Origin of the sequence: Franzmannia qiaohouensis, assembly GCF_031451695.1 — a bacterium.
Taxonomy (GTDB): domain Bacteria; phylum Pseudomonadota; class Gammaproteobacteria; order Pseudomonadales; family Halomonadaceae; genus Franzmannia; species Franzmannia qiaohouensis.
The window spans coordinates 115,001-168,953 of sequence record NZ_JARWAM010000011.1 but is presented as its reverse complement, the minus strand read 5'-3'; the positions used below and the strand labels follow the sequence as shown (position 1 = coordinate 168,953).

Annotated in this window: 45 protein-coding genes and 1 pseudogene (1 of these 46 only partly in view); 10 read left to right on the top strand and 36 right to left on the bottom strand. The window is 65.1% G+C overall.

Annotated elements, in window-relative coordinates:
• Positions 1–325: 325 nt before the first annotated feature.
• The 3 genes from QC821_RS15840 to QC821_RS15830 form a co-directional block, all read right to left on the bottom strand.
• Positions 326–715, bottom strand: coding sequence for a DUF1801 domain-containing protein (locus QC821_RS15840; RefSeq protein ID WP_309723601.1), 390 nt, complete (start codon positions 713–715; stop codon positions 326–328).
• Positions 716–820: 105 nt separating this feature from the next.
• Positions 821–2,518 (bottom strand): methyl-accepting chemotaxis protein, encoded by a 1,698-nt coding sequence (locus QC821_RS15835; RefSeq protein WP_309723599.1) that lies wholly within the window; start codon positions 2,516–2,518, stop codon positions 821–823.
• Positions 2,519–2,624: 106 nt separating this feature from the next.
• Positions 2,625–2,978, bottom strand: coding sequence for a DUF1428 domain-containing protein (locus QC821_RS15830; RefSeq protein ID WP_309723596.1), 354 nt, complete (start codon positions 2,976–2,978; stop codon positions 2,625–2,627).
• Between the two features lie 146 nt (positions 2,979–3,124).
• On the opposite strand from QC821_RS15830, the gene QC821_RS15825 reads away from it, so the two are divergent.
• Both QC821_RS15825 and QC821_RS15820 read left to right on the top strand, forming a co-directional pair.
• On the top strand, positions 3,125–3,352 hold the full coding sequence (locus tag QC821_RS15825; RefSeq protein WP_309723593.1) for a DUF2835 family protein: 228 nt from the start codon (positions 3,125–3,127) through the stop codon (positions 3,350–3,352).
• A gap of 78 nt (positions 3,353–3,430) precedes the next feature.
• Positions 3,431–5,110: a diguanylate cyclase gene (locus QC821_RS15820; RefSeq protein WP_309723590.1), complete on the top strand. Its 1,680-nt coding sequence runs from the start codon at positions 3,431–3,433 to the stop codon at positions 5,108–5,110.
• Between the two features lie 183 nt (positions 5,111–5,293).
• Here QC821_RS15820 and ureG read toward each other — a convergent pair whose 3' ends face one another.
• The 21 genes and pseudogenes from ureG to QC821_RS15715 form a co-directional block, all read right to left on the bottom strand.
• Complete coding sequence (ureG, locus tag QC821_RS15815) at positions 5,294–5,932, bottom strand: urease accessory protein UreG (RefSeq protein WP_076748332.1); 639 nt, start codon at positions 5,930–5,932, stop codon at positions 5,294–5,296.
• Positions 5,933–5,942: 10 nt separating this feature from the next.
• The gene (locus QC821_RS15810) at positions 5,943–6,635 is read right to left on the bottom strand and encodes an urease accessory protein UreF (protein ID WP_309723616.1); all 693 of its coding nucleotides are present in this window, start codon (positions 6,633–6,635) and stop codon (positions 5,943–5,945) included.
• Positions 6,625–7,152: an urease accessory protein UreE gene (gene ureE / locus QC821_RS15805; RefSeq protein WP_309723585.1), complete on the bottom strand. Its 528-nt coding sequence runs from the start codon at positions 7,150–7,152 to the stop codon at positions 6,625–6,627. The genes QC821_RS15810 and ureE overlap by 11 nt, the downstream gene beginning before the upstream one ends.
• 236 nt (positions 7,153–7,388) lie before the next feature.
• Positions 7,389–9,092, bottom strand: a complete 1,704-nt coding sequence (gene ureC, locus QC821_RS15800) for an urease subunit alpha (protein WP_309723583.1) — start codon at positions 9,090–9,092, stop codon at positions 7,389–7,391.
• 137 nt (positions 9,093–9,229) lie between these two features.
• Positions 9,230–9,532, bottom strand: a pseudogene (locus tag QC821_RS15795) (urease subunit beta); the annotation flags it as partial.
• 154 nt (positions 9,533–9,686) lie between these two features.
• Positions 9,687–9,989 carry an urease subunit gamma gene (locus QC821_RS15790; protein ID WP_095623251.1) on the bottom strand — a complete coding sequence of 101 codons (303 nt, stop codon included), beginning with the start codon at positions 9,987–9,989 and terminating at the stop codon, positions 9,687–9,689.
• A 307-nt stretch (positions 9,990–10,296) separates the two neighbouring features.
• Entirely contained in the window at positions 10,297–11,190 is an 894-nt protein-coding gene (locus QC821_RS15785) for an urease accessory protein UreD (RefSeq protein WP_309723578.1), read from the bottom strand.
• A 266-nt stretch (positions 11,191–11,456) separates the two neighbouring features.
• A complete protein-coding gene (gene urtE / locus QC821_RS15780; RefSeq protein ID WP_309723575.1) occupies positions 11,457–12,155 on the bottom strand; it encodes an urea ABC transporter ATP-binding subunit UrtE in 699 nt (232 codons plus the stop codon).
• Complete coding sequence (gene urtD, locus QC821_RS15775; RefSeq protein WP_309723573.1) at positions 12,155–12,988, bottom strand: urea ABC transporter ATP-binding protein UrtD; 834 nt, start codon at positions 12,986–12,988, stop codon at positions 12,155–12,157. Before urtD ends, urtE begins: the two co-directional genes overlap by 1 nt.
• Complete coding sequence (gene urtC, locus QC821_RS15770) at positions 12,985–14,112, bottom strand: urea ABC transporter permease subunit UrtC (protein ID WP_309723570.1); 1,128 nt, start codon at positions 14,110–14,112, stop codon at positions 12,985–12,987. The genes urtD and urtC overlap by 4 nt, the downstream gene beginning before the upstream one ends.
• 5 nt (positions 14,113–14,117) lie before the next feature.
• Positions 14,118–15,713 carry an urea ABC transporter permease subunit UrtB gene (gene urtB / locus QC821_RS15765; protein ID WP_309723567.1) on the bottom strand — a complete coding sequence of 532 codons (1,596 nt, stop codon included), beginning with the start codon at positions 15,711–15,713 and terminating at the stop codon, positions 14,118–14,120.
• Between the two features lie 85 nt (positions 15,714–15,798).
• On the bottom strand, positions 15,799–17,091 hold the full coding sequence (gene urtA / locus QC821_RS15760) for an urea ABC transporter substrate-binding protein (protein ID WP_309723613.1): 1,293 nt from the start codon (positions 17,089–17,091) through the stop codon (positions 15,799–15,801).
• 410 nt (positions 17,092–17,501) lie between these two features.
• Positions 17,502–19,304, bottom strand: coding sequence for an acyl-CoA dehydrogenase C-terminal domain-containing protein (locus QC821_RS15755; RefSeq protein ID WP_309723564.1), 1,803 nt, complete (start codon positions 19,302–19,304; stop codon positions 17,502–17,504).
• Positions 19,305–19,634: 330 nt separating this feature from the next.
• Positions 19,635–21,131 (bottom strand): tripartite tricarboxylate transporter permease, encoded by a 1,497-nt coding sequence (locus tag QC821_RS15750; RefSeq protein ID WP_309723561.1) that lies wholly within the window; start codon positions 21,129–21,131, stop codon positions 19,635–19,637.
• 34 nt (positions 21,132–21,165) lie between these two features.
• Positions 21,166–21,648 (bottom strand): tripartite tricarboxylate transporter TctB family protein, encoded by a 483-nt coding sequence (locus QC821_RS15745; protein ID WP_095623259.1) that lies wholly within the window; start codon positions 21,646–21,648, stop codon positions 21,166–21,168.
• 105 nt (positions 21,649–21,753) lie between these two features.
• The gene (locus tag QC821_RS15740) at positions 21,754–22,752 is read right to left on the bottom strand and encodes a Bug family tripartite tricarboxylate transporter substrate binding protein (protein WP_309723557.1); all 999 of its coding nucleotides are present in this window, start codon (positions 22,750–22,752) and stop codon (positions 21,754–21,756) included.
• A 184-nt stretch (positions 22,753–22,936) separates the two neighbouring features.
• Positions 22,937–23,677 (bottom strand): response regulator, encoded by a 741-nt coding sequence (locus tag QC821_RS15735; RefSeq protein WP_309723554.1) that lies wholly within the window; start codon positions 23,675–23,677, stop codon positions 22,937–22,939.
• Between the two features lie 46 nt (positions 23,678–23,723).
• On the bottom strand, positions 23,724–25,451 hold the full coding sequence (locus tag QC821_RS15730; protein WP_309723551.1) for a sensor histidine kinase: 1,728 nt from the start codon (positions 25,449–25,451) through the stop codon (positions 23,724–23,726).
• Positions 25,452–25,459: 8 nt separating this feature from the next.
• On the bottom strand, positions 25,460–25,834 hold the full coding sequence (locus QC821_RS15725; protein WP_309723548.1) for a septal ring lytic transglycosylase RlpA family protein: 375 nt from the start codon (positions 25,832–25,834) through the stop codon (positions 25,460–25,462).
• A gap of 79 nt (positions 25,835–25,913) precedes the next feature.
• Positions 25,914–26,786 (bottom strand): uroporphyrinogen-III C-methyltransferase, encoded by an 873-nt coding sequence (cobA, locus tag QC821_RS15720; RefSeq protein ID WP_309723545.1) that lies wholly within the window; start codon positions 26,784–26,786, stop codon positions 25,914–25,916.
• Between the two features lie 141 nt (positions 26,787–26,927).
• A complete protein-coding gene (locus QC821_RS15715) occupies positions 26,928–28,388 on the bottom strand; it encodes a sodium-dependent transporter (RefSeq protein WP_309723542.1) in 1,461 nt (486 codons plus the stop codon).
• Between the two features lie 294 nt (positions 28,389–28,682).
• Here QC821_RS15715 and QC821_RS15710 point away from each other — a divergent pair, with 294 nt between their 5' ends.
• The 4 genes from QC821_RS15710 to maiA all read left to right on the top strand — a co-directional run bounded on the left by QC821_RS15710 (position 28,683) and on the right by maiA (position 32,269).
• Positions 28,683–29,153, top strand: a complete 471-nt coding sequence (locus QC821_RS15710) for a MarR family winged helix-turn-helix transcriptional regulator (RefSeq protein WP_309723539.1) — start codon at positions 28,683–28,685, stop codon at positions 29,151–29,153.
• Positions 29,154–29,220: 67 nt separating this feature from the next.
• Entirely contained in the window at positions 29,221–30,534 is a 1,314-nt protein-coding gene (gene hmgA / locus QC821_RS15705; protein WP_309723536.1) for a homogentisate 1,2-dioxygenase, read from the top strand.
• Positions 30,535–30,562: 28 nt separating this feature from the next.
• The gene (locus QC821_RS15700) at positions 30,563–31,603 is read left to right on the top strand and encodes a fumarylacetoacetate hydrolase family protein (protein WP_309723533.1); all 1,041 of its coding nucleotides are present in this window, start codon (positions 30,563–30,565) and stop codon (positions 31,601–31,603) included.
• A gap of 15 nt (positions 31,604–31,618) precedes the next feature.
• Positions 31,619–32,269, top strand: coding sequence for a maleylacetoacetate isomerase (maiA, locus tag QC821_RS15695; protein ID WP_309723531.1), 651 nt, complete (start codon positions 31,619–31,621; stop codon positions 32,267–32,269).
• An 8-nt stretch (positions 32,270–32,277) separates the two neighbouring features.
• Here maiA and QC821_RS15690 read toward each other — a convergent pair whose 3' ends face one another.
• The 6 genes from QC821_RS15690 to QC821_RS15665 all read right to left on the bottom strand — a co-directional run bounded on the left by QC821_RS15690 (position 32,278) and on the right by QC821_RS15665 (position 40,222).
• Complete coding sequence (locus tag QC821_RS15690) at positions 32,278–33,825, bottom strand: HAL/PAL/TAL family ammonia-lyase (protein WP_309723528.1); 1,548 nt, start codon at positions 33,823–33,825, stop codon at positions 32,278–32,280.
• A 25-nt stretch (positions 33,826–33,850) separates the two neighbouring features.
• A complete protein-coding gene (locus QC821_RS15685) occupies positions 33,851–34,981 on the bottom strand; it encodes an AMP-binding protein (RefSeq protein ID WP_309723525.1) in 1,131 nt (376 codons plus the stop codon).
• Between the two features lie 84 nt (positions 34,982–35,065).
• Entirely contained in the window at positions 35,066–35,443 is a 378-nt protein-coding gene (gene pyp / locus QC821_RS15680) for a photoactive yellow protein (protein WP_309723523.1), read from the bottom strand.
• A gap of 415 nt (positions 35,444–35,858) precedes the next feature.
• Positions 35,859–37,835 (bottom strand): tripartite tricarboxylate transporter permease, encoded by a 1,977-nt coding sequence (locus QC821_RS15675; RefSeq protein WP_309723520.1) that lies wholly within the window; start codon positions 37,833–37,835, stop codon positions 35,859–35,861.
• A gap of 74 nt (positions 37,836–37,909) precedes the next feature.
• Positions 37,910–39,022, bottom strand: coding sequence for a type 2 periplasmic-binding domain-containing protein (locus QC821_RS15670; RefSeq protein WP_309723517.1), 1,113 nt, complete (start codon positions 39,020–39,022; stop codon positions 37,910–37,912).
• A 105-nt stretch (positions 39,023–39,127) separates the two neighbouring features.
• Positions 39,128–40,222: a 4-oxalomesaconate tautomerase gene (locus tag QC821_RS15665; RefSeq protein WP_309723514.1), complete on the bottom strand. Its 1,095-nt coding sequence runs from the start codon at positions 40,220–40,222 to the stop codon at positions 39,128–39,130.
• A 148-nt stretch (positions 40,223–40,370) separates the two neighbouring features.
• Here QC821_RS15665 and QC821_RS15660 point away from each other — a divergent pair, with 148 nt between their 5' ends.
• The gene (locus tag QC821_RS15660; RefSeq protein ID WP_309723511.1) at positions 40,371–41,288 is read left to right on the top strand and encodes a LysR family transcriptional regulator; all 918 of its coding nucleotides are present in this window, start codon (positions 40,371–40,373) and stop codon (positions 41,286–41,288) included.
• Positions 41,289–41,369: 81 nt separating this feature from the next.
• Here QC821_RS15660 and hppD read toward each other — a convergent pair whose 3' ends face one another.
• Both hppD and QC821_RS15650 read right to left on the bottom strand, forming a co-directional pair.
• The gene (gene hppD / locus QC821_RS15655) at positions 41,370–42,470 is read right to left on the bottom strand and encodes a 4-hydroxyphenylpyruvate dioxygenase (protein ID WP_309723507.1); all 1,101 of its coding nucleotides are present in this window, start codon (positions 42,468–42,470) and stop codon (positions 41,370–41,372) included.
• Between the two features lie 222 nt (positions 42,471–42,692).
• Positions 42,693–43,301 (bottom strand): LysE/ArgO family amino acid transporter, encoded by a 609-nt coding sequence (locus QC821_RS15650; protein WP_309723503.1) that lies wholly within the window; start codon positions 43,299–43,301, stop codon positions 42,693–42,695.
• 137 nt (positions 43,302–43,438) lie between these two features.
• Here QC821_RS15650 and QC821_RS15645 point away from each other — a divergent pair, with 137 nt between their 5' ends.
• Positions 43,439–44,386 carry a LysR family transcriptional regulator ArgP gene (locus tag QC821_RS15645; protein WP_309723500.1) on the top strand — a complete coding sequence of 316 codons (948 nt, stop codon included), beginning with the start codon at positions 43,439–43,441 and terminating at the stop codon, positions 44,384–44,386.
• A 5-nt stretch (positions 44,387–44,391) separates the two neighbouring features.
• On the opposite strand, the gene fdhA is transcribed toward QC821_RS15645, so the two are convergent.
• Positions 44,392–45,585 (bottom strand): formaldehyde dehydrogenase, glutathione-independent, encoded by a 1,194-nt coding sequence (gene fdhA, locus QC821_RS15640; RefSeq protein ID WP_309723498.1) that lies wholly within the window; start codon positions 45,583–45,585, stop codon positions 44,392–44,394.
• A 261-nt stretch (positions 45,586–45,846) separates the two neighbouring features.
• Here fdhA and cfa point away from each other — a divergent pair, with 261 nt between their 5' ends.
• Both cfa and QC821_RS15630 read left to right on the top strand, forming a co-directional pair.
• Complete coding sequence (cfa, locus tag QC821_RS15635) at positions 45,847–46,998, top strand: cyclopropane fatty acyl phospholipid synthase (RefSeq protein ID WP_309723496.1); 1,152 nt, start codon at positions 45,847–45,849, stop codon at positions 46,996–46,998.
• 170 nt (positions 46,999–47,168) lie between these two features.
• The gene (locus QC821_RS15630) at positions 47,169–48,083 is read left to right on the top strand and encodes a sensor domain-containing diguanylate cyclase (RefSeq protein ID WP_309723493.1); all 915 of its coding nucleotides are present in this window, start codon (positions 47,169–47,171) and stop codon (positions 48,081–48,083) included.
• Between the two features lie 9 nt (positions 48,084–48,092).
• Here the strand turns inward: QC821_RS15630 and QC821_RS15625 are convergent, their stop codons facing one another.
• The 3 genes in view from QC821_RS15625 to QC821_RS15615 are tightly spaced (at most 1 nt apart) and all read right to left on the bottom strand, a layout consistent with a single transcriptional unit that may run on beyond the window.
• Entirely contained in the window at positions 48,093–48,497 is a 405-nt protein-coding gene (locus QC821_RS15625) for a group II truncated hemoglobin (protein ID WP_309723488.1), read from the bottom strand.
• 1 nt (position 48,498) lies between these two features.
• Positions 48,499–53,382 (bottom strand): hypothetical protein, encoded by a 4,884-nt coding sequence (locus QC821_RS15620; RefSeq protein ID WP_309723485.1) that lies wholly within the window; start codon positions 53,380–53,382, stop codon positions 48,499–48,501.
• Positions 53,379–53,953, bottom strand: the 3' portion of a protein-coding gene (locus QC821_RS15615) for a hypothetical protein (protein ID WP_309723483.1). It continues 250 nt past the right edge of the window; 575 of the gene's 825 nt are visible here — the last part of the coding sequence; the start codon falls outside the window, past its right edge — the gene reads right to left on this strand; its stop codon occupies positions 53,379–53,381. Before QC821_RS15615 ends, QC821_RS15620 begins: the two co-directional genes overlap by 4 nt.

The following is a 53,953-nucleotide window of genomic DNA, read 5'->3' as shown; positions in this document are numbered from 1 at the left end:
GAGATGCCGTGTGGTGCCCCATGCACCCAAGATGGCGTTGCAAACTCATCTTGGCACAAGGGGGGACGGGTCCATCCCATTTCCCACACTGAAGGTGGCGCCGAAGCAGATGATGGTTGTGGCCTGGCCCAGCAGCGCTGCGCGCTGCAATCGCGAATGAGTGTGCTACCACACCGGAGGTGGCGCCGAAGCAGATGATGGTTGTGGCCTGACCCAGCAGCGCTGCGCGCTGCAATCGCAAATGAATGTGCTACCACACCGGAGGTGGCGCCGAAGCAGATGATGGTTGTGGCCTGGCCCAGCAGCGCTGCGCGCGGCTGCCAGGTCACTTTAGTCGTTCCAGGTGCCCCTTGCGGCGCACGATGTTCTTGTAGTCCCACTGGATATCCCGCGCCTTGCCGAGCCAGCGGCGTAGCGCCTCTGCGTCGATCTGCTCCACCGCGGTATAGCGGGCCTCGGCGGCCTTGAAGCTGCCCTCGTCGCGCAGCCCGCTCTCATCGAAGGATTGTCCGCTCCAGAACAGCAGCCGCACGCAGTGCTTGAGCTTGCTGTAGCCGACGATGGGATTGCCATCCAGGAACCAGACCGGGTGGGCATGCCATAGCTTGCCCTCTGCGTCGGGTAGATAGCGCTCGATCGCCTGGGCCAAATACTCGCATATCTCACGGTCGGCCGGTGCCTGGCGCGCATGATACGTCTGGATATCGGGATGCATGGCGACTCTCCTGTAGCTGTAGCATTACCAGGACAATCGATCAGATAGGCAGACATTCGACAGCCGCCCCCAGGGAGCGGCTGTCGCGGGCTGAATTGGCGGTGCCTAGAATTCGGACCAGTCCTCGACAGCTTCAGCGGGTTTCTTGTAGGACTGCCTGGGCGTTTCAGCAGCAGGCTTGGCCGGCGCCTCAGGCGGTTGGCTGCGCTCACCCTGCTGGTGGGTCAGCCGGGTGGCGTGCGACTCAGCTGGCGCGGCCTGATCGTCGACGCGGAAGGTGGCGATCAGTGCGGCGAGATGCTTGGCCTGGTCTTCCAACGAAGTAGCGGCGGCGCTGGTCTGCTGCACCAGCGAGGCGTTCTGCTGGGTGACCGAGTCCATCTCGGTGATGGCGCTGTTGATCTGCTCGATGCCGCTGTTCTGCTCGCGGGTAGCGCTGGAAATCTCGCCCATCAGCGCGGTGACCTGGCGGATCGACTCGACGGTCTCGCCGATGGTGGCGCCACTGCGTTCGGCCTGTTCGGCGCCGCTGGCGATCTTGGCGGTGGTCTCTTCGATCAGCGTGCGGATCTCCTTGGCAGACTCGGCGCTGCGCGAGGCGAGATTGCGCACTTCGCTTGCCACCACCGCGAAGCCGCGGCCCTGCTCGCCGGCGCGCGCCGCCTCTACCGAGGCGTTGAGCGCCAGAATATTGGTCTGGAAGGCGATCGAGTCGATCACGCCGATGATGTCGTTGACGCGACTGGCGCTGGTGGAGATCTCGCGCATCAGCTGTACGGTGTGCTCGACCTCCTGGCCGCCGGCCTCGGCGCGCTGCGAGGCAGACGCCGAGAGGCCGTCGGCCTCCTGGGCGGTCTCGGTGTTCTTGCTCACGGTGGCAGCCATCTCTTCCATGCTCGAGGCGGTCTGCTGCAGCGCCGAGGCCTGCTGCTCGGTGCGCGACGAGAGATCCTGGCTGCCCAGGGCAATTTCACCGGCGCCGGTGAAGACGCTGTCGCTGCTGCTGCGCAGCGACACCACCAGGGTCTTGAGCTTGTCCTGCATGCGCGCCAGAGCGCTGTAAAGCTGGCCGATCTCGTTGCGACCGCGGTCGCGGATCTGCTCGGTGAGATCGCCATCGGCAATCCGCTCGAAGTGATCGATGGCCTCGCGCAGCGGCGTGACCACCACCCGCATCATCGCCAGGCGGATCGCCACCGCGGCGAGCAGCGCCACGACCAGCAGCGTTATGGCGATCATGCCGACCATGTCGCCAAGCCGGCCGACCTCATCGATCACCGCGTTGCCGCGCCGTTCGGAGTAGGCGACGAAGTCCTCCATAGCGGCGTCGAGCTCGGCACCCAGCTCGGCCATCTCATCCTGGCTACGCTGAATCTGGAAAGGTGCGGCGTCCATCAACGGCTCGAGCCCTTCCACCACGTAGGCGTCGTAGGCCGCGATGATCGCCGCCACGTAGGGTGCCCGCGAATCGTCGGCGTCGATGGGTACGGCGCGGAACTCGTCGAAACGCTCATGGGCCCCGGCCAGGGCCTCCAGCGCCTGTTGCTGGCTCTGCTGGCCACGTTCAGCGTTACCTTGAGTGCTCAGGCTGGCAAAGCGGTCCAGCATGATCTGCGCGCGCAGCACGTTGACCTGGGTGCGGTTGGCCATCGTGGAGAGCTCCACGTTGGTTTCCGCGAGCTCATGCAGCGCCTCCTCGCTGGTGGCGCTGGCATAGAAGCCCAGCCCGCTGATCAGGCCGATCATCAGTACCAGCGCGGCCAGCGCTGCGGTCAGGCTCCACTTTATGGATAAGTGTGTCATCTGCCTCGTCCCCCCTGCGATGGCGATATTCAACACGTCATCGGCCGGAGGGGGACGAGGTTGAGGAGCGATGAACCGATTACAACTAAAGCATGACGCCTGAATACTACTCGTCTACCACCACCTCGAAGCCGCCGTAGATCAGTCGCTTACCATCGAACGGCATGGGATTGACGTCGGGCTGCAGGCGCGGATCTTCCATCACCTTGGCCATCCCGCGGTCGCGCACCTCGCGGGAGGGCCACAGGATCCACGAGAAGATCACCGTCTCGTCCGCCTGGCACTTCACCGCCAGGGGAAAGGAGGTGAGCTTGCCATCGGGTACCTCGTCGCCCCAGCACTCCACCATCTGCAGCGCACCGTGCTCCTTGAACACCACCGCGGCATCGCTGGCATGCTGAATGTACTTGGCGCGGTTGGCGGTGGGCACCGCGGCGACGAATCCGTCTACGTAGGTCATGGTCGGCTCCTCGACAGTCGCCGCCGGGATGGCGGCGCTGTCACTTATCGTTCCGGGGCGAACGGAATCGACATGTCGCCGTTCATCACGTGTCGCGTATAATCGGTGCCAGGTCTCTATCAGCGTCATGAACAGGGAGGGGCGCTGTGCCTAGCATCGACGTAGTGATCCGCCTGACCCGCGACGAGTGCCTGGCCCACTACGAGGGCCGCGCCCAGAACGTGCACACCCGTAGCCTGGATGGCCGCAAGGTGATCTTCCCCACCGCTGCCCTGACCCGTATCGTCGGCCGCGACGGCATCGACGGCGTGTTTCGACTGCACTTCACTGAGGCGGGCAAGTTCGCGTCCATCGAACCACTGCCGCGACGCTGAGCGTTTAAACCACCAACTCGACTTTGCCGGCCGATGGGCTAGTCTCTAATCGACGACAATTCCCCTTCGGATGCGCCCATGCCAAGCCTTCTGGGCCACCGCTCGCCGCTGCGGTGGCTGCTGCTCAGTGCGCTACTGTTCACCGCTCCCTTGAGCGCGGCGAATGAGCCTGAGCTAGAGCGTGTCACCCTGCAGCTGGCCTGGTATCACCAGTTCCAGTCCGCCGGCTACTACGCCGCCAAGCAACGGGGATACTTTCGTGAGGCTGGCTTCGAGGTGGAGATTCGCCACGGCGGGCACGACGAATACGGCCGCCCCATCGACCCGGTGGAGGATGTGATGTTCGGTCGCGCCGACTTCGGCGTATCGCGTTCCGACCTGCTGCTCTACCACAGCCAGGGTCTGCCTGTGGTGGTACTGGCCAATATCATGCAGCGCTCGCCGCTGGTGTTCCTGACCCTCGAGCGCCACGGCTTCTCGCGGCTGGAGGAGATCGGCGACCGGCCAATCAGCGTCACCCTGCCCGACGTCGATGCACGACTCAGCGCCGAGACCCTGGCCAGCTTCCACCGTGCCGGCCTCGACCTCGAGCGGCTCAACAACCGTGCACCGAGCTGGGCGCTGGATGACTTGCTCGACGGCACCACCCAGCTGATGCCCGGCTACCTCACCGACGCCCCCTACTTTCTCGAAGCATTCGGTGCCGAGCCGATCACGATCACCCCCGAGTCGTATGGCATCGACTTCTACGGTGACCTGCTGTTCACCCGCGCGGCACTGATCGACGAGCGGCCGCAGCGCGTCGAGGCGTTCCGAGATGCAGCCCTTCGCGGCTGGGCCTATGCGCTGGACAACGTCGAAGAGGTGGCCGAGCTGATCACTCAGTACTACCCGACGCGCAACGCCCTCTACGACATTCACTTCCTGCGCCACGAGGCCGAGAAGCTGCGCGGCCTGATGCAGCCAGAGTTGATCGAGATCGGCTACATCAATCCCATCCGTTGGGAGAGCATCGCCGAGGTGTATGTGGAACTCGACATGATCGAGCACTACGACCTGGAGGGGTTCCTCTATCAACCGCCGGCCCCCGCCAGCACCGACTTCAAGCGCCTGGTGCGCTGGGCGCTGGGTGGTGGAATCCTGCTGCTGCTGGTCATCGGCCTGGCCAGCTATCTGCTGATGATCAACCGCCAGCTGCGCCGCGAGGTGGCGCGTCGCCAGAAAGCCGAAGATTCGCTACGCGAGCTCGCCGAGAAGGATGGCCTGACCGGCGTCGACAACCGCCGGCTGTTCGAAGAGCGCCTGCAGCAGTGTGTGGCCCATGCCCGGCGCCATCACCAGCCACTGACGCTGATCCTGTTCGATGTCGATCACTTCAAGCAGGTCAACGACTGCCATGGCCACCTGGCCGGCGACAAGGTGCTGGTGGAGATTGCCCAGATCACCCGCCCGCTGCTGCGTACCGACGACCACTTCGCCCGCTACGGCGGTGAAGAGTTCGCTGTGCTGCTGCCGGGCACCGACCACGCCGAGGCGCTACAGGTCGCCAAGCGTATCTGGCAGGCCAACCGCGACCATCGCGTGGCCAGCGACACAGACCCGATCTGCTATAGCCTGAGCCTGGGGGTGGCCAGCCTCGACGAGCGCGACGAGGATCCGCACGACCTGGTCAGGCGCGCCGACGAACGCCTCTATCAGGCCAAGCACCAGGGCCGTGATCGCTATTTCGGCGCCGCCGGTTACGCGACCAGCTGCTAGCTGGCGATGCAAATTCAACTAATTTGCATCGCATAACCTGGGTTAAGGTAACCGCCACCCCAGAGGTTCACTGTGAGGGCGTGGGGTCACGGATGACCCGTTGCGGCCAGGATGCCGCTCACACCCCCTGCCTTGCCCTGATCGCGCCAATAGCCGATCAGGGCACTCTTTTTTGTGCTCCACTCAGCCGGCAGCCGCTCCCGCCTGATCTCGGCGCTCCGGCAGCATGCCGCGGTCGAGAATGAAGCGAATGATCTCCTCGAGCCCCACCCCGTCGTAGAGGTTGGTGAACACGAACGGCCGCTCGCCGCGCATCTTCTTGGAGTCCCGCTCCATGACCTCGAGCGACGCGTGCACCTGTTCGGCGATGTCGATCTTGTTGATGATCAGCAGGTCCGACTTGGTAATGCCCGGCCCGCCCTTGCGCGGGATCTTGTCGCCGGCGGAAACGTCGATCACGTAGAGGGTGAGGTCCGAGAGCTCGGGACTGAAGGTCGCCGAGAGGTTGTCGCCCCCCGACTCCACCAGCACCAGCTCGAGGCCGGGATGACGCGCCTGCAGGTCGTCGATGGCGGCCAGGTTCATGGAGGCGTCTTCACGAATCGCGGTATGCGGGCAGCCTCCGGTCTCGACGCCGAGAATGCGGTCCGCCGGCAGTGCATCGTGCTTGAGCAGGAAGTCGGCATCCTCGCGGGTATAGATGTCGTTGGTGACCACGGCGATATCGTAGTGATCGCGCAGCGCCAGGCACAGCTGCTTGAGCAGCGCGGTCTTGCCGGAGCCCACCGGGCCGCCGACGCCAACGCGTAAACAATGGGTCATGGATCGTCTCCTAGCTTCTAAAGAGTCTGGAATACTGAGTTTCATGCAGGCCGCTGGCCAGCGCCAGGCCGGGCAGCGCCGGGCCGAGTTCGTCGTCGTCCAGGCCCAGGGCCAGATCAACGGCCTCGACCAGCGCCGGGCGCAGCCGTTCGACCAGCCGCTGGGCGGCGGTATGCCCCAGCGGCAGCGCCTTGCAGGCCACTGCCAGCTGGTTCTCGAGCCACGCCCAGGCGAAGCCGAGCAGTGCCTGGCGCTGCGTCACCCCACGCACCTGGGCGGTCCAGGCGAACAGCGTGACATAGCCGGCACCAGCGGGCAGCAGGCGCTGTTCGGGGAGCAGCTCGAGGCTGCCCAGCAGCCGCGCCAGCGAGGCACCGAGGCGGCTGTCTTCGGCGGCCAGCTCGGCGGTCTCGCGGTTGGCGGCAAGCCAGGCATCCCACTCCGCCACGCCATCAGCGTCGTCCTGACGCCAGGCCGTGTGCAGGCACGCCAGCGCCGGCAGCTCGCAGTGTGCCAGGCCATCATCGAGCACGCCCTCGAGCCATTCACCGAGGCTCGCCTCGTCGCTCACCCAGCCCAGCTCGAAGGCGCTCTCCAGGCCTTGCGACCAGGCGAAGGCACCGATCGGCAGCGCCGGGCTGACCAGCTGCAGCAGGCCCAGCAGCGCCAGGTCGTCGCCCTGTGCCGGCGACTCAGTGGGCATGGGGGTGATCATGGTCGTGGCCATGTTCATGTGAGTGGCCATGTGAATGACCATGCGAGTGCCCGCCGGTCTGCTGGTAGGCGCCGGGCTCGGGGTCGAAGGGCGCCTGGTGATGCTCGAGGGTCGCCCCCAGCAGCTCGGCCAACTCTTCGAGCACATGATCTGGCGGGAAGCGCACCCAGCCCTGGTCGGGCCGTGCATCGTCGCTGCCCAGCGCCAGCTGCACGTGGCGATTGCCGAGGTGATAGGCGAGCCGCGCCAGCGGCAGCCCGGCGGCGACACGGGCGGTGACCACCGGCTCGTCGGCGGCCTCGACGCGGATCACCTCACCGCTCTCGGCGCGCAGGCCGTCACCGGCGCGCAGCACTGGGCCGCGGTCGAGGAACAGGCCCAGTTCGCGGCCGCTATCGCTCACCGCCTTGAGCCGGCCCTTGGTGCGCGGCTCGAAGGGCAGCGTCAGGGTGTCGCTGGCCTGGCCATGCTCGATGGGGCCCAGGCGTTCGGTCAGTTTCAGCATTGGTACAAAACTCCTCGAGGCAAGCCAGCCTTGCCCTCTCTCAACACCACGTGACCGAAACCCTGACACCCCGGACCGGCTCTCGCGGTCGGAAAGACGGCACCTCCCTGTGCCGGCTTTCCTCGATCTTCATCCATGAAGATCGACCGCGTCGCCTCGCCCGGGATGTCAGCGGCCACGCGAGGTTTCGCGATGACAAGCTGGCTTACTATGCCGCTGTCAGTGACAGCCATGATTCAGAATAAATGATAGCGCTGCGCCAGCGGCAGCTCGGTGGCCGGCTCGCAGGTCAACAGCTCGCCGTCGCAGCGCACCTCGTAGGTCTGGGGGTCGACCGTCAGCTCGGGGCAGGCGTCGTTGAGCTTCATGTCGCCCTTGCGCACGCCGCGCACGTTCTTGCACGCAGCAAGCGCGCTGTTGAGCCCCAGCCGCGCCTTGATGCCGCCGTCGATGGCCGCCTGGCTGACGAAGCTGAGCCGGGTCTGGCTGGCGGCACGGCCGAAGGCGCCGAACATGTAGCGATAGTGCACCGGCTGCGGCGTGGGAATCGAGGCGTTGGGATCGCCCATGGGCGCCGCGGCGATCATGCCACCCTTGATCAGCAGCGCCGGCTTGGTACCGAAGAAGGCCGGCTTCCACAGCACCAGATCGGCGAGCTTGCCAACCTCCACCGAGCCCACTTCATGACTGATGCCGTGGGTGATCGCCGGGTTGATGGTGTACTTGGCGATATAGCGCTTGGCGCGGAAGTTGTCGGCGCCCAGCGTCTCGTCCTCGGGCAGCAGGCCGCGCTGCACCTTCATCTTGTGGGCGGTCTGCCAGGTACGGCACACCACCTCGCCGACCCGGCCCATGGCCTGCGAGTCGGAGGCGATCATCGAGATCACGCCCAGGTCGTGGAGGATGTCCTCGGCGGCAATGGTCTCGCGGCGGATGCGCGAATCGGCGAAGGCCACGTCCTCGGGAATATTGGGATCGAGGTGGTGGCACACCATCAGCATGTCGAGATGCTCGTCGATGGTGTTGACCGTATAGGGCCGGGTCGGATTGGTCGACGACGGCAGCACGTAGGCCTTGGAGCAGGCAGTGAGGATATCCGGCGCGTGGCCGCCGCCGGCACCCTCAGTGTGGTAGGTGTGGATGCCGCGCTCCTTGAAGGCGGCCAGGGTGTCCTCGACGAAGCCCGACTCGTTGAGGGTGTCGGTGTGGATCGCCACCTGCACGTCGTACTTTTCCGCCACGCTCAGGCAGTTGTCGATAGACGCCGGCGTGGTGCCCCAGTCCTCGTGCAGCTTGAGGCCCATGGCGCCGGCCTCGAGCTGTGCCTCCAGCGCCTCCGGCAGGCTGGCATTGCCCTTGCCCAGCCAGCCGATGTTCATCGGCATGTCGTCGACCGACTGCAGCATCTTGCCGATATGCCAGGCACCCGGGGTACAGGTGGTGGCATTGGAGCCGGTGGCCGGCCCGGTGCCGCCGCCGAGCATGGTGGTGATGCCGCTCATCAGCGCTTCTTCGATCTGCTGGGGGCAGATGAAGTGGATATGCGCATCGATGCCGCCGGCGGTCAGGATCTTGCCCTCACCGGCGATGATTTCGGTGCCTGGGCCGATGACGATCGCCACATCGGGCTGGGTATCGGGGTTGCCGGCCTTGCCGATGGCCGCAATGCGCCCCTCCTTGAGGCCGACATCGGCCTTGACGATGCCCCACCAGTCGAGGATCAGGGCGTTGGTGATCACGGTGTCCATCACCGCATCGTCGACACGCTGGCTCTGGCCCATGCCGTCGCGGATCACCTTGCCGCCGCCGAACTTGACCTCGTCGCCGTAGTGGGTGGCGTCCTTTTCCACCTCGATCCACAGCTCGGTGTCGCCCAGGCGCACCCGGTCGCCCACGGTGGGGCCGTACATGTCGGCGTAGGCCTGTCTCGAGATCTTCATGACTGGCCTCCTTGGTCTGGTTTCTGCGCCTTCCGCGCGGCTTCGGGCGCGGTAGCTGGTTTATGCGCCTTTCGCGCGGCTTCGGGCGCGGTAGCTGGTTTCTGCGCCTTTCGCGCGGCTTCGGGCGCGGTAGAGAGCAGCGCGCCCATGACATCGCCGCGGAAGCCATAGATATGCCGCGTGCCGGCGTAGGGAATCAGCGTTACCTCGCGGGTCTGGCCGGGCTCGAAGCGGATCGCCGTGCCGGCGGCAACGTCGAGGCGATAGCCCCGTGCACGGTCGCGGTCGAAGGTCAGCGCCGGGTTGGCCTCGGCGAAGTGATAGTGGGAGCCGATCTGGATCGGCCGGTCGCCGGTATTGGCGACCTCGACGGTGATACGTTCGCGCCCTTCGCAGAGCGCGATCTCACCATCCTGCAATTGGTACTCACCGGGAATCATGGTCTTTCCCTCATCACTGTATTAACCGCTGGCAGCTAAAACTGAGCGAACGAAGGCCAGGCAAGGCGGCGAGCGACAAAAAGGCGGAGTTCACTTTAGTAAATGAGCATTTTTTGTCGTGAAGCCAACACAGCATGGCCGAGTGCAGCCAGTTTTAAACGATTGGGGTGTGGACGGTCACAAGCTTGGTGCCGTCGGGGAAGGTGGCTTCCACCTGCACCTCGTCGACCATCTCGGCCACGCCCTCCATGACGTCGTCACGGCCGAGGATCTCGCGGCCGAAGCTCATCAGCTCGGCCACGCTGCGCCCGTCGCGAGCGCCCTCCATGATCTCGAAGCTGATCAGCGCCACGGCCTCCGGGTAGTTGAGCTTGAGACCACGGGCCTTCCTGCGTTCGGCAAGCTGTGCGGCAGAGAACAGCAGCAGCTTGTCCTTGTCTCTCGGCGTCAGTTCCATAGCGCGTCCCTCATATCATTGATGTTTGCTGGCAGCGCTTCGCGCTGCCGAGGTAGCCAACCCCATCGCGACTGAAGTCACTCCCACATTTGCCTTGGCGCCACTCTCCTGTGGGAGCGAATTCATTCGCGATTGCAGCGCGCAGCGCCGCCGGCCAACCCAACCTCATCGTGACTGAAGTCACTCCCACATTTGCCTTGGCGCCACTCTCCTGTGGGAGCGAATTCATTCGCGATTGCAGCGCGCAGCGCCGCCCGGCCGTGGCAAGACAACCCCCATCGGGATGATGTCCCTTGGGCCTGCGTCATCATGTCAGCCAGATGCGTGGCGTATGCGCCTGGCGCTGCAGCAGCACCGGCCTGAGCAGCTCCCAGGCCTGCTGGCAGATCGCCCAGGCCTCGTTACGCTCATGACCGAGGTAGCGCAGCAGCAGCACGCCGTGACGCAACGTGACTGCCCAGCGGGTATTGTCCGGCAGTGCCTCGCGCAGCACTTCTATGGCCGCTGCGGCGTCGCTGTCGTTCAGCCCTACCGCCCACAGCGTTGCCTGCACGCTGGCACCGCCCTGCCCCCAGCGGCCGCGAAAGCGCCGGTGCAGCGGATCCAGGGGCTGGCGCTCCAGCCACAGCGGCTTGCCGTCCCGGGTCAGGCGGAAGCGCTGATCGATGCGGCCGGAGACATAGGGCAGGTCGCTCGCCGGACGGCCCAGCGCCAGCACCTCCCAGCCCAGGCAGCGCGCATTGCCGTGCAGGGCTATGTCGGTCAGTTGTGCGCCGCGAGAACCATCGAAGGCGATGGTCTCCTGGGGCAGCCACTCAAGGCTGGCGCCGTCATCGACGCTAAGCCGGGTCTGCTGGCACCATGCCACCCCTTGGCTATCGGCCTTGTAGAGTTTGTTGGCGGCCGGTGTGGTCAACAGTGCATGACTGCCGCCCGCCAGGCGTGCCGAGATATTCAGCGCATCGCCGCTGACCAGGCCGCCGGGAGGGTGCAGCAGATAGACGTGGCAGGCTCCCTCGCGACCTTCCGGATAGAAGGGTCGCTGTACGCGTAGCGGGCCTTGATGGCGCGCCTGCACCATACGGGTGACCCCGTCGCGGCGCTCGAACCCCAGCGCCAGCGAGGCCGCCCAGTGACGCTCGGCATCGAAGCGATGCCCCGAGTCGGGAGCCGTTGGCAGGGCGTGCGGGATAGCCGTCATCTAGCGGGTTCCATCAAATGGGTGAGCGATACGCAGTATGCTGCAAGCAACGTACCATTTTGGTGAAAAGCCACTTTCGCCCAGGGAAAACAACCCACTAGAGTGTATACAAGAGCGTTACCGCGTCCCTGATGCACCACAGGAGCGCCGCACCGAAAGATTCTTGCACCTAGTTAGTGCGCCATGCGGCGTCACGCACCACCAAGGGGCAAAAAGCCCGCCGCGGCGTGACCGCGGCGGGCGTCCTTGGCTGGGCGCTGCCGAACCTAGACCGTCAGATGCTGCTTGATCAGCGCGTCGGAGAGTTCGGCGATGGGCCCCTTGGCCACGTGGCGGCCGCGATCCATGATCACGAAGCGGTCGGCGTACTTGCGGGCGAAGGGCAGCTTCTGCTCCACCAGCAGCACGGTCAGACCGTCCTCATCGATCAGGGTGCGGATCACCTCGCCGATCTGGGCGACGATATTGGGCTGAATGCCCTCCCCCGGCTCATCGAGGATCAACATCCTTGGCTCGATGACCAGCGCCCGGCCGATGGCCAGCTGCTGCTGCTGGCCGCCGGAGAGATCGCCGCCGCGGCGGTGACGCATCTCCTTGAGCACCGGGAACAGCTCATAGATGCGTTCGGGAATGCTGCGCTTGCCGTCGCTGCGCGCGGCGAGGCCGGTGCGCAGGTTCTCCTCCACGGTCAGCAGCGGAAAGATCTGCCGCCCCTGTGGCACGTAGCCGATGCCCAGCCGCGAGCGCTCCTCGATCCGCTTGCGGGTCAGCTCAATGTCATCGGCGAAGCGCAAGCTGCCGTCGGCCACCCGCTCCTCGCCCATCACGCACTTGAGCAGGGTGGTCTTGCCCACCCCGTTGCGGCCCATCACGCAGGTGCACTCACCGGCCGGCACCTCGAGGCTCAGGTCCCACAGGGTATGGCTCTCGCCGTAGTACTGATTGAGCTTGTCGACCTTGAGCATCAGGCGGCCTCCTCGCTTTCACCGAGGTAGACCTCGATCACCCGCGGGTCATTCTGCACCTGGTCCATGCTGCCCTCGGCCAGCACGCTGCCCTGGTGCAACACCGTGACCTTGCGCGCAATCGAGCGCACGAAGCCCATGTCGTGCTCCACCACCACCACCGACTGCTTGCCGGCCAGGCCGGTGAGCAGTTCGGCGGTGCGCTCCATCTCCTGCTCGGTCATGCCCGCCACCGGTTCGTCGACCAGCAGCAGCCGCGGCCGCTGCATCAGCAGCATGCCGATCTCCAGCCACTGCTTCTGGCCGTGGGAGAGAACGCCCGCCGGCCGGCGGCGCTGCTCGGCGAGGCCGGTCATCTCCAGCACCTCATCGATACGCTCCCGGGCCGGGCCCTCCAGCCGCGCAAACAGCGTCGGCAGCACCCGCTTGTCGGCGGTCATGGCCAGCTCCAGGTTCTCGAATACCGACAGCGCCTCGAACACCGTGGGCTTCTGGAACTTGCGGCCAATACCCAGCGCAGCGATATCTGGCTCGTTCATGGTGAGCAGATTATGGCGTGCGCCGAACCACACCTTGCCCTGGTCGGGCCGGGTCTTGCCGGTAATGATATCCATCATGGTGGTCTTGCCGGCGCCGTTGGGGCCGATGATGCAGCGCAGCTCGCCGTCGTCGACGGTCAGGTTGAGATCGTTGATGGCCTTGAAGCCATCGAAGCTGACCGTGACGTCCTCCATGTAGAGGATTGGCCCGTGGCGCACGTCCACCGGCGATTCGGCGGGCGCCATGAAGTCGAATACGCGATCGCGCTGGGACAGCGACTTGATCAGGCTCATGAGGTCACCTCCTGGCCGGGGGTAGCATCGCTATGGTCGCGACGCCGTTTGAGTCGGTAGGCGAACAGTCCGGCCACGCCCTTGGGCAGGAACACCGTGACCAGCACGAACATCGCGCCGAGGGCGAACAGCCAGGCGTCGGGCATGACGCCGGTGAATACCGTCTTGGCGTAGTTGACCAGGATGGCGCCGATCACCGCGCCGTACAGCGTGGCACGGCCGCCCAGCGCGACCCACAGCACGATCTCGATGGAGAAGATCGGCGAGAACTCGCTGGGGTTGATGATGCCCACCTGGGGCACGTAGAGCGCGCCGGCAAGCCCGGCAAGCATTGCCGAGACCACGAACACGAACAGCTGGAAGCGCTCGACCCGGTAGCCGAGGAAGCGGGTGCGCGCCTCGGCGTCGCGAGTTGCCACGCAGACCCGGCCCAGCTTGCTGCCGACGATGGCGCGACACAGCAGGTAGCCGGCACCCAGCGCCACCCCGGTGGCCAGGAACAGGCCCAGGCGGGTCTCGTTGCTGCGCAGGTTGAAGCCAAGGATGTCGCGGAAGTCGGTGAGGCCGTCGCTGCCGCCGAAGCCCATCTCGTTGCGATAGAAGGCCAGCATCAGGGCGAAGGTCAGCGCCTGGGTGATGATCGACAGATAGACCCCGGTGACCCGCGAACGGAACGCCAGGAAGCCAAACACCAGCGCCAGCGCACCGGGTGCCAGCAGCACCATCAGGAAGGCGAACCAGGCCATGTCGAAGCCTAGCCAGTACCAGGGCAGCGACTCCCAGCTCAGGAACACCATGAAATCGGGCAGTACCGGGTCACCGTAGGTGCCTCGGTCGCCGATCTGGCGCATCAGATACATGCCCATGGCATAGCCGCCGATGGCGAAGAAGGCGCCGTGGCCGAGGCTGAGAATCCCCAGGTAGCCCCACACCAGGTCAACCGCCACGGCCAGCAGCGCATAGCTGAGGTACTTGCCGAACAGGTTGACGGTGTAGGCGTTGACGTGGAGCGGATGCCCCGCCGGCACCACCACGTGCAGCAGCGTGACCAGGGTCATCGCCGCCAGCAGTACGCCGATGAATAGCTGGGTCGAACGCTCATTGAACGGTTGCATTAACCACATCGCGATCAGCCCTCCGCCGCGCGGCCCTTTTGCGGAAAGAGTCCGCGGGGGCGTTTCTGAATGAACAGGATGATGAACACCAGCATTATGATCTTGGCCAGTACGGCGCCCGCCCAGGGCTCCAGCACCTGGTTGATCACCCCCAGCGACAGGCCAGCGACCAGGGTGCCCCAGAGGTTACCCACGCCACCGAACACCACCACCATGAAGGAGTCGATGATGTAGTTCTGGCCCAGGTTGGGGCCGACGTTGGTGAGCTGCGACAGCGCCACCCCGGCGAGGCCGGCAACGCCCGACCCCAGGCCGAAGGTGAGAATGTCGACGCGGGTCGCGCGAATGCCCATGGAACGCGCCATGGCACGGTTCTGGGTCACCGCGCGCACCTCCAGGCCAAGCCGGGTGCGGCGCATCACCAGCATCAGGGCGGCGAATACCACCAGGGCAAAGCCGATCACATACATGCGGTTGAGGGTCAGCGACAAGGCGTCGTTGACCACTAGCGAGCCGCTCAACCACTCCGGGCTAACCACGGTGCGGTTCTGGGGAGAGATCGCGGTGCGCACCAGCTGCTGGAGAATCAGGCTGACGCCGAAGGTCGCCAGCAGTGTCTCCAGCGGGCGCCCCTTGAGGAACTGGATCACGCCGCGCTCGATGGCAATGCCGGCCAGGGCCGCGACCATGAACCCGGCGGGTATCGATAGAATCAGCGCCAGCCCCGGCTGCCCGGGAATCAGCTGCTGCATCGCCCAGGTGGTATAGGCGCCGAGCATGATCAACTCGCCGTGGGCCATGTTGATCACCCCCATCACGCCGAAGGTGATGGCCAGGCCGATGGCCGCCAATACCAGCACCGAGCCCATCGAGAGGCCGAAGTAGAGGGTTTCGGCGGCGCGATTGAGGCGCAGGTTCTGCTCGATGTTACCCAGCGCCGTGGCGGCAGCCGCGGCGATCTCTTCATCATCGCTGTTGGTGGCCTGGTTGAGCGCCACCCGCACCCGCGGATGCAGGCTGCCGTCGAGGTGCTCGATGGCCAGGATATCGCCCTGCTCCAGGCGATGAATGGCCAGCGCCAGGGTCAGGCGCTGGCGGACTCGCGCATCCTCCTCCTCTTCGATCAGCGCTTCGATGGGCTCGGCGAGCTCCTCATCCACCTCGCCCAGCAGCCGCTCAGCGGAGGTGCGCCGCCGGTCGAGGTTGGGAGAGTAGAGATCGACCACCGCGATCACGCTGCGCAGCTGATTGCGCAGCGCATTGTTGATACCGATACGGTCGAGGTCGCGACGCGACATCTCGCCCAGGGCCTCGCCGCTCAGGGCGTCTTCCACCGGCCAGTCGCGGCCCGTGTTGTCGAGTACCACCACGAAGCGGCCGTCGTCGGCGCGCTGCAGGCGTCCGTCGAGCAGCGCCTGCAGCCAGGCGCGGGCTCGCTCATCGTCACTGGCGACGATGGCATTGATGGCCTCGCCCTTGGCGGGAAAGCTGTCGACGTCCAGCGCTTCCAGCAGTTCGATGGCCGCCTCGTCGTCTGCCGAGGTCTGCGCGTTCGCGGTCAGCGGCATGACCAACAGCACTAGCAGCCAAAATAAAAGGAGACTCCTCATGGGTTCTTCCTTTGCGGTAGGGAGTAGCAGAATAGGTCGAGCAGGCGTGCGCTCCGCCGCCGTGCGGCGGCGGAGCTAGGTACTATCACTCTTCGGCGAGCGCTTCTTCGGCTTCTTCGGCCGCGGTGCTGCCGCCACAGGAGCCGGTGGCAACGTTGTAGTTGCCGCAGCGCATCGGCGCCTGCCAGTCGGCCATCAGGTCGCGCGAACCCGGCAGGAAGTCCGACCAGGCGTCGCCGGCCACGGTGGACGGGGTCTGCCAGACGATGTCGAACTGGCCGTTGTCCTGCACCTCGCCAATCAGCACCGGCTTGGTGATGTGGTGGTTGGGCATCATCGCCGCATAGCCGCCGGTAAGGTTGGGCACCGCCACGCCGATGATCGCGTCCTTGATGGCATCCGGGTCGGTGGTGCCGGCCTTGCGCACCGCCTCGGCCCACATGTTGAAGCCGATATAGTGGGCTTCCATGGGGTCGTTGGTGACGGCCTCTTCGTCGCCCGTGTAGTCGATCCAGGCGTCGATGAAGTCGTAGTTCTCGTCGGTATCGACGCTCATGAAGTAGTTCCAGGCGGCCAGATGGCCGACCAGCGGGCCGGTATCGATGCCGGACAGCTCCTGCTCACCCACCGAGAAGGCGATGACCGGAATATCGGCGGCGTCGATGCCCTGGTTGCCCAGCTCGCGGTAGAACGGCACGTTGGCGTCGCCGTTGATGGTCGAGACCACCGCGGTGCGCTTGCCCTCTTCGCCGAAGCGACGAATCTCACTGACGATGTTCTGCCAGTCGGAGTGCCCGAACGGGGTGTACTCGATCATGATGTCCTCGTCGGCCACGCCGTGCTCTTCCTTGAGGAAAGCTTCGAGGATGCGGTTGGTGGTGCGCGGGTAGACATAATCGGTGCCGATCAGTGCAAAGCGCTCGATGCCAACCTCGTTGATCAGGTACTCCACCGCCGGAATCGCCTGCTGGTTGGGCGCCGCACCGGTGTAGAAGACGTTCTCGGAGGACTCTTCGCCTTCATACTGCACCGGGTAGAAGAGCAGGCCGTTGAGCTCTTCGAAAACCGGCAGCACCGCCTTGCGCGACACCGACGTCCAGTTACCGAAGACCACGTCGACCTCGTGCTGCTCGAGCAGTTCGCGAGCGCGCTCGGCGAACAGCGGCCAGTTGGAGGCGGGATCGACCACCACTGCCTCGAGCTCACGCCCCAGCAGGCCACCCTGCTCGTTTTGCTGCTCGATGAGCATTTCGACGGTGTCCTTGAGCACCGTCTCGCTGATCGCCATGGTGCCCGACAGCGAGTGAAGGATACCGACCTTGATCGGATCGTCGGCCAGCGCCTGGCCGGCACCGGTCAGGGTGCCAGCGGCCAGCATGGCGGCGATGAGACGACGGGGAGTAAAGGATGCCTTGGGTGCGTTCACGAGATTCTCCTTGCGGAACCTGGTTGTTATACGCCGTCGCGGGCGCCTGGCCCGCGCTGCGGCGTTGTGTCCAGCGTCGCGTCAGCCCGCAGCGGGTAACGCGCGTGGCTATCGCACAGGAGATATCGCAAGGGTTATGCCAGCGCCGACAAGGGGCCCTGGTTTCTTAGCTATTTCAATCAGTTGAGAATAATAGGCCGAGGCGTCACCGACGCCAAGCGCACCATTAGCGTGCAACACACGGAGCACGCACCAGCACAATGCGCCAAAATGAGGAAACCCTGCGCACCCACACGGTGCAGCGCGCGTAAAACAAGCCGGCCGCCCGTTGGGCGGCCGGCTTGCATCTGGGCTGGCGATACTCAGGCGGGATAGAAGGCGGCCTCGTCGAGAGCCATCAGCGGCTCGGCGCCGGCACGGATCTGCTGCTCGAGGGCCAGGGTATGCGGCAGCATGCGGGCAATGAAGTGGCGGCCCACGCTGAGCTTGGCCCGATAGAACGCCGCCCCGGCCGGACCATCCTGGCGCAGGCCATGCTCGGCAGCACGGGCCATCTTCCACCACATCCAGGCATAGGTAACGTGGCCGAACAGCTGCAGGTAATCGTGGGCGGCGGCGCCGAGCTCCTCGGGGTGGCCATCAGCGCGCTTCAGTAGCGCTGCAGTGACCGTCTCGAGGCGTGCCAGCTCCTGCTCACAGGCACGCTGGAACGGCGCCAGGGTATCGCTGGCCTCGCTGGCCAGGTCGGCACGCATCGCCTCGGCGAAGCGCTTGACGTAGGCGCCACGGTTGCGAGACAGCTTACGCCCCACCAGGTCCATGGCCTGGATACCGTTGGTGCCCTCGTAGATCATCGCGATGCGTGCGTCGCGCACGTACTGCTCGGCGCCCCACTCCACGCAGTAGCCGTTGCCGCCGTAGAGCTGCTGCGCCTCGACGGTGGCGGCGAAGCCGCGGTCGGTGAGAAACGCCTTGGCTATTGGCGTCAGCAGCGCCACAAGGTCGGCGGCCTGCTCACGTGCCTCGGCATCGGGGTGAAACTTGACGCAGTCGAGCTGGCTGCCGACGAAGGCGGCGAAGGCCCGGCCGCCCTCGTTCCAGGCGCGGGTATTGAGCGCCATGCGGCGGACGTCGGGATGCACCAAAATGGGGTCCGCGGGCTTGTCGGGAGCCGCCGGGCCGCTCGGGGCACGGCTCTGCAGGCGTTCACGGGCGAAGTCCATGGCGCTCTGGTAGGCCACTTCGCCGAGACCGAGCCCCTGAATGCCGATCGACAGGCGTTCATAGTTCATCATGGTGAACATGGTCGCCAGGCCCTGGTGCGGCTCGCCGATCAGGATGCCTTCGGCGCCGTCGAAGTTCATCACGCAGGTGGCACTGCCCTTGATGCCCATCTTGTGCTCGAGGCCGCCGCAGCTCAGCGCGTTGCGCTCGCCGAGGGTGCCGTCGGCATTGACCTTGAACTTGGGCACCAGGAACACCGAGATGCCCCGGGAGCCGGCGGGTGCGTCGGGCAGCTTGGCCAGTACCAGGTGGACGATGTTGTCGACCATGTCGTGCTCGCCGCCGGTGATCCAGATCTTGCTGCCGGTAATCGCGTAGCGGTCGTCTGCGAGCGGTTCGGCACGGGTCTTGATCAGCCCCAGGTCGGTGCCGCAGTGGGGCTCGGTAAGGCACATGGTGCCCAGCCACTCGCCGCGGTGCATGGGCGGCAGGTAGGTCTGCTTGATGGGGTCCGGGGCGTACTGGTCGAGCAGCAGGGTGGCGCCGTTGTTGAGCGCCGGATAGAGCGCGAAGCTGGCATTGGTGGCGTAGAGCATCTCCTCGAAGGCCACCGTGAGCATCTTGGGAAGGCCCTGACCGTCGTAGTCGGGATTGCCGCCAAGTCCAAGCCAGCCGCCCTCGGCGAGGGTCTTGCAGGCCGCCTTGAACCCGGCAGGCGTGGTCACCTCGCCGTCCTTGAGATGGCAACCCTCGGCATCCCCCGCCTGGTTGAGCGGGAACAGTTCGGCCTCGGTGACCCGCGCGCCCTCCTCGAGGATGGCATCGGCGAGCTCGGCACCAAACTCGGCGGTAGCCGGCATCGCCGCCCACAGCTTGGGCGCTTCCAGCACCTCGTTGAGGACGAAACGCATGTCGGTCAGCGGTGCCCGGTAAAAGGCCATGGTGTCTCTCCTGGTCGGCGGCGGCCACCGTCTATCGCGGCAACCATAAAAATTCAAACGCTTGCTTGAATTCTAGACCAGTCACCCACGCGCTGTCATAGCGACCTTGGGCGTAGACAGCTAATAGCAGCGCGGGGGCGCCGGCTGTGCCGACGCCCCCGCGAGGGATCTACTACTGTGTCTTACGGGAAACGCTGAACAAGTCGCCGAGCGAGATGAAGCGCAAGGCGCACGGAGCACAGGAACCGGAGCATATGGGGTATATGTGAGGATTCCGCGCACCGCGCAACGCAGTGATTCGCTCGCGCAGGCAATTTGTGCAGCGTTTTCTTAGGCGCGGGCGCGCGCCCCGGCAATGGCCTTCTTGACCAGCGGCAGGATCAGCGACAGCGCGGCGATGATCAGCAGCCACATCGAGATCGGCTTGTCGATGAAGATCGACCAGTCGCCGCCGGAGATCTGCAGCGCGCGGCGCATCGACTCCTCCATGATTGCGCCCAGGATCAGTGCCAGGATCAGCGGTGCCGCAGGGAAGCCGAACAGCCGCATGCCGAGACCCAGCAGGCCGAAGCCCAGCAGCAGCAGCAGATCGAAGACGCTGAAGCTCATCCCGTAGACGCCGATCATGCAGAAGATCAGGATCAGCGCCAGCAGCAGCGGACGCGGCATATCGAGGATCTTGGCGATCAGCGGAATCAACGGCAGGTTGAGCACCAGCAGGAAGAGATTGCCGATATACATACTGGCGATCACGCCCCAGAACACATCCGGACGGCTCTCGATCATCGCCGGCCCCGGGGTCACGCCCATTACCAGCAGCGCACCCAGCAGTACCGCGGTGGTGCCCGAACCGGGTACGCCGAGGGTCAGCAGCGGCACGAAGGAGCCGGTACAGGCGGCGTTGTTGGCCGCCTCCGGCGCCGCCACACCCTTGATGTTGCCCTTGCCGAAGGTGTCACCGTCCTTGGCCAGGCGCTTCTCCATGCTGTAGCCCAGGAACGACCCGATGGTGGCACCGGCCCCCGGCAGCACGCCGGTGAAGAAGCCCAGGATCGAGCTGCGCCCGATCGGCGCGGCGATGTCGCGGCACTCGCGGCCGGTGAGCTTGAGCGAGCCGATGGCATTGCGCGGCTGCTCCTTGCCCCCGCCGCCGCGCAGCAGCATGTAGAAAACCTCGGCCAGGGCGAAGATACCCAGCGCCACGACCAGGAAGTCGATGCCGTCGAGGAGATGAGCGGCACCGAAGGTGTAGCGCTCTGTGCCGGTCTGCAGGTCGATGCCGATGATCGAGATCATCACCCCGATCACCGCGGCGATCAGGCCCTTGACCAGCGACTTGTCGGACAGCGAGACCACCGCGGTGAGGCCCAGCACCATCAGCGCGAAATACTCGGCGGGACCGAAGCTCACCGCCACCTTGCCGAGCAGCGGCGCCACCAGCATCAGGAAGATGATCGACACCGTGCCGCCGATGAAAGAGGAGTAGGCCGCGATCGCCAGCGCCTTGCCGGCCATGCCCTGCTTGGCCAGCGGGTAGCCGTCGAAGGAGGTGGCCACGGTACCGGCCACACCCGGCGCGTTGAGCAGGATCGACGACGTCGAGCCGCCGAAGATCGCACCATAGTAGACGCCGGCCATCAGGATCAGGCCCGATGACGGCTCCATGGCGAAGGTGATCGGGATCATCAGCGCCAGCGCACTGATCGGCCCGAGGCCGGGCAGCATGCCGATGATGGTACCGGCAAACACCCCGAAGAAGACGTAGGCGATGTTCATGGGCTCCAGCGCAATGCCGAAGCCGTACATCAGGTTATTGAAGGCTTCCATGGAAGTATCTCTCTCACGTGACGTTGACGTCGGCTCAGAGCGGCAGAATGCCCGTCGGCAGATAGACATCCATGACCTTGGTCATGGTCAGATACAGCGCCAGCACGACGCCAAGCGATACCGCCATGTTGACCCCGTGGCGACGGTAGCCGTAGTACCAGGCCAGCCCGAAGGAGAGCGTGGTGGAAGCGACAACGAACCCGATGGGTGCCAGCAGCAGCGCGTAGAGAACGATGGCCAGCGAGGTGATCACCACCCGCGACCAGGGACGCAGCAGCAGCGGCTGGGCCTGTTCATTGGGGTCGAGCTCGTCGGGAATATCCTGTGCCTTGGGTTTTTCAAGGAACAGCAGCAGCGAGAGGCCGAGCAGCGTGAAGCCCAGCACCTTGGGGAACAGGTCAGAGTCGACCGGGCGCGGCAGCGGGAAATTGGGGATCTGCCAGGCCATGGCCAAGTAGCCTACGGCTACCAGTGCCAGGCACAGCGCCAGGATCTGGTTTACGTTGAGTCGTGTCATGAGGAGTCTGCCCCGAACCCTGCAAAGGCGGGTTCAAGTGTCGCATTCGAGAATGCGTGGGCCCCGCTAGCGAGGCCCACGCCGTAACAGCGCTGGATGGTCGACTTAGTCGCCGAGCAGGCCCAGCTCGCTCAGTACTTCGCTGAACTGCTCTTTCTGCGCGTCGAGGAAGTCGCCGAACTCTTCGCTGTTCTGATAGGCATCGAGCCAGCCCAGCTGGTCGCGGGCGTCGGCCCAGCTGTCGGTCTCGAGCATCTCGGCGAAGAGGTTCTCGTAGTAGGCCACCGCCTCTTCCGGCATGTCCGGGGTGCCCATCACGCCACGCCAGATATCGAAGGTGTAGTCGATGTCCTGTTCGAGGTAGGTCGGGATGTCGGCCAGGGCACCACCCAGGCGCTCCGGTGCAGAGACGCCCAGCGCACGGATATCGCTGCCCTCGCCCAGCTGGCCTGCGGCTTCGCCGGCGCCGGTGATGACCGCTTCGACGTGACCGCCCATCAGGTTGGTCATGGCCTCGCCACCGCCCGAGAACGGGATGTAGTTGACGTCGGCGGCGTTGAGACCTGCGGCCGAAGCCAGGCCGGCGATGGAGATGTGATCCATGGAACCCGGGGCGCTACCGCCGCCGACGCTCAGGCTGGCGTTCTCGGCCATCGCTTCCATCAGGTCGTTGAGACTCTGGTACTCGGAGTCGGCCGGCACCAGTACGATGGAGTAGTCGGTGATCAGACGCGCGATCGGCGTGAAGTCGGTGTGATCGTAGCGCGAGGTGCCGGCCAGCGGGACCAGGATGATCGGCGGGCTGGTGGCGAAGATCTTGTGCGGGTTGCCTGCGTCGCGGGCAATCTGTGCCCAGGCCACGGCACCGCCGCCACCAGGCGTGTTGATCGCGGCAAAGTTGCGCTCGGCGAGGCCCTCTTCCTGGATCACTCGCGAGGAGGTGCGTACCAGGGTATCCCAGCCGCCACCCGGATTGGCCGGAGCGATGAACTCTACCGAGCTGGTCGGCTGCCAGTCGTCGGCCTGGGCGGTGGCGGCACCGAAGGCCATGGTGGCGGCCAGCGGCAGGGCCAGGAAGGATAGACGGGTAAGCTTGGCGGTCATGGCGTTCTCCACAATTGCTTTGGTTGTTATCGGCACGCTTGCGGTGCCTCGATATTGCTCGCCTTGCACCCTAGTGCAAGGTGATTCGGGCCGACAAGCTTGTGGCGATAAACGATAAAAAGCGCATTAGCGGCATTTTGCTCATTATGTTCACGCTGAAGCACCGCAGGACAGGTGCCGACCATCATCCGCCCTCGCCCAGCCACTCATCGGCACTGCCCACCAACCGGTAGCGGCGCTCCGGCCTGCCTACATCACCATAGCCCAGTTCGGCGCGGGCCACGTCCACCGAGACCAGAAATTCCAGGTAGCGCCGCGCCGTGGAGCGACTGGCACCGATCAGGGTAGCCAGCTGCATGGCGGTTAGCGGGCCGGCCTCTTCGCGCAGTGCAGCCACTACCGCCCCCAGCGTCAGGCGGTCGATACCCTTGGGCAGTGCCGTGCGGCCGGCGGCGGGAGCCTTTTCGGTACTCGCGCGCATGCGTCCCAGGGTGCGGTCGAGCTCCTCCTGGCTCATCTCGGCCTTGTGGTCCAGCGCGGCACGCTCCTGGCGAAAACGGTGCAGCATCTGCGCCATGCGCGCACCCTCGGTGGGCTTGATCAGGTAGTCGAAGACGCCGCCACGCAGCGCTTCGGCGATGGTCTCGACCTCCTTGGCGGCGGTGATCATCACGATGTCGAGATGCGCGTAGCGGCGGCGCATCTCCCACATCAGTTCGAGACCCTCGACGTCGGGGATATAGGCATCCAGCAGTACCAGATGAATGCTGCTCGCGTCGCGGGCGAGGAGCGCCATCGCTTCGGCGCCGGTCTTGGCCATGCCGACCACCTCGAAGCCATCGCTCTGCTCGATGAAGGCGCGGTTGATGTCGGCAATGCGAAAATCGTCCTCGACGATCAGGATCCCATACACGGGTTCGCTCATCTGTTTCCCTATTGTTGTATGCGTTGCTGGCGTGTTGTTGCCGTGCTCAGGCGTCGCTGGCGCTGGTCGCACGGCACAGCGTCTTGTCGAGCACCACGGTGAAACCGGCACCGCCCAGCTCGCTATCCTCCAGGGTGATGGCGCCGCCGTTCTCCTCGCATAGCCGGCTGACCAGCGCCAGGCCGATACCGCGATGCTTGCCGGGCTTGGTCGAGAAGCCCTCGCTGAAGATCGACTCGACCTGCTCGGGCGGCACCCCGGGGCCGTTGTCCTCGACCTCGATCAGCAGCTGGTCGCCGAGATCGGTGAAGAACAGCCGCACCCGCGGCTGGCGCGGGCCAGCGTCGGCGTCGAGGCCCGCCGCGCTGGGCGTGCCGATGCCCTGCACTGCGGCATAGCAGGCGTTGTCGAGCAGATTGCCGATCACCGTCATCAGCACCTCCTGACCGTGCAGCGTCAGCGGCTCGCCGAGCGAGCTCTGTTCGTCGATCTCGAGCTGCACGCCCAGCTCGCGGGCGCGGGTCAGTTTGCCCATCAGGGTACCACTGAGGACCGGGTCGGCGACGTGGGCCATCAGAAACGCCATCTGCGCCTGGGCCCGCTCGCTCTCCTGATGAATCAGCGCCAGCGCCTCCTTGACCCGGTCGAGCTGCAGCAGGCCGGAGATGGTATACAGCTTGTTGGAGAACTCATGGGCCTGGGCGCGCAGCATGTCGACGTCGCGGGTCACCGCGCTAAGCGCCTGGGACAGGTCGACGATCTCGCGCCGGCTGCGGAAGGTCGCCACCGCCCCTTCGACCTCGCCCTCGTGCATCACCGGCACGCGGTTGACCACCACCGGGTGATCGCCCAGCCACATCTCCTGGTCGAACTGACGTTCGCCGCTGTCGAGCACCTCCATCAGCCGCGAGTTGGGCACCACCTCCTGGACCGGCTGGCCGAGTACCTCACGCTCGCTGGGCAGGTCGAGAAAGCGTCGCCCCTGCTGGTTGAGCAGGGTGATCTGGCCCTCGTGGTTGACCGCCAGGATGCCCTCGTGGATCGACTGCAGGATGGCCTCCTTCTCCATCGCCAAGCGTGCGATCTCGTGAGGCTCCAGGCCCAGGATCACGCGTTTGAGATGGCGCGACAGGCCGTAGGCGCCAGCGAAACCGAACACGATCATGAGTGCCACCAGCATCCAGCCGAAGCTGGTATGTTCGACGACATCCAGCTCCACGCGATCGAGCATGAAGCCCACCGAGACGATGCCGACGATATTGCCCTCGGCGTCGAATACCGGCGTCTTGCCACGCATCGCCTCGCCCAGCGAGCCGGTGGCCTCGGAGACATAGGACTCGCCGTGGATCAGCGCGCGGTCGTTGTCGCCACCGACCATCGACAGGCCGAGCCGCTCCTCCAGCGGGTGGGAGTAGCGAATGCCCTCCTCGTTGCCGACCACCACGTAGCGCGCACCGGTCTCGCGGCGGATGCGTTCGGCGATGGGCTGGATGGTGGCGCTGGGATCGTCGTCGTCGAAGGCCTCGATCACGGCCGGGATGCTGGCGACAGAAAGCGCCACCGACAGCGCCCGCTGGCCGATCTGGTCGGCGATGATCTCGGCCTTGCGATGGTTGAGATAGGCGCCCTGGGCAAGCAGCATGCCGGCCAGCAGCGCGCCCACCAGCAGCATCACCTGCAGCCGGAAGCTGCGCAGCTTGAGCCCACGGCGGCTGCGGCCACGGCGCCGCCAGCGGGCGACTTCGGCGATGAATTCAGGACGCGTAGTGCGCATACGGGGCCTCACTCGGCGCTGACGCGGACCGGCGCGACACCGCTGCGTAGCATGTCGAGCTCTTCGGCGGCGCGCCGCGACAGGTCGATGATACGGCCGCGCACGAAGGGGCCACGGTCGTTGATTCGCACCACCGTTTCGCGGCCGTTGTCGAGATGGGTGACGCGTACGCGGGTACCGAACGGCAGGCTAGGATGCGCCGCGGTCAGCGCCCGCTGATCGAAACGCTCGCCGCTGGCGGTCTGGCGACCGTGGTAGCGATCGGCGTAGTAGGAGGCGATGCCCTCCTCGCTGGCCACGCCGGCGCCGGACTGGCGCGCTCCCTCGCGGCTGGCGCAGCCAGCGAGCAGCACGGCCAGCGACAGCAGTGCGCATAGTGCCATTGACCGCAATGACCCGCGGGCGGCAAGGGGCGTGGGGAGTCCATGCATGTCGAGCGGCCTACCTCTGACAGAGTCGCACTCAGGCGCTGTCGGCGTTGGCCTCGGGGGTGGGGTGCTTACCCTCCTGCCAGCCGCCGCTGCCGGCCCCGCGCGGGTCGAACCACGCCAGGCGCGCATGCAGCGCCACTACCTGGCCGACAATGATCAAGGTCGGCGGCTTGATAGTGCCCGCCGCGACGTCTGCGGGCAAGTGCCGCAGGGTGCCGACATGCACCCGCTGGCGCGCCGTGGTGCCCTGCTCGATCAGCGCCAGCGGGGTGTCGTCGGCCAGGCCATGGGCGCGCAGCTCGGCGCTGATGATCGGCAGCCCCCCCAGGCCCATGTAGAACACCAGGGTCTGCCCGGGGTGGGCCAGGGTCGCCCAGTCCAGCTCGCAGCTGCCGTTCTGCAGATGGCCGGTGATGAAGCGCACCGACTGGGCGTGATCGCGGTGCGTCAGCGGAATGCCGGCATAGGCGCCACAGCCCGCCGCTGCCGTGACTCCAGGGATTACCTCGAAGTCGACGCCGGCTGCTGCCAGGGTCTCGAGTTCTTCGCCGCCGCGGCCGAAGATGAACGGGTCGCCGCCCTTGAGGCGCACCACGCGCTTGCCCTGGTCCGCCCAGTCCACCAGCGCCTGGTTGATACCCTCCTGGGGCACGCTGTGGTGGGAGCGGGCCTTGCCGACATAGAAGCGCTGCGCCTGGGGGTTGGCCATGGCCAGGATCTCCTCGCTGACCAGCCGGTCATGCAGGATTACCTCGGCCAGTTGCAGCCGCTTGAGCGCCTTAAGCGTCAACAGCTCGGGATCGCCCGGACCGGCACCCACCAGAGCGACCTGACCGCGTGGAAAGTCACGGCGATTGGCCAGGCCGACGTCGGCGGCTAGCGAGCGGTGAGAGGAATCGGCCATTGAAAGAACCAAAAAGAATAAAAGAAGCGTTAGATATGCCGAAGTTTAGAGCATCATGGCGGGCGCCGCCAGCCTGCTGCACACACGATACTGCCCCGCCGGCCAAGGCCGACGAGGCAGTGAATGGCGTTGCAGATGGGGTCAGGCGTCGCGCGGACGACGCAGGCGCGGGCTTGCCACCTCGCCGATGACCACCACCAGCGCCAGCAGGGCCAGCAGCCACGGCCACTGCGAGGCCAGGTGCAGGGTCGCGATGCCTAGCGCATCGATGAAGATCAGCACAATCCCCAGCGGGCTGACGTAGCGAATCATGAACAGCCATAGCGCGTGCTGGGTGTCGGACAGACCCAGCTCGGCCTTGAAGATCTCGTGGCGCAGCAGGAAGCCCGCCATCAGCGCCATTGCCAGGCCGCCAAGCGGCATCATCCAGCGCGAGGTCAGGTAGTCGAGCCAGTCGAAGGCGTTGCGCCCCGCCAGGGTCCAGTCGGCGCCCCAGTTGAACGACAGCATCGCCAGGCTGCTGACCAGCCACAGCACGATACCCACGCCCCAGGCGGCGTGCTTGCGCGCGATCCCCTTGCTCTCGTTGAGCCAGGCCACGCTGGCCTCGATCATCGAGATCGACGAGGTCAGGGCCGCCATCGACAACATCACGAAGAACAGGATGCCGAACAGCGTGCCCAGCGGCATCGACTGGAAGGCCAGCGGCAGGCTCATGAAGATCAACCCCGGACCCTCGCCGGGATCCATGCCGTTGGCGAAGATGATCGGGAAGATCGCCAGGCCGGCCATCAGCGCCACCACGGTATCGGCGGCCGCTACGCTGAAGGTGGTGCGGGCAATCGAGCTGCGGTCGGGCAGATAGGCACCGTAGGTGAGGATCGCCCCGGAGGCCAGCGACAGGGTGAAGAAGGCGTGACCCAGGGCCGCCAGCATGCCCTCGCTGGATAGCCCTTCGGCGTTGAAGGAGAACAGGAAGGCGACCGCCTCGCCGAAGCCGCCGGAGAAGACGCCGTAGCCGATCAGGATCGCCAGCATGATCACCATGCCCGGCATCATCCAGCTGACGCTGCGCTCGATGCCGGCCTGGACCCCCTTGCCGACGATCAGCATGGTCAGCACCACCACCAGCGTGCTCCACATGCCGAGGTTGAAGGGGTTCTCATTGTTGGCGACGAAGATCGCCATCATGTCGTCGACGCTCGACCCGCCCAGCGAGCCGCTGAGCATCTTCCATAGATAGGAGAACGACCAGCCGGCCACCACTACGTAGAAGGAGAGGATCATGAACCCCGCCAGCATCGCCATCCAGCCCACCAGCGACCACAGCCGCCCGTGTCCCGACTCGCGGGTGACGCGCCGGATGGCGTCGATGGGGCTACCGCGTCCGCGCCGGCCAAAGGCGATCTCGGCCATCATGATCGGCACCCCCACCGCCAGGATGCAGGCCAGATACACCAGCACAAAGGCGCCACCGCCGAACTCGCCGGTGATATAGGGGAATTTCCAGATATTGCCGAGGCCCACCGCGGAGCCGGTGGCGGCGAGCACGAACCCCCAGCGGCCGAGCCAGAGATTCTTGGGTTGTTGTCTTGTCGTCATTGCCAAACCTTTCGAGGAAGCTTGTTATTGTCGGTGATCACCGAGCGATTCGCTACCTAAGCGTCGGATATCATCGTCATTGACCATAGGAAACGTCATGAACGGCATAAAATAACGTTTCTTTTGAAACGATATGCTTGGCAAAGCGACCCCGACAAGCGCTGATCGCCGCCTGTCACCCTTGCCATGCCAGAAAACCGTCACGAAATCCTGACACCTGCACCCGAGCACCATCACGCGCTCCCTCGGTTACACTGGGGCACGACTCGAACGACACGACACAGGATACTTGCCGTGAGCCACGCCCCTTCTTCGCCACCGCCCGAGCTGCAGCTGGAGCAGTTCCTGCCCTATCGCCTGGCCCACCTCGCCGAGCGCATCAGCCAGTCGTTGGCGCAGATCTACGCCCGAGAGTTCGAACTCAGCATCGCCGAGTGGCGCATCCTGGCCTGGCTGCATCAGCGCAGCAGCCTAACCGCCAGTCAGATCTGCGAGCTCACCGATATGGACAAGGCGCGAGTCTCGCGGGCCGTCAAGTCGCTGGGCGAGCGTGAACTGCTGGCCCGCCAGCGCACCCACCGCGACCAGCGCAGCATGCGCCTGAGCCTCACGGAGGCGGGGCAGGCACTGATGGCCGAGGCGATCCCCCTGGCCCTGGCGTGGGAGGGCGAACTGGTCGACGCACTCAGCGGCGCCGAATATCGCGACCTGTTCCGGCTGCTCAACAAGCTCGACGCGCGCCTGGATCAACTGGTCGAGGCTTGACCCGCCCCAGGCCTCCGGCTAGATTTAGTTTCAAATGAAACAAAAAAATCTAGCCAGGAGATTCGCCATGCCATCCCAGCATGCCGTGCCGTCGTACCACAGCGGCTTTCGCAATCACGTCTCGAGCGAGGCGCTGCCCGGCGCCCTCCCCGAGGGCCAGAACTCGCCGCAGCGCTGCGCCTACGGGCTGTATGCCGAACAGCTGACAGGCTCGGCCTTCACCGCGCCGCGCGGCCACAACCTGCGCAGCTGGCTGTACCGTATTCGCCCCTCGGTGGTGCAAGGCGCCTACCGCCCGCTAGACCATCCGCGCTGGGTGACCGCCCCCAACGCCTCGGCGCTGGCCGATCCCAACCAGATGCGCTGGGACCCGCTGCCGCTGCCCACTGAGCCCACTGATTTCATCGACGGCCTGACCACCATCGGCATCAACGGCGATGCTCCCGGCCAAGCCGGCTGTGGCGTGCACGTCTACGCCTGCAATCGCAGCATGCAGCGTTTTTTCTACGACGCCGACGGTGAGCTGCTGATAGTGCCGCAGCTCGGCGACCTGGTGGTGCGCACCGAGATGGGTGTGCTCGAGGTGGCCAGCGGCGAGATCGCGGTGATCCCCCGCGGCATCAAGTGCCAGGTGCGCCTGGCCGAGGGCAGCGAGGCGGCGCGCGGCTATGTGTGCGAGAACTACGGGGCGCCCTTCGAGCTGCCCGGGCTTGGCCCGATCGGCGCCAACGGCCTGGCTAACCCCCGCGACTTCCTGTCCCCGGCCGCCGCCTATGAGGACGTGTCAGGCGAGTTCGAGCTGCTGGCGCGCTTCTCCGGGCGGCTGTGGGTGACCCGGCTCGACCACTCACCGCTCGACGTGGTGGCCTGGCACGGCAACTACGCGCCCTACAAGTACGATCTGGCCCACTTCAACACCATCAACACGGTGAGCTTCGACCACCCCGATCCGTCGATCTTTACCGTGCTGACCTCGCCCTCGGAGACCCCGGGCGTGGCCAACCTCGACTTCGTGATCTTTCCGCCGCGCTGGATGGTGGCCGAGAACACCTTCCGCCCGCCCTACTTCCATCGCAACCTGATGAGCGAGTTCATGGGCCTGATACACGGCGAGTACGACGCCAAGGCCGAAGGCTTCGTGCCCGGCGGTGCCAGCCTGCACAACTGCATGTCGCCCCACGGCCCCGACGCCGAAACCTTCGACAAGGCCTCCAGCGCCGAACTCAAGCCCCACTACCAGGCCGCCACCCTGGCCTTCATGTTCGAGAGCCGCTACCCGTTCCAGACCGTGCCCGACGCCCGCGACGCCGACTTCCGGCAGCGCGACTACGTCGATGTCTGGTCGACGCTGCGCTCGCACTTCGACGCCGAGCGGCCCTGATTCCCCTGACGACAAGGATTCCACGACCATGAAACTCGCCACCCTCAAGCTCGACCCCAGGCAGCGCCGCGACGGCGAACTGGTGATCGTGTCCCGCGATCTGCGCCAGGCCGTCAGCGCCAGCGATATCGCCGACACCTTGCAGCAGGCCCTCGAGGACTGGGACGCCGTCAGCCCCCGCCTCGAGCAGCGCTACGCCGAACTCAACGCCGGCAGCGCCATGGGCGCCTTCGACCTCGACACACGCGAGCTGCACTCTCCGCTGCCGCGCAGCTATCACTGGGCCGACGGCTCGGCCTATCTCAACCACGTCAAGCTGGTGCGCCAGGCGCGCGGCGCCGAACTCCCCGAGAGCCTGTGGAGCGACCCGCTGATGTACCAGGGCGGCGGCGACGCCTTCCTCGCCCCGCATGAGGACATCGCAGCGCTCAGCGAGGAGCACGGCATCGACTTCGAGGGCGAGATCGCGGTGATCACCGACGACGTGCCCATGGCGGTGACGCCGCAGCAAGCCGCCGGCCATATCAAGCTGATCATGCTGGTCAACGACGTCAGCCTGCGCGGCCTGATCCCCGCCGAGCTGGCCAAGGGCTTCGGCTTCTTCCAGGCCAAGCCGGCCTCGAGCTTCTCGCCGGTGTGCGTGACCCCCGACGAGCTGGGCGACGCCTGGCAGGACGGCCGCGTGCACCTGCCGCTGAGCGTGCACCTCAACGGCGAGAAGTTCGGCGAGCCCGAGGCCGGGCCGGACATGATCTTCGGCTTCCCCGAGCTGGTGGCCCACGCTGCCAGGACGCGTCATCTAGGTGCCGGGGCCATCGTCGGCTCGGGCACCGTCTCCAATCCGGATGCCGACGGCGGGCCGGGCAAGCCAATCGAGGCAGGCGGCGTGGGCTACAGCTGCCTGGCCGAGGTGCGCATGGTCGAGAAGATCCTGTTCGATGAGATCAAGACGCCGTTCATGCGTTTCGGCGACCGGGTGCGCATCGAGATGTTCGACCGCCAGGGCCACAGCATCTTCGGCGCCATCGACCAGCAGGTGGTGAAGTACCAGCCCCACAGCGGCCAATAGCCGCAGGAGCCAGCCATGACCACGCTATACGGTTACTACCGCTCCTCGGCGGCCTACCGGGTGCGCATCGTCCTCAACCTCAAGGGCCTGGCCTTTGAGCAGGTCCCCGTTGACCTGGTGGCCGGAGAGCAGCGTAGCCCGGCACATCTCGCCCGCCATCCGCAGGGGCTGGTGCCAACCCTCGAGACCGATGACGGGGTCCAGCTGACCCAGTCGCTGGCGATCTGCGAGTACCTGGAGGAGTGTCACCCTACCCCGCCGCTGCTGCCCGGGGATGCCGCCGGGCGGGCGCGGGTGCGCGCCCTGGCGCAGCTGATCGCCTGCGAGATGCATCCGCTCAACAACCTGCGCGTGCTCAGGTACCTGGTGGATGAGCTGGGCACCAGCGACGCGGCCAAGCTGGCCTGGTACCGCCACTGGATCGCCGCGGGCTTCAGCGCGCTGGAGGCCCAGCTCTCCCGCGCAGCGGGCAGCGGCGACTTCTGCCACGGCGACCGCCCGACCCTTGCCGACGCCTGCCTGGTGCCGCAGGTGTTCAACGCCGAACGCTTCGACTGCGACCTCGGCGACTACCCGCGCATCAGGCAGATCGTCGCCCACTGCCGTGCCCTGCCTGCCTTTGAGCAGGCCGCGCCAGCGGCGCAGCCCGACGCCAGCAGGCGCTGAGCCGGTCGTTAGTCGAACAGCGCCATAAGAGGCTTGACCGAGGTGGGATGCGAGAGTGCGTGGCTCAGCGTATCGATCTCTTCCGCAAGCGGCCGATCATCCAGCAGCGGAGCGGCATGCTCGCGTGCCCAGCGATGGAGTTTGCGAGACGCCTCGCTCAGCGTTGCGTCTCCGCGGATATCCACCGCCTGGGCCAGTACCAGCGTTTCGATTGCCAGCACCTGATAGAGCTGCTCCAGGCTAGTACTGGCGCGGCGAGCGGCTACAGTGCCCAGAGGAACGATGTCCTGATTGTCGGCATTGGTGGGGATCGACTGAATCGACGCTGGCATGGCGTGGGTGCGAAGCTCCGCCACCAGCGCGGTGGCACTGACCTGAGCGCCCATGAAGCCGCTGTGCAGGCCGGTATCGCGTGGCTGCATGAAGGCGGGCAGGTTGTTGTTTCTCTGCGGGTCGGTAATGCGCGCAATGCGGCGCTCGCTATACAGCGCCATCTGGATCACGGCATTGTTCAGATGGTCGCTGGCAAAGGCGAGGTGCTGGCCAAAGAAGTTGCCGCCATGAAGAATCATCTCGTCTTCGGCGAACAGCAGCGGGTTGTCGCTCACCGCATCGAGTTCGCACGCCACCGTATCGGCGTGCTGTCGGCATACGTCCCATACCGCCCCCAGCGCCTGGGGCGCGCAGCGCAGCGTATAGGCATCCTGGGGCAGGTCGCGATTGAGCGCCAGACCGCAGGGCATGTCGGGCAGCGAATGCGCTCGCCATGGCTTCAATGCCGCGCTGTCTTCCGACAGCCGCCACAGCCAGCCATGCAGCTGCTGCTGGCCGGGGTGTGGTCGTATGGCGCCGATGCGGGGATGAAAGGCTTCGCGGTGGCCATTCAGCAGCTCGGCGTAGAGTAATACCAGCAGGGCACTGAGCTTGACCGCTCGCTGTGCCTGCATGGCATTGAGCGCCGCGATGCCGACGGTAACGGAGGTGCCGTTAACCAGTGAGATGGCATCCTTGTGCTCGAGCTGCAGTGGCGAGATACCGAGTCGACGGTGCGCCTCTTCACTTGGTATCCAGCCGCTGCCTTGCAGACTGACACGGCCTGAACCACTCATCGCTCTGGCAAGATGCGCCAACGGCGTCAGATCTCCGCTGGCCCCCACGGTGCCGCGAGCGGGAATCTCCGCCACGACATCCTCTTTCAGCCATAGCACCAGTCGCTCTAGCAGCAGCGGGCTCACCCCCGAATGGCCGCGCAGCAGGCTGGCCAGGCGCGCCACCATCAGGGCGCGCACCTGGGACGGGGCAAGCGGCTCGCCTACCCCACTACACAGGTGATACACCAGGTTCTGCTGTAGTAGTGCCGACTGCTCAGGCGACACGTATGTGCTCGCCAACGGGCCATAGCCGGTAGTGACACCGTAGATTCGCTGCCGACTCTCGATACGCTGCAGCAGGAATCGATGTGCTTTGCGGGCCGCCTCAAGATCGCTGTCAGACAGTCTTACATCACCGTGGCCAAGGGCGACGGCCTCGAGATGTTCCAGCGTCAATTGCTGCATCGTTTATCCTGTACGGAGCCAAAGATTACCAGTCGCAGAGCTTGCCCAGCGCATTGGTGGGCAGCGCATGACCGAACGTGATCGAGACAGGACGTTGAGCCGCAGGCAGACTTGGCAACATCGCGTCCAGACCAGCCGATGCGTCTTCCTCAGAGGCACTGGGAACGATATACGCCTTGAGGCGTACTTGGTCATCACCGGCGATGTAAGCGCGCACGGCGCAGTGGCTGACCTCCGGCAACGCCTCAATCTTGCCAGCAACCTCAAGAGGACTGACGTTTGTGCCGCCTATCGTCACCAGATCATCACGCCTGCCTTGGAGGGTGAAGCGCCTGGTATCTTGCCAGGCAATATGGTCAGGCAGGCCCACACGCTCGCCACAGTGAACGGCACTAATGGCATCACACGAAGATCTCTGCCAATGCTCCAGGAGCTCGAACGAAGCCGCTGGAAACCAGCGAGTGGCGACCCCACCTGTCTCGCTACTGCCGTATATTTCCAGCAGATTGGGAAGGCCATTTGCCGTCAGCAGCTGCGCTGCATGTTGAGGCAATGGGCCTGTGGACGTGACACCCACCACGTCGGAAGGCCAGCTTTTGCGTGAGCTGGCAAGGTACCCCCAACGCGGAGGCACGGTAACGATCACATCCCCTGAATGCAGCGCAGGCAGCGTATCGCCTGCGGCCAGTCGTGGCAGACCGTTGACCAAGGGGTATGCGATCCCCAGCATAAACCCGTACAAATGGTGTAGCGGCAACCAACTTACCACCCGGGTGGCAGAGACTTTATCGTGTAACCGGCGATGCAGAGCACGGGCTTCCGTCTCGATGGCAAGCCAGGGTTGATGACACGTCTTGGGAACTCCGCTGCTGCCGGATGTGCGAAAGCTGAGCCCCGACGTGTACGGCATGGCCTCGACAATCAGCTCGGCCCATGCTTCCAGGCTCTCGGTCATCAGCAAGCGGTCTTCAACACCGGTTTCATGTAGGTTGAAGAACTCATTGACACTGGCGGCCAGGTAGAGACGTTCGAGTGAGTCTATCTGCAAACCGTTAGGCGCAAGTGAAACCTGCGCACCACGATATGCACTCAGTTCAGCGTGCAGAAGCGAATGCAACAACTCTTTGACAGTTGTTGTATCAAGCCACCTAGACATCGTGGGGTGCCTTGTATCAGGGGAGAAAAATACGACGTCCCTGTCGTCACTATTCCTTGCGGTTGGGTCTTTTTACCCTTGCGATTACAGCCGCTTCACAAAGATCCAGTAGGTATCGCCTGAAATGGCTTTCTTCATGTGGATCTTCACTTTGGTCGGCTGCATTTTGTAGTCAAAGATGTATTCAAAGATAGTATTAAGGTCGCCCTTGCTAACGCCATCCTTGAAACGCCCCTGAAACTCTTTGCCCTGAGTACAAGGCGCGACGTCCTTGAAGAAGTCCTTGCCGATTACACTCTTGGGATCGCGTCCGGTAATGCTACCCTCGGCAGCGTTGTATTGCAGAATCTTGCCACTTGCATCGAGCTGAATGGCACCGAACGCCAGCCCGTCGAGTGCCTTTTCATCCATCTTGGCTAAGGCGTTCTCTATGTCACCACTGCCGAATTGTACTTTTTCCACGCCACGTCTCCATCATCCTAGCGGAAAGCACGAAATTGCACGCCGCTGCTTTATGCTTCTTAGTAATAACGAGATTCCAGATTATCAGCTTAATTTTATCAAGTAAACGAATTAGAAAGCCCTAGAACGGCCGCATTTTCGAGGCTTGAGTAACCTAAGATTACTGAAGAAAATGATCATTTGGCTCAACGGATTCGCCCTCACCGACACCCAGCAACTATCGTGAATTCGGCGACCGCCCAAGCAAAAAACCCGCGGCACGGGCCGCGGGGTAAGGCGTCAGGAATAGGCGGTAGCGGTTTGGGCCAGGGCCACTCACTGGATCCGGTGCCACTGGCAGTCGATCATAACGGCTGGCTGGCAACCGGTGACTAGCCGCACCAAGCTCATGCCATCCCCTAGCACCAGCACGCCATCAGCGGAACCACAGCGCATCGAGGATCCCGCTCGGGTACGTAAGGCTCATGAAGTGGGCCATGGCGACCAGGAAGACACCCGCGCCGGCCGCCAGAATCACGGCAACCCAAGGCTTGAGCCTGGCAATGAACAGCAGGAAGCCCAGGCAGAACAGAATTGCCGACGAGACCAGTCCAAGGCTGAGAATCATGCCCACGAGGGCGAAGAACCCCAGTATCCAGAGCATCTCTTCACGCAGCGGCAGCCATGTCCAACCGGCACTGGCGAGCGTCAACCTGACCGCCTCGGCCGCCATGGAGGCCAGGATGATCGCCATGGCGAGCAGCGGGAAAACACTTCCGAGCAGCGACATCTGACGCGTTTCATGCCAGGTCAGCAGCGACAGTGCGAGCAGGCCGATGAACAGGATGATATCGATGTTGCTGAGGCGAAGCGTGCCTCCCTCCTGAGCCTCCGAATCCCCTGCCCCATCGTGCTTGAACTGCGAGATGGGCTCATTGGCTTGCGTGCGCTTACGGCGGAAGTGCTGCAACAACGGCAGAAACAGCGAGATGCCAATCATGGCAGCGATGATAGCGACACCAGGCCGTGCAAAGGCGCTGCTGCCTTGGAACTGCACCGCTTGGTAGAAGTAGGTTTCAGCACCGGCGGCGAGCACGAAACCGATCAGGAAGGCAGGACGCGACCAGCCGGCACGCTTCATCAGCACGCCCAGCAAGCCGACCAGGCCCAGCGCTATCAGGTCACCGGTGGAGCGCGTCGCTTGATAGGCCGCGAACAGGATCAGCGTAGTGATCAAGGGCGCCAGAATGACAAAGCGGACGCGGGTCAGGCTGGCGACGGGCCCCGCCAGGCCAAGGCAGAGTGCCGCACCCAGGATATTGGCCAGCGCCAACGACCAGATGATCGTGTAGGTCAGGTCGAGATGCGTTTCGATCATTCCGATCCCGGGCTGAAGGCCCAGCAGCAAGAGCCCGCCGAGGAAGACGGCGGCGGTGCCCGAACCGGGGATGCCGAACAGCAAGGTGGGCACCATGGCACCGCAGGCGGTGGCATTGTTGGCCGACTCGGGAGCAATCACCCCGCGAATGTCGCCCTTACCAAACTGCGATTTGTCCTTGGCACTCTGCACGGCATGGCCGTAGGTCAGCCAGTCCACCACCGAACCGGCCAGACCGGGAATGGTACCGATCAGGCTCCCCGCCCCGGCGCAACGCATCACCAGGCCGCGCTCTCTTGCAACGTCCCCGAAGCCTTGCCGCCAGCCCTTGCCAAGGGCATAGGTCTGATTGGCGATGGCCCCGCGCCCCTTCAACAGGTCGATGATTTCCGGCAACGCGAAGATACCTAGCCCGACGACCACCAGCGGCAAGCCATCGTAGAGATAGTCGATATCGAGGTTGAGCCTGAATTCACCCGTGGCCGGCGCCATGCCGATACCGCCTACCAGCAGCCCCAGGCCACATGCCGCCAGGCCCTTGAACATGTCGCCCCCTGACAGGACGGCCACCATCGACAGCCCCAGCAAGGTCAGCATGAAGAGCTCTGAGGACGAGAAAGAGAGCACCACCGGCCGCGCAACGACGATGAACAGAGTAAGAACAATGGCACCTATCAGGCCGCCGATCATCGACGAGAGAAAGGCACTCGACAAGGCGCGTGCCGCCTGGCCCTTCTTGGCGAGGCTGAACCCATCCAGCACGGTGGCTTGTGAAGCGCTTGAGCCAGGAATCCCCAGCAACACCGATGCAAAGGTGTCCCCGGTAGGTATGACCGCCACTAACCCCATCAACATGCCCAAAGCAATCGCGGGATCCATGCCATACAGGAATGGCAACAGTATCGACATGCCGGCAATGCCGCCTAGCCCGGGAATAATGCCTACGATTAGCCCGATGGAAACACCAAGCATCATGTAGAGCAGATGGGGCAAGGTGAAGACTTGCCCTAAGCTAGATAGCAATACATCAAACATAGGAAGAATCTCGTGATAAATGGCAGCGTGCCGGGCCATCCGCTCAAGCGAACAACCCGGCGCCTAGGTGCACGTCAGATTGAGGCACCAAAGCGACTTTCGAGCCACTCGGCCAACCATTCACGAGTATCATCATCGAGCGTCATCACATCGCTGAGATGACGCTCTGCCACGTCTCCACTTACCAAGCTGTAGGGTCCCAGCTGTGCCTCGGACTCCTCTAGAAAGCGCTCGTCATTGATGAATGCGCTAGCGGCGCTGCGGTAGTCATCGATGACATCCTGAGGCGTATCGGCAGGCAGCATGATCAGCTTCTGCAGCGCAAAGCCGGCGGCAAAGAACTGACGAAATGCATCGTAGGCAGGACCTTCGGGAGCGGCACCGTGGATTTCTGCATAGACTTCGCTGAAGGTAGGCAGATCGGGGAACGCCGGGTCGCGCACCAGATTCCCCTCTTCATCCAGCATGCCCAGCGAGAATAACGGGACGGCGTCCCCCGCTTCCACCAAGGGTTCAACGCTGCTGAAATAGGCTGAGGTAGTCTGAAAATCGATCTTGGCCTCTCCGCGCTCGAAAGCCAGGCGTCCTTCGCCACGGCTGCGCATGCCGAACACCGCAGTCACATCCATATCCAGCATATCCAGCGCTATCAATACCGGCATCTCGAGACCGGTAGGAGTTTGCGCGGCAAACTTCACAGGGGTATCGAGAAGCGCCGCCATGACAGCGTCCTGGTCGTCGCCCAGTTCGCTGCTGGCATACACCACACCGCCGGTCGGCGAGGCAAGGACCGGCAGCCAGTCGGCATAGTCATAGCGTACGCGATCTTCGTTCAGCATGGCCGGGAACTGCGTCGATGCAGAAGTGGCAAGAATGTGACTGCCGTCGCTGCTTGCCCGTCTGGCGAACACGTTGGCCCCATTGATCGAACCGCCGCCAGGCACATTGTCGATCATGATAGTGGGGGCACTTTCCAGGTATTCAGTAAGCCAAGGAGCGAGGAATCGTGCCCAAACGTCGGTACCTCCCCCCACACCAAACGGGACGGTAAAGGTGACATTACTCGGCACATTGCTATCCGCATGACCGTAGCTTCCAAACAGCAGCGCAGCACTCACTACGCCAGCCTTAACGAGCTTGCCAAGCCCGGGGGCCAAGCCAGTTTCTTTGCGGTGAAACAGTTTCATGGCGTTACTCCTTTCTACTTATAGGATATATGCGATACTAGGCTTACCATCCAAGCGCCAAGGCGCCTGCCGTTCGTGGCCAAAAGGGCCTATAAAAAGTCAAGCTCATGCGCTGAGCGCTGGATAAAAGATATCCCCACTCATGATCTTGCGCGCTGTTCTTATCATCGAGACGCGCGATACATCACCACTTCCTCCGCTGCCGTGTGACACATCGAGCTCCATGACACCGAGGGGGTGCTCGATAGTCACACTTTGCAGAAGATCGCCCGATTCAAGGTGACCTGCCTTGACTGCCATACGGTTGGCCAGCGTCCCCTCGACGCTTATGGCACTTGCAAGTGCTATTGCCCCGGTTACGGCTATCGACTTATGGCAGCTATGTGGGACGAAGTATCGGGCACGCAGAGTACACGCCGGCGTATCCGAACACGAGACGATGATCGGCTTGGGCAGAACGCTCTGCGTCACGTCTCCCATGCCCATGAGCCGCCCCGCCTTGCGTCTAATCTCTTCCAGGCGGTCCAACATGTCACGCTTGGTATCCAGCTGCTCGGCCGTTTCACTGCCTTGCACACCCAGTGCGCTGGCTTCCACCAACACCACGGGAGTTGCCGCATCAATACAGCTCACCTCGACCCCATCAATGACATCGACGGTATTGCCGGTGGGCAGCAGATGGCCGGTCTTGGCGCCGACGACATCCAGAAAGCTCAGACGTATCCCTGCGGCACTGCCTGGTACACCGCTAATCGAGACATCACCTTCGTAGCAGACCTGCTTGTTCGGCGTGGAAACCTGACACTCTATGAAGCGCTGCGTATTGAGATTACGGACACGAACACTGGTGATACCTTCGTCAGCCTCGACCAAGCCGGTTTCAATGGCGTACGGGCCAACCGCCGAGAGCATATTGCCGCAATTTGGATTGAAATCGACATGTCGCCTCAGCACATCGACCTGGGCAAATAGATAATCGACATCGGCATCTGGATGGGTGGATCGCTCGACAATGGCCACCTTGCTGGTCAGTGGATTTCCCCCACCGATACCATCGATCTGCAGCAGATGACCCGAGCCCATCAGCCCCAGAAGCAAATCGGCCCTGGCCGCTTCGGAATCGGGTAAATCCCTCATTCTCAAGAAGGGCCCCCTGGAGGTGCCCCCCCTCATGATGATGCAGGGAATGCTATTGCTCATGAATCATATCTCGGCTCATGTTTGACATGATATGAGCTTGTCACTCCACCTTTAATGCCTCAAATGCAAATATACATGCCAATTATGGCGATACGCACATTAATGTGCTAGCGTTATTAGTTGAAAACAATGATGCAAGAGACATGCAATGCTACATAGGGTCGAGTTCCTGGATCTTCAGGCGTTCGTGCTGGTCGCCGAGCTGGGTAATTTTCACGAGGCTGCCAAGCGGCTACACCTCTCGCAGCCGGCATTGTCACGTCGCATTCAGAAGCTGGAAGAAGTATTGGAGGTGTCGCTGCTCGAGCGCACCACCCGCCGTACACGCCTGACGGCGATCGGGGTGGACTTTCTGCCGAGAGCACGTCGGGTCATCGAAGAGTACGAGTCATCGATCTTCGGCATCAGGGAACTGGCGACCCACAAGAAGGGCACCCTGACCATCGCCTGCCTACCGACGGCCGCCTTCTACTTTCTACCCAGTGTCATTCGGGTGTTCAGCGAAGCCTGGCCCGGCATACGCATCCGCATTCTCGACGTCAGCGCCAACGAGGGGCTGGAAAAGGTGGTAAGGGGGGAGGCTGATTTCGGCATCAACATGATCAGTGCGCAGAACCCCGAGGTGGACTTCACGCCCTTGCTGAAGGACCCCTTCGTACTGGCACTGCGCTCCGACCATCCGTTGGCGCATAAAACCGATATCCAGTGGGACGACCTTCACGACGTGCGCTTGATCACGGTGAGTCGCGACAGCGGCAACCGTACCCTGCTGGACAACGCCCTATCCGCCGATGGCATCCGCTTGAACAGCTTCTACGAGGTGCAGCATTTATCCACCTCGCTGGGTCTGGTCGAGTCGGGGTTGGGCGTGGCGATCCTGCCGCGTATGACGATGCCCGGCGCCGACCACGACACCCTCTGTTCACGACAACTTCCGGCACCCAACATACAACGGACCATCGGCCTGGTGACCAGCAACTCGCATAGCCTGTCGGGCACGGCACAGCTATTCATCGACCTGCTACTCGAGAAGTGGGGAAACGACAGGGAGAGTGAATCTCACTAGGGGCGAGCGATAGCCAGTTATGGCAAAAAACCCGCGGCACGGGCCGCGGGGTAAGGCGTCAGGAACGGTATGCCGAGGAGCTCAGTCGTCCTTGATCACGCCGCGGCGGATCTGGTCCTCCTCGATGGATTCGAACAGCGCCTTGAAGTTGCCCTCGCCGAAGCCGTCGTTGCCCTTGCGCTGGATGATCTCGAAGAAGATCGGGCCGATCACCGTTTCGGTGAAGATCTGCAGCAGCACGCCCTCGCCTTCGGCACCGTCGACCAGCAGGCTCAGCTCGCGCAGCTCGTCGACGTTCTCCTGATGGTTGGGCACCCGCGCATCGACCTTCTCGTAGTAGGTGTCCGGGGTGGAGAGGAAGGTCACGCCGTTGGCACGCAGGGCGCGCACCGTGGCATAGATGTCGTCGGTGGCCATGGCCAAGTGCTGGATGCCTTCGCCGTTGTATTCGCGCAGGAATTCGGCGATCTGCGAGCTGTCGTCGGCGGACTCGTTGATCGGGATGTGCATCTTGCCGCACGGCGCGGTCATTGCCCGCGACAGCAGCCCGGTCTTCTTGCCCTTGATGTCGAAGTAGCGGTTCTCGCGGAAGTTGGCGATGTCGGTATAGAAATCGGCCCACTTGTCCATCTGGCCGCGGTCGACGTTGTGGGTCAGGTGGTCGAGCACCTTGAGGCCGACGCTGCGCTCGTTGGGTTGGCTACCGGGAATCTTCTCGAAGTCGATGTCGTAGATGGTGCGCCCCTGGCCGTCGACCTTGTTATCGACGAAGTAGAGCAGCGAGCCGCCGATACCGCGTACCGCCGGAATGCCGACCTCACCGGGCCCCACCGGATTCTCCACCGGCTCGGCGCCGTTGGCCACGGCATGCTCGAAGGCCTGCTTGGCGTCGGCCACCTTCCAGGCCATGGCGCAGGCGCTGGGGCCGTGGATCTTGCCGAATTCGGCGGCGTGGCTGTTCGGCTCGGCGTTGAGCACGAAGTTGACGCCCTCCTGCTGGAACAACGAAACCTGCTTGGAGCGGTGCTTGCGGGTCTCGGTGAAGCCCATCTGGATAAATAGCGCGCGCAGCGCCTCCAGGCCTTCGGCGCTGGGTGCGGTGTACTCGACGAACTCGAAGCCGTTGGTGCCGATCGGGTTTTTTGCGCTCTGCTGCGCAGCGACCTGTGCCGGTGCGTTCATGGGGACCTCCTTGAGGTGTTGTTGTGGGTCGTGACCTATGTCGTGCCCCCAGACTAGAGCCCCGGCCGCACCGCGAGCAGCGCTATTTCGTGCCTCTGAGAGGGTGTTTTGGCAATGCAGCGCCGGCTGCCGTAACGATTCCTTGCCAGCCCCTGTCAGCCGTGATGGTGCGCCGCCGCCGCGGTCGAAACCCCTGACACCCCGTAACGAAAACCTTACATCTCACGGCAGCATCGCCCCGCTGGCGAGCCGCCAGGCCACCCAGGCCAGTATCAGTGCGATCAGCGTATCGATGACCTGCCATACGCGGGGGCTGGCCAGGCGCGGTGCCAGCCAGCCTGCGGCAGCCACCAGCCCAAAGAACCAGCCGAACGAGGCCAGCGCGGCGCCGATGAAGAACCCCAGCGGGCTCGGCTGCACCGCGCCAATGGCGCCCAGCAGTACCAGGGTCTCCAGATAGACCTGGGGGTTGAGCAGGGTTACCGCCAGGGTCGCCGCCAGCGCAGCACGCCAGGACCCTTGGGAGCCGCTGGCGGCCACCAGTGCATTGCTGAGCATCGCGCGACGCAGTGCCAGCCACGCCTGCCAGGCAAGAAACGCCGCTCCCGCCCAGCGCGCCACTTCCATCAGCAGGGCCTGCTGGGCAATCAGTGCCCCCAACCCCAGCACCCCCAGGCCAATCAATAGCCAGTCGCACAGTGCACACACACCGGCCACCAGCCAGGCATGCTCTCGACGCAGCCCCTGCTGCAGCACGAAGGCATTCTGGGCGCCGATGGCGACGATCAGGCCGGCACAGATCAGTAGTCCATGGGTGAGGGAAATCAGCACGCGCAGCTCCTTTTGGCAGCATCGATTGGAAGATCGTGCCGAGCAGGCTACGCTGTGCGCTGAAATTAATGAAATTACTAAAGCAACTGAGTGATTAGAAATAATGATGAGTGAATCGACCACCACGGCACGCCAAGATGCTCGACTATAAGCTGCTCGCGGCGCTGGCTGCGGTGGTCGACCAGGCCGGCTTCGAGCGCGGCGCGCGCCAGCTCGGCCTGACCCAGTCGGCGGTATCCCAGCGCATCAAGCTGCTCGAGGCCCGCCTCGGCCAGCCGGTACTGATGCGCAGCCCACGCCTGGCGCCGACGCCACTTGGCCAGCGCCTGCTCAACCATGTGCAACAGGTGCGGCTGCTCGAGCACGACCTGCTCGATGAGGTCCCTGCGCTGGGCAGCGGCGATGAGCCGCGGCTGCGCCTGGCCATCAACGCCGATAGCCTGGCGACCTGGTGGCCGGAGGCCGTGGGCCGTTTCAGCGACAGGCATCGGGTGCTGTTCGAACTGGTGGTGGAAGATCAGGAGGTCGCGCTCAAGCGCATGCGCGACGGCGAGGTCGCCGGGTGTCTCTGCGACTCAGCGCGTCCGGTGCAGGGGGCACGCAGCCACGCGCTGGGCAGCATGCGCTACCGAGCGCTGGCAAGCCCGGCCTTCATCGCCCGCTACTTTCCCCATGGTGTGACGCCGAGCGCCCTGAAGCGGGCCCCGGCGCTGGTGTTTGGGCCCGATGATCGGCTCCAGCATCGCTTCCTGGCGATGTATGGCGTCGAACCGCCGTTTCCCTACCACCTGTGCCCGTCGTCGCAGGGCTTCGTCGGCCTGGCCCTGGCGGGTCTCGGCTGGGGGATGGTGCCGGAGCGCCAGGCAGCGCGCGAACTCGATGCCGGGCGGCTCGAGGAGATCGACCCCAGCGGGCATCTCGCCGATGGCCGCCTGGTCGACCTCTCGCCCCACCAGGCGGTGGACGTGCCGCTCTACTGGCACCACTGGCGCCAGGGCGGCCAGGTGCTGGATGCCCTGACCGACCACCTGCTGGCACTCAGCGATAGCTGGCTGGTGCCGCCGGACGCCACGCCCGGCGGCTGACACGCTCAGGCGGCTACGCTGCCGTGGGGGTCGATGACGAATTTCTTCGCCACGCCGCCATCGAAGTCGGCATAGCCGCGCGGCGCGTCGTCCAGCGAGATCACCTGAACGTTGACCGCCTGGGCGATATGCACCCGCTCGAACAGGATCGCCTGCATCAGCTGACGATGATACTTCATCACCGGGCACTGGCCGGTGTGGAAGGAGTGCGACTTGGCCCAGCCCAGGCCCAGGCGCATCGACAGGTTGCCATGCTGGGCATCGGCGCTCTCGGCACCCGGGTCCTCGGTGACGTAGAGCCCGGGGATGCCGATCTGGCCGCCGGCACGGGTGATGTCCATGCAGGCGTTGAGTACCGCAGCAGGCTGCTCGTGGGAGTGATCGTGGCCGTGGCAGCGCGCCTCGAAGCCCACCGCATCCACCGCGCAGTCGACCTCGCGATCACCGAGAATCGGTTCGAGCATGTCGGCCATCGGCGTATCCTGGCGCAGATCGAGGGTCTCGCAGCCGAAGCTTTCGGCCTGGGCCAGGCGCTCGGGGTTCATGTCGCCGACGATCACGCAGGCCGCCCCCAGCAGCTGCGCCGAGACCGCCGCGGCCAAGCCTACCGGGCCGGCACCGGCAATATAGACGGTACTGCCCGGCCCCACTCCAGCGGTAACGCAGCCGTGGAAACCGGTGGGGAAGATATCCGAAAGCAGCGTCAAGTCGCCGATCTTGTCCATGGCGAGTTCGCGATCGGGGAACTTGAGCAGATTGAAGTCGGCATAGGGCACCATCACGTACTCGGTCTGGCCGCCGACCCAGCCGCCCATGTCGACATAGCCGTAGGCCGCCCCGGGGCGCGCCGGATTGACGTTGAGACAGATGCCGGTCTTGCCCTCCTTGCAGTTGCGGCAACGGCCGCAGGCAATATTGAACGGCACCGAGACGATATCGCCGACCGCGACGAACTCTACGTCACGGCCACACTCGATTACCTCGCCGGTGATCTCATGGCCCAGTACCAGTCCCTGCGGCGCGGTGGTGCGGCCGCGCACCATATGCTGGTCGCTGCCGCAGATATTGGTGGTGACTACCTTGAGAATCACCCCGTGCTCGCACTTGCGCTTGCCCAGCGCCAGTTCGGGAAAGGGGATGGCTTGGACCTCGACCTTGCCGGGGCCCATGTAGACCACCCCGCGATTGGCTTGACTCATGGCTGGCGTCCTTCATTTATGCTGTGATTGGCGCCTACAGCCTAGTCGAGCCAGCCCCGTCGAACGTCTCAGGTGAGGCATCGGCATGCCTGAAAGAGACATGCGCAAGGTTCACTAGCCACCGACGGAGTTACCACGCCAGTTATCGATCGTCTATGCTCACTAAACACGACGTCGCAAGCATAACAAGATGTCGCCGCACCCCTGCCGTCAACCTAGCCAACGCCCGGAGAGCACTAGCTAACGGAACAGGAGACTGCCATGACCAGCGACCCCCGAATCGGCCCCGTCCCCCTCCCAGACAGCCGCGCCCGTCGCGTCGTCGAGCAACTCCTCGAAGGCTCCGGTGTGACCCTCAACGGCAGCGCCGACTGGGACATTCAGGTGCATCATCCCGATCTCTTCTCGCGGGTGCTCCACCAGGGCACCCTGGGGCTCGGCGAGGCTTACATGGACGGCTGGTGGGAGTGCCCACGCATCGACGAGATGGCCTGCCGGCTGCTGATGCATGGGCTCGGTGAACGTGCCCATACGCCTTCCGAACGGCTGATGTACCGCCTGCAGACCGGTTTCTTCAATCTGCAGAGCAAGGCGCGGGCATATATCGTCGGCGAAGCGCACTATGACCTCGGCAATGACCTGTTCGAGTGCATGCTCGACCCCACCATGTGCTACTCCTGCGGCTACTGGAAGCGCGCCAACTCGCTACACCAGGCCCAGCTAGACAAGCTCGACCTGGTGGCGCGCAAGCTCGAGCTAGAGCCCGGCATGCGGGTGCTCGACATCGGCTGTGGCTGGGGCAGCTTTGCCGAATACGCCGCCCACCATTACCGCGCCGAGGTGACCGGCATTACCATCTCCCGCGAGCAGGCGGCGCTGTCCCGCGAACGCTGCCAGGGCTTGCCGGTGGAGATCCTGCTGCAGGACTACCGCGACCTCGACGGCCGCTACGACCGCATCGTCTCGATCGGCATGTTCGAGCACGTCGGCCACCGCAACTATGCCACCTACTTCACGACCGTGGAGCGCCTGCTCGAGGCCGACGGCCTGTTCCTGCTGCATACCATCGGCTCCAACAACTCCGATATCACCGCCGACCCCTGGGTCAACAAGTACATCTTCCCCAACGGCGTACTGCCCTCGGCGATGCATATCGCTCGGGCCGCCGAAGGGCACCTGCTGCTCGAAGACTGGCAGAATTTTGGTGCCGACTACGACCCCACCCTGATGGCCTGGCTGGCCAACATAGATGCCAACTGGCACCAGATCGCCGACGCCTACAGCGAGCGCATCAAGCGCATGTTCCGCTACTATCTCTCGGTGTGCGCCGGCGCCTTTCGCGCCCGCGACCTGCAGCTCTGGCAGCTGGTGTTCTCGCGCGGGCGTGCCGGACGCTATGACGCCCCGCGCTGACCAGGTCATGACAAAGCGTCACACCTTGTAGTCAATCGCTTACATCCTTTGCAGGGTGACGCCTCCTCATGCTTAGGCGTATATTTGCCTGCTTATATAACGAGGTGCCCAGCACCCGACGAACAACAAGAAACACCAACGCAGCGGAACGCCTAGCCAGGAGGCCATCCATGCCTGCCGATGATAGCGTGCTGCCCGAGACCATGGAGAGTCTCGCGCAGCTCAAGGCCATGACCGAACGTATCCCCGGCATGATCTTCCAACTCTTTCGCAGCGCCAGTGGCCAGCTGCGCTTCCCCTATCTGGCCGGCAACGCCACCCTGATCCGCGCAGGTGAGCGCCGCCTGCTGGCCGACGATGCCAGCTACGCTTTCGCACGTATTCACGCCGAGGATTTTCCACGCCTGATGGCCGCCATCGAGCGCTCGGCCAAGTCGCTGACGCCGTTGGCCAATCAGTTCCGGCTCTATCAGCCGTGTGGCGAGATTCGCTGGATCTCGGTGCGCGCCCAGCCCGAATGGCGCGGAGACGGCACGCTATGGCACGGCCTGATGATGGACGTCAGCGAGCAGGTCGCCCATGAGGCGCACCTGCGCGAACTCTCCGATACCGACGAGCTCACCGGCCTGGCCAATCGCCGCAAGTTGATGTGCCGCCTGGACGAGGAGATCTCCTCCGCACGTCGCCACGGCTCGCCGCTATCGCTGATGCTGATCGACCTCGACCACTTCAAGGGTATCAACGACACCTGGGGACACCTGCAGGGCGACCAGGTGCTCGAGGACCTGGCGCGACTCTGCGAGCTGCAGCTGCGCGAGGAGGACATCCCGGCGCGGCTGGGCGGCGAGGAGTTCGCCGTGATCCTGCCGCTGACGCCGCTATCGCACTGCCTACCGCTTGCCGAACGCCTGCGCGAGGCGATTGCCCTCCACGACTTCGGCTTTGGCGCGGGGCGCGTCACGGCCAGCATCGGCATCGCCGAATACCGCCTCGGCGAGCCCCGCGAGGCCTTTATCGAACGCGCCGACCGCCGGCTCTATCGCGCCAAGCACCAGGGCCGCAATCAGGTACTGAGTCAGCCCTGACCCACCCCTTCAGCGCCGCCGACACATCTCCGCCGGGTGACGCAGCTGAGCCAGCAGGTAGGCCTTGAGCTCGGCATCCACGCCCTGCTCGTCGAGCGCCGTTGCCATGCACAGAAGCCAAGCGTCGCGCTCCTCGGGGCCGATATCCAGGTGACGATGCGCCCCCGGGATGCTGATCGGCCCGAAACGCTCGCGATAGCGCTTGGGACCGCCCATCCAGCCAATCAGGAAGGTGGTCAGCTTGTCCCGCGCCTCGTCGAGATCGGCGGGATGCATGGCACGAATCCGCTGCGCCTCGGGCAGCCGCTGCATCGCCGAATAGAAGCGCTCGACGAGTGTGGCCACCGCCGCTTCGCCGCCCAGCGCCTGCAGGGTACTGTCGCCAACGCCGTAGATTCGCGCCGTATCGCTCATCCTACGTCTCCTCGCCGACCGGCTCGCTGACGTGGATGCCGAACAGGCTGGCTTCGCCGGTGCTGCGACCGAGCTGCTCGGGTTCGACGCTGCGGCCGTCGCGGACCATGACATGGCCGCCCTGGCCCTGAACGCCGCCGATCACGCTGCCCACCAGGTAGGTGGGGAAGATTGCCGGGTCGTTCTCATAGTTGGGATTGTGGATCAGGCCGATCATCTGGAAGCGCCCGCGGGTGTTGCGCAGCGACTCCAGCGAGTCCTGGATCAGCCGCCGGTGGGAGAGCTTGGAGAACAGGCCGTCGAGCAGGATCACGCTCTCGCGGCTGTTGCGCGCCCGCCGCTTGTGGTGACCGGGCAGTTCGCGCAGCTCGCGCTCGATGGCGAACTCCGAGAGCTTGACCAGCCACATCAGCGACACCGCCTCGCGCTGGCCCTCGGACATGTCCTCGTTGAGCGAGAACAGCCGACCGTGGGGGCGGATGGCGTCGTGCTTGAGGCGAATCGCCACGTCGTGGAACAGCCCGCGGTAGATGCGCCGGCGAATCTGGCGCAGCAGGTCGTCGTCGCGGCGCCGCGCATCGCCGTCGGGCATGCCGCCGTCGCGCTCGGCGCGGCGCTTCTGCGCCAGCTGGTGCTCGTCGATATCCGCCAGCAGGGTGGTGATCAGCTCGCGCAGCGGCTCGCCGTCGATCAGCGACGCCTTGACCTCGAAATAGGCGCCGCCCTCGCCGTGGCTGCGCGCCACGCGCTTGAGGATATCCAAGTTGCCGGCGGCGTCGGCGATGATCGAGCTCAGCCGCTCGACCAGGGTGCCTTCGATCTGCTCGCGTGAGGCGTGCAGCCGCTCGACGCGCTGGCGATGCTCGCCGAGCTGAGCGTCGAGCTGATCGTGCAGCGCCGCCAGATCGGCCAAGGCCGCTGCGCTGACGCCCTTCAACGCCCCCAGCCGCGCGCGCTCGGTATCGCTGAAGGCACGGCTCTGGGCGGCTGCCTCCAGCGCCTCGGCCAGGCGCCGCTCGAGGGCACGCACCGCCTTATCCTGGCGCTCGCGGTCGCGCGCTCGTTCACCCAGGTTGAGATCATCAAGCGCATCGATCAGGGTTTGCTGGCAGGCCTCCAGCGCCGCCGGATCGGGCAGCGCCGCCTCACTGCCTGCCAGCCGCCACCAGTCGTCAAGCGCTGCCTGACGCGTCGCCTGGTCCGGGTCGTCGAGGGGCCAGGCGCTCTGCGGCTCGGCCTCTGCCAGCCGCTGCCTCCAGCCGCTGGGCAGCTCGCGGACCACCGCCAGCCATGCCAGGGCCAGCTGGTCGACCCACTCCATGGCCCGGCGCTGGACGCCCAGCCGCTCGCTGACGCTGTCACGCTCGTCGCGTTTGGCCTTGAGCTGCTCACGGCACTCGCCGCGCTCGCGCTTGACCCGGGCGATCTCACGCTCGAGTTTCTGCCCGCCGCCGCCGGCATCGCGTACGTCGAGGTAGGCGCGGATCCGCGTGAACGAGAAGTCGGCGCGACGGTTGGCCGTGGCCAGCTGCGTCTCGAGCTGCTCCTGCACCTCGGCGGCAGTTTCGATAAAGGCCACGCCGCCCTCGGCCTCGAACTCGGCCAGGGCGCGCAGCCGGTCACGTTCGCCGTCGGCGAACAGCCCGCGCTGCTCGGCGTCGAGCTCGCTGAGACGGCGCTCGAGGGTCTCGCGCTGGGCCTCGGCGTCATGCAGTCGCTCGCCGACCTCGGCCTGGCGTTCGGCCAGGGCATCGAGACGCGCCTCCAGCGCTTCGAGGCGCTCCGCGCCACCAGCGTTGGCAAACTGTTCCGCCGCCAGCCAGGTCTCACCGTGGCGCTCCAGCGCCTGCTGAGCATCGACCAGCTGCGGGCGTTGCTCGGCCAGTTCGCTCTCGGCCGCCAGTGCCGCCTCGGCGGCGGCCTCCAGGGCCAGCTCACCGCCGGCTTCCAGGTAGCGCTGGTAGTCGTCGATGCAGCTCAGCGCGGCGTCGCTGAGGCGCGGCGCCAGCGCCGCCTGGCGCCCGGCCAACGCAGACTGCTCGGCACCCAGCGCCTCCAGCGCATCGACCACCCCGGCTTCGTCGGCCTGCCTGGCGCGTACCGCCAGGGCGTAGGCCTCGCCGTGGGGGTCGAGACGCCGGCATTCGACTTCGAGTGCCACCTGGCGCTCGCGGTCGGCGGCCAGGCGCCGCTCGGTGGCCTGACGCAACTCGTCCAGGTAGCGCGGGTCGAGGGCCGCCTTGACCGCCAGCGTCTCGACGCCCTGTACCGCACCAAGCGGCGAGCGGCCGGCCTCCAGCCGCGCCGCCAGGGCCCCGGATTCGAGTACCGGCAGCGCCAGGCCGGCGTCGACCAGCAGGCCGGCGACGTCTTCGGCATTGGCATCGCCCTCGACCACCGGCGCAAACAGCACCCCGGCGGCCTGGGCCAGCCACTCGCGGCGCCGGGCTTCTGGCCAATGCGCGGCGTTGAGTACTTCGTGCAGCGGCTGCCAGGCGATCTCCTCGCGCTGCAGCAGGCGCTCGGCCTCGGCTTCCACCGCACGGCGTTCGAGCGGGTCGCCGCTCAGGCTCTCCAGGTAGCGCTGGCGCTCGGCAATGACGCTATCCAGCGACTCCGCCTCGCTGAGCAGTCGAGGATAGCGGCGCTGGGCATCGCGCAGCCAGTCCGCCGGGGCCAGTTCGCTGCGCTCGGCGAAGCTCAGCCGCGCCTGATGCAGCTCGCGCAGCTCGGCCTCGCGCTGGGCGAGGCGGTGCTCGGCATCCGCCAGTTCACGCTCGCGCTCGCGCAGGCGGCTACGCAGGTGCACCGGTTCGTCATCGCCATGCAGCTCGGCGTAGCGCCGTGCCGCCTCGGCCAGCGGCGCCAGCCGCGCCTGCTCGCGGCGGGCATCCTGCTGGCGCTGCTCGGCGTCGCGGCAGCGGGTCTCGAGTTCGGCCAGCTGGGTCTTGCGCCGCGACCAGAAACCGCGCGGCTCCTCCTCCGGCCAGCCCTCGACGAAGGCCTGCCACGGCCCTTGCCCCTGGCTGAGCAGGCCCTGCTCGCCGGCCAGGCGCTGCTGCTCGTCGCGCAGGGTGGCCGCCTCGTCGCGCAGCTCGCGGCACTGCTCGAGCAGCGGTTGGCGCTGCTGCTCAGCGGCCTCGCGGGCCTCCTCGATCAGCGCCTCGCGCTCGTGCTTCTCGGCCAGGCGCTCGGCGGGCACTTCGTGGGGGTGACGCTGGCGGAACTCGGCGTGCCAGGCGGCGACCTGCTTGAGCTCGCCGCTGCGGCCCAGATGCGCGTTGAGGGCGCGGCGCGCCTCCTCGGCCTCGCGGCGGCTGGCCTCGGCGGTGTGTTCCGGCGCCTCCAGCTCGGCCTCGCTGAACAGGCCATCGGCAAGCGCCTGGGTATAGAAACTCTGGTTGTCGACGAACTCGCGCTGCTGCCCCTCGAGGCGCTCACGGTCGTGCTCGAGCCCCTCGAGCTGCTGCTCGAGGCCGTCGAGGTCATGGCCTAGCTCATCGAGGTAAGTGCGGTCGGCGATCACCTCTTCGCGGAAGCGGTTACCGTCCAGCGCTTCGAAGGCGTCGGCCGCACTATCCAACGCCTCCAGGGCACGGTGGCGCGCGCTGTCGTCGTTGAAACTCAGCGTCTCTGCCAGCCAGTCGCGGGCGGCGGCAAAGGTCACGTGGCCCAGGTCGCGAGCGCTCAGCCACTCGGCGTCGGGCAGGTGAATAAGCCGGCGGTGGGCATCGACCCTCGCGCCGCGCTCGGAGAGCGCCTGGCGGACGCTGCGCTCGCTAGCGCCGCTGAGCCGTGCCAGCAGCCAGGTCGAGACCCGCGGCCGGCCGGTGTCGCCCACCGCCCAGGCCAAGCCCGCCAGGGTCGCCGCATCGACGTCGGCGTCGGAGGGCTGCTGCGGCAGCCCCGGCAGGCCGGCCAGGGCCTGGCCGCCGAGCAGGCGCTCGAGGCTGGCCAGCCCCTCGTCGAGACGCTCGCGGGCCTCGCGGGCCTCGAGCAGCGCCGCGCCGTCGGCGCTCAGCGTCGCCAGACTGGCCACCTTGTCGGCGGTGCGGCGCTGGTCGCTCTCGGCTTCGTCGAGGCGATGGCGCAGCTCGGTGATATGGGTGCCGGAGTTGAGGATCACCTCCTCGATCAGCTCCTCGCTCTCGTCGGTCTCGCCGCGGGTCGCGCCGGAGAGGATCTCCGGCGCCAGCACCTCGAAGAAGAACGCCTGGTCGGCTTTCTCGCCGCCGCGCGGCTTGATGGCGTTGAAGATCTGGCTCTTGTCGGCGCCGCCCTCCTTTTGGAAGGCGGCCAGCTGCGCCAGCTCACGGCGCGACACATGGGCACCCACCGCGTCCAGCCACTCCTCGCGGTTGTGGGTCAGGCGCACGTTGCGGCTTGACATGGCGGTCTTGATGTCGCTGTTGGCGTACAGCGCCAGCATGCCGTCGGCGGTCAGGTGGTGGACCGGGATGTCCTCGAGTCGCCCGGGGTAGTGGTAGAACGACAGCCCGCTGCCGTCGCTGTAACCATAGAAGCCGAACACGAAGGTCTCGCCGGCGACCTCTTCGCCGGCGGCGGCGAGCATGTCCTCCTGGCGCTCGCCGCCGCTGCGCGAGCGAAACTCGACGCGCAGATGGCTCCAGCTGCGGCCCTGGCCGGCGACGGTCGACGGCGAGCATTTGCGCCGCGTGCGCGAGATCAGCGAGCGGTCCCGCGACAGCAGGCCGATCAGCGCTTCGGCGAGAGTGGTCTTGCCGAAGCCGTTCTCCATGCTGATGGCGCTGGACTGGCCGCGCAGGTCGAGCAGCAGGTGACGCATTTTGGCGTCCCACGGCGAGGCGATGTCGCCATGCTTGTTGAGCAGGTTGGCGACCTCGATACGATTGATCACGCTCATGCGTCGGCCTCCTGGTGGGCGGCTTGTGGCCTTTCCGCTGATGCCTCGTCGGCCAGGCGTCCCTCGGCCAGCGACTGCAGGTGGCCAAGCTGGTGCAGGCCGACCTGCTCGCTCTCCAGGGCGCCGAGCAGCGTCTGCTGCCAGATATCGCCGCCGGCCTCATCGCCCTCCTCGGCCAGCGTCTCCCGCGGCGACTCGAGCAGCCCAGCGCGGGCCTGCAGGTCGATGAAGGCACGCACCCGGCGGTTGAGGTCCTCGCCGCGCTCGTCGAGCAGCGCGCGGCTGGCCTCCGGCGCCGCCTCGCCCAGGCTGCGCAGCGCCTCGAGCTGCTCGCGCAGCAGGTCAAGCAGCTCGTTGCTGGCGAAGGTCGCCTCCTGGTAGCGGCTGACATCGGACAGCGCGCGGTTGTAGCGGGTGTAGAGCAGGGTGTGCATCAACAGCCACAGCTGCAGGTACCACTGGGCCAGCTCGGCGCGGCTCTCCTGGCGCAGCTTGAGGGCCTCGAACACCGGCTCGCGGGTATACAGCGGCGGCTGCTCGAGGTCCGGGTCGGGCAGCAGCGCGTAGTAGC

Excerpts from the sequence above, each read along its gene's own strand:
- QC821_RS15690 (WP_309723528.1), bottom strand. The coding sequence starts at position 33,825 with ATGCAGCAATTGACGCTGGAACATCTCGAGGCCGTCGCCCTTGGCCAC.
- ureC (WP_309723583.1), bottom strand. The coding sequence starts at position 9,092 with ATGAAGATCTCGAGACAGGCCTACGCCGACATGTACGGCCCCACCGTG.
- QC821_RS15670 (WP_309723517.1), bottom strand. The coding sequence starts at position 39,022 with ATGAAACTGTTTCACCGCAAAGAAACTGGCTTGGCCCCCGGGCTTGGC.
- cobA (WP_309723545.1), bottom strand. The coding sequence starts at position 26,786 with ATGGCCGATTCCTCTCACCGCTCGCTAGCCGCCGACGTCGGCCTGGCC.
- QC821_RS15675 (WP_309723520.1), bottom strand. The coding sequence starts at position 37,835 with ATGTTTGATGTATTGCTATCTAGCTTAGGGCAAGTCTTCACCTTGCCC.
- QC821_RS15790 (WP_095623251.1), bottom strand. The coding sequence starts at position 9,989 with ATGGAACTGACGCCGAGAGACAAGGACAAGCTGCTGCTGTTCTCTGCC.
- urtC (WP_309723570.1), bottom strand. The coding sequence starts at position 14,112 with ATGTGGTTAATGCAACCGTTCAATGAGCGTTCGACCCAGCTATTCATC.
- QC821_RS15715 (WP_309723542.1), bottom strand. The coding sequence starts at position 28,388 with ATGACGACAAGACAACAACCCAAGAATCTCTGGCTCGGCCGCTGGGGG.
- urtB (WP_309723567.1), bottom strand. The coding sequence starts at position 15,713 with ATGAGGAGTCTCCTTTTATTTTGGCTGCTAGTGCTGTTGGTCATGCCG.
- hmgA (WP_309723536.1), top strand. The coding sequence starts at position 29,221 with ATGCCATCCCAGCATGCCGTGCCGTCGTACCACAGCGGCTTTCGCAAT.
- QC821_RS15700 (WP_309723533.1), top strand. The coding sequence starts at position 30,563 with ATGAAACTCGCCACCCTCAAGCTCGACCCCAGGCAGCGCCGCGACGGC.
- QC821_RS15840 (WP_309723601.1), bottom strand. The coding sequence starts at position 715 with ATGCATCCCGATATCCAGACGTATCATGCGCGCCAGGCACCGGCCGAC.
- QC821_RS15740 (WP_309723557.1), bottom strand. The coding sequence starts at position 22,752 with ATGACCGCCAAGCTTACCCGTCTATCCTTCCTGGCCCTGCCGCTGGCC.
- QC821_RS15755 (WP_309723564.1), bottom strand. The coding sequence starts at position 19,304 with ATGGCCTTTTACCGGGCACCGCTGACCGACATGCGTTTCGTCCTCAAC.
- QC821_RS15660 (WP_309723511.1), top strand. The coding sequence starts at position 40,371 with ATGCTACATAGGGTCGAGTTCCTGGATCTTCAGGCGTTCGTGCTGGTC.
- cfa (WP_309723496.1), top strand. The coding sequence starts at position 45,847 with ATGACCAGCGACCCCCGAATCGGCCCCGTCCCCCTCCCAGACAGCCGC.
- urtA (WP_309723613.1), bottom strand. The coding sequence starts at position 17,091 with ATGCTGGCCGCTGGCACCCTGACCGGTGCCGGCCAGGCGCTGGCCGAC.
- QC821_RS15835 (WP_309723599.1), bottom strand. The coding sequence starts at position 2,518 with ATGACACACTTATCCATAAAGTGGAGCCTGACCGCAGCGCTGGCCGCG.
- QC821_RS15745 (WP_095623259.1), bottom strand. The coding sequence starts at position 21,648 with ATGACACGACTCAACGTAAACCAGATCCTGGCGCTGTGCCTGGCACTG.
- QC821_RS15820 (WP_309723590.1), top strand. The coding sequence starts at position 3,431 with ATGCCAAGCCTTCTGGGCCACCGCTCGCCGCTGCGGTGGCTGCTGCTC.
- ureE (WP_309723585.1), bottom strand. The coding sequence starts at position 7,152 with ATGCTGAAACTGACCGAACGCCTGGGCCCCATCGAGCATGGCCAGGCC.
- urtE (WP_309723575.1), bottom strand. The coding sequence starts at position 12,155 with ATGCTCAAGGTCGACAAGCTCAATCAGTACTACGGCGAGAGCCATACC.
- QC821_RS15665 (WP_309723514.1), bottom strand. The coding sequence starts at position 40,222 with ATGAGCAATAGCATTCCCTGCATCATCATGAGGGGGGGCACCTCCAGG.
- ureG (WP_076748332.1), bottom strand. The coding sequence starts at position 5,932 with ATGACCCATTGTTTACGCGTTGGCGTCGGCGGCCCGGTGGGCTCCGGC.
- maiA (WP_309723531.1), top strand. The coding sequence starts at position 31,619 with ATGACCACGCTATACGGTTACTACCGCTCCTCGGCGGCCTACCGGGTG.
- QC821_RS15735 (WP_309723554.1), bottom strand. The coding sequence starts at position 23,677 with ATGAGCGAACCCGTGTATGGGATCCTGATCGTCGAGGACGATTTTCGC.
- QC821_RS15750 (WP_309723561.1), bottom strand. The coding sequence starts at position 21,131 with ATGGAAGCCTTCAATAACCTGATGTACGGCTTCGGCATTGCGCTGGAG.
- QC821_RS15685 (WP_309723525.1), bottom strand. The coding sequence starts at position 34,981 with ATGTCTAGGTGGCTTGATACAACAACTGTCAAAGAGTTGTTGCATTCG.
- QC821_RS15645 (WP_309723500.1), top strand. The coding sequence starts at position 43,439 with ATGCTCGACTATAAGCTGCTCGCGGCGCTGGCTGCGGTGGTCGACCAG.
- QC821_RS15810 (WP_309723616.1), bottom strand. The coding sequence starts at position 6,635 with ATGCCCACTGAGTCGCCGGCACAGGGCGACGACCTGGCGCTGCTGGGC.
- QC821_RS15625 (WP_309723488.1), bottom strand. The coding sequence starts at position 48,497 with ATGAGCGATACGGCGCGAATCTACGGCGTTGGCGACAGTACCCTGCAG.
- urtD (WP_309723573.1), bottom strand. The coding sequence starts at position 12,988 with ATGAGCCTGATCAAGTCGCTGTCCCAGCGCGATCGCGTATTCGACTTC.
- fdhA (WP_309723498.1), bottom strand. The coding sequence starts at position 45,585 with ATGAGTCAAGCCAATCGCGGGGTGGTCTACATGGGCCCCGGCAAGGTC.
- QC821_RS15730 (WP_309723551.1), bottom strand. The coding sequence starts at position 25,451 with ATGCGCACTACGCGTCCTGAATTCATCGCCGAAGTCGCCCGCTGGCGG.
- QC821_RS15630 (WP_309723493.1), top strand. The coding sequence starts at position 47,169 with ATGCCTGCCGATGATAGCGTGCTGCCCGAGACCATGGAGAGTCTCGCG.
- QC821_RS15725 (WP_309723548.1), bottom strand. The coding sequence starts at position 25,834 with ATGGCACTATGCGCACTGCTGTCGCTGGCCGTGCTGCTCGCTGGCTGC.
- hppD (WP_309723507.1), bottom strand. The coding sequence starts at position 42,470 with ATGAACGCACCGGCACAGGTCGCTGCGCAGCAGAGCGCAAAAAACCCG.
- QC821_RS15830 (WP_309723596.1), bottom strand. The coding sequence starts at position 2,978 with ATGACCTACGTAGACGGATTCGTCGCCGCGGTGCCCACCGCCAACCGC.
- QC821_RS15785 (WP_309723578.1), bottom strand. The coding sequence starts at position 11,190 with ATGACGGCTATCCCGCACGCCCTGCCAACGGCTCCCGACTCGGGGCAT.
- QC821_RS15620 (WP_309723485.1), bottom strand. The coding sequence starts at position 53,382 with ATGAGCGTGATCAATCGTATCGAGGTCGCCAACCTGCTCAACAAGCAT.